The organism is Candidatus Woesearchaeota archaeon, assembly GCA_016928155.1.
Lineage (GTDB): Archaea > Nanobdellota > Nanobdellia > Woesearchaeales > JAFGLG01 > JAFGLG01.
Map to the genome: position 1 here is coordinate 1 of JAFGLG010000008.1, position 57671 is coordinate 57671.

Annotated in this window: 33 protein-coding genes and 1 tRNA gene (1 of these 34 running past the window's edge); 7 read left to right on the forward strand and 27 right to left on the reverse strand. The window is 45.0% G+C overall.

Features of this window, described 5'->3' with window-relative positions; translation table 11 throughout:
• Positions 1-90 precede the first annotated feature (90 nt).
• The 6 genes from JW968_04845 to JW968_04870 all read right to left on the reverse strand — a co-directional run bounded on the left by JW968_04845 (position 91) and on the right by JW968_04870 (position 4708).
• Positions 91-1053: a hypothetical protein gene (locus tag JW968_04845; GenBank protein MBN1386270.1), complete on the reverse strand. Its 963-nt coding sequence runs from the start codon at positions 1051-1053 to the stop codon at positions 91-93.
• 64 nt (positions 1054-1117) lie between these two features.
• On the reverse strand, positions 1118-1255 hold the full coding sequence (locus JW968_04850) for a hypothetical protein (protein MBN1386271.1): 138 nt from the start codon (positions 1253-1255) through the stop codon (positions 1118-1120).
• A 127-nt stretch (positions 1256-1382) separates the two neighbouring features.
• Positions 1383-1898, reverse strand: coding sequence for a hypothetical protein (locus JW968_04855; GenBank protein MBN1386272.1), 516 nt, complete (start codon positions 1896-1898; stop codon positions 1383-1385).
• Between the two features lie 394 nt (positions 1899-2292).
• Positions 2293-4059, reverse strand: coding sequence for a hypothetical protein (locus JW968_04860; protein ID MBN1386273.1), 1767 nt, complete (start codon positions 4057-4059; stop codon positions 2293-2295).
• 42 nt (positions 4060-4101) lie between these two features.
• Positions 4102-4560 carry a hypothetical protein gene (locus JW968_04865; GenBank protein ID MBN1386274.1) on the reverse strand — a complete coding sequence of 153 codons (459 nt, stop codon included), beginning with the start codon at positions 4558-4560 and terminating at the stop codon, positions 4102-4104.
• Positions 4553-4708 carry a hypothetical protein gene (locus tag JW968_04870; GenBank protein MBN1386275.1) on the reverse strand — a complete coding sequence of 52 codons (156 nt, stop codon included), beginning with the start codon at positions 4706-4708 and terminating at the stop codon, positions 4553-4555. Before JW968_04870 ends, JW968_04865 begins: the two co-directional genes overlap by 8 nt.
• A 181-nt stretch (positions 4709-4889) precedes the next feature.
• Between JW968_04870 and JW968_04875 the strand changes: the two genes are divergently transcribed.
• Together JW968_04875 and JW968_04880 are read left to right on the forward strand one after the other, a co-directional pair.
• Positions 4890-5564: a TVP38/TMEM64 family protein gene (locus tag JW968_04875; protein MBN1386276.1), complete on the forward strand. Its 675-nt coding sequence runs from the start codon at positions 4890-4892 to the stop codon at positions 5562-5564.
• Positions 5565-5793: 229 nt separating this feature from the next.
• Positions 5794-6051, forward strand: a complete 258-nt coding sequence (locus JW968_04880) for a hypothetical protein (GenBank protein MBN1386277.1) — start codon at positions 5794-5796, stop codon at positions 6049-6051.
• A 24-nt stretch (positions 6052-6075) separates the two neighbouring features.
• On the opposite strand, the gene JW968_04885 is transcribed toward JW968_04880, so the two are convergent.
• The 3 genes from JW968_04885 to topA form a co-directional block, all read right to left on the reverse strand.
• On the reverse strand, positions 6076-6249 hold the full coding sequence (locus JW968_04885; GenBank protein ID MBN1386278.1) for a hypothetical protein: 174 nt from the start codon (positions 6247-6249) through the stop codon (positions 6076-6078).
• A gap of 119 nt (positions 6250-6368) precedes the next feature.
• The gene (zupT, locus tag JW968_04890) at positions 6369-7184 is read right to left on the reverse strand and encodes a zinc transporter ZupT (protein ID MBN1386279.1); all 816 of its coding nucleotides are present in this window, start codon (positions 7182-7184) and stop codon (positions 6369-6371) included.
• Complete coding sequence (gene topA, locus JW968_04895) at positions 7181-9448, reverse strand: DNA topoisomerase I (protein MBN1386280.1); 2268 nt, start codon at positions 9446-9448, stop codon at positions 7181-7183. Before topA ends, zupT begins: the two co-directional genes overlap by 4 nt.
• Before the next feature lie 226 nt (positions 9449-9674).
• Between topA and JW968_04900 the strand changes: the two genes are divergently transcribed.
• Positions 9675-9854 (forward strand): hypothetical protein, encoded by a 180-nt coding sequence (locus JW968_04900; protein MBN1386281.1) that lies wholly within the window; start codon positions 9675-9677, stop codon positions 9852-9854.
• 54 nt (positions 9855-9908) lie between these two features.
• On the opposite strand, the gene JW968_04905 is transcribed toward JW968_04900, so the two are convergent.
• A complete protein-coding gene (locus JW968_04905) occupies positions 9909-10709 on the reverse strand; it encodes a hypothetical protein (GenBank protein MBN1386282.1) in 801 nt (266 codons plus the stop codon).
• Positions 10710-10816: 107 nt separating this feature from the next.
• Here JW968_04905 and JW968_04910 point away from each other — a divergent pair, with 107 nt between their 5' ends.
• The 3 genes from JW968_04910 (at position 10817) to JW968_04920 (ending at position 13864) form a co-directional block, all read left to right on the forward strand.
• The gene (locus tag JW968_04910; GenBank protein ID MBN1386283.1) at positions 10817-11791 is read left to right on the forward strand and encodes a DNA double-strand break repair nuclease NurA; all 975 of its coding nucleotides are present in this window, start codon (positions 10817-10819) and stop codon (positions 11789-11791) included.
• 66 nt (positions 11792-11857) lie between these two features.
• Positions 11858-12856 (forward strand): carbohydrate kinase family protein, encoded by a 999-nt coding sequence (locus JW968_04915; protein ID MBN1386284.1) that lies wholly within the window; start codon positions 11858-11860, stop codon positions 12854-12856.
• 222 nt (positions 12857-13078) lie between these two features.
• Positions 13079-13864 carry a fructose-bisphosphate aldolase gene (locus JW968_04920; GenBank protein ID MBN1386285.1) on the forward strand — a complete coding sequence of 262 codons (786 nt, stop codon included), beginning with the start codon at positions 13079-13081 and terminating at the stop codon, positions 13862-13864.
• Between the two features lie 121 nt (positions 13865-13985).
• Here the strand turns inward: JW968_04920 and JW968_04925 are convergent, their stop codons facing one another.
• From JW968_04925 to JW968_04950, 6 genes are all read right to left on the reverse strand, one after another.
• Positions 13986-14936: a hypothetical protein gene (locus JW968_04925; protein ID MBN1386286.1), complete on the reverse strand. Its 951-nt coding sequence runs from the start codon at positions 14934-14936 to the stop codon at positions 13986-13988.
• Positions 14937-15290: 354 nt separating this feature from the next.
• Positions 15291-15374: transfer RNA gene (locus JW968_04930), tRNA-Gly, on the reverse strand.
• Positions 15360-16691, reverse strand: coding sequence for a hypothetical protein (locus JW968_04935; GenBank protein ID MBN1386287.1), 1332 nt, complete (start codon positions 16689-16691; stop codon positions 15360-15362). The genes JW968_04930 and JW968_04935 overlap by 15 nt, the downstream gene beginning before the upstream one ends.
• 15 nt (positions 16692-16706) lie before the next feature.
• Positions 16707-17324, reverse strand: coding sequence for a hypothetical protein (locus tag JW968_04940; protein MBN1386288.1), 618 nt, complete (start codon positions 17322-17324; stop codon positions 16707-16709).
• A gap of 18 nt (positions 17325-17342) precedes the next feature.
• Positions 17343-18971, reverse strand: coding sequence for an L-lactate permease (locus JW968_04945; GenBank protein ID MBN1386289.1), 1629 nt, complete (start codon positions 18969-18971; stop codon positions 17343-17345).
• Positions 18972-19009: 38 nt separating this feature from the next.
• Complete coding sequence (locus tag JW968_04950; GenBank protein MBN1386290.1) at positions 19010-20869, reverse strand: hypothetical protein; 1860 nt, start codon at positions 20867-20869, stop codon at positions 19010-19012.
• A gap of 337 nt (positions 20870-21206) precedes the next feature.
• On the opposite strand from JW968_04950, the gene JW968_04955 reads away from it, so the two are divergent.
• The gene (locus JW968_04955) at positions 21207-22571 is read left to right on the forward strand and encodes a transglycosylase SLT domain-containing protein (protein MBN1386291.1); all 1365 of its coding nucleotides are present in this window, start codon (positions 21207-21209) and stop codon (positions 22569-22571) included.
• Between the two features lie 166 nt (positions 22572-22737).
• Here JW968_04955 and JW968_04960 read toward each other — a convergent pair whose 3' ends face one another.
• From JW968_04960 to JW968_05010, 11 genes are all read right to left on the reverse strand, one after another.
• Positions 22738-23652, reverse strand: coding sequence for a CBS domain-containing protein (locus JW968_04960; GenBank protein MBN1386292.1), 915 nt, complete (start codon positions 23650-23652; stop codon positions 22738-22740).
• Entirely contained in the window at positions 23649-27191 is a 3543-nt protein-coding gene (locus tag JW968_04965) for a right-handed parallel beta-helix repeat-containing protein (GenBank protein ID MBN1386293.1), read from the reverse strand. The genes JW968_04960 and JW968_04965 overlap by 4 nt, the downstream gene beginning before the upstream one ends.
• The gene (locus JW968_04970) at positions 27188-28105 is read right to left on the reverse strand and encodes a carboxypeptidase regulatory-like domain-containing protein (protein ID MBN1386294.1); all 918 of its coding nucleotides are present in this window, start codon (positions 28103-28105) and stop codon (positions 27188-27190) included. Before JW968_04970 ends, JW968_04965 begins: the two co-directional genes overlap by 4 nt.
• Positions 28102-33348 carry a hypothetical protein gene (locus JW968_04975; GenBank protein ID MBN1386295.1) on the reverse strand — a complete coding sequence of 1749 codons (5247 nt, stop codon included), beginning with the start codon at positions 33346-33348 and terminating at the stop codon, positions 28102-28104. Before JW968_04975 ends, JW968_04970 begins: the two co-directional genes overlap by 4 nt.
• 2 nt (positions 33349-33350) lie before the next feature.
• Positions 33351-33611: a helix-turn-helix domain-containing protein gene (locus tag JW968_04980; protein MBN1386296.1), complete on the reverse strand. Its 261-nt coding sequence runs from the start codon at positions 33609-33611 to the stop codon at positions 33351-33353.
• Between the two features lie 533 nt (positions 33612-34144).
• The gene (locus JW968_04985; GenBank protein MBN1386297.1) at positions 34145-38449 is read right to left on the reverse strand and encodes a S8 family serine peptidase; all 4305 of its coding nucleotides are present in this window, start codon (positions 38447-38449) and stop codon (positions 34145-34147) included.
• A 389-nt stretch (positions 38450-38838) separates the two neighbouring features.
• On the reverse strand, positions 38839-39426 hold the full coding sequence (locus JW968_04990) for a hypothetical protein (GenBank protein MBN1386298.1): 588 nt from the start codon (positions 39424-39426) through the stop codon (positions 38839-38841).
• 460 nt (positions 39427-39886) lie between these two features.
• Positions 39887-49123, reverse strand: coding sequence for a right-handed parallel beta-helix repeat-containing protein (locus JW968_04995; protein MBN1386299.1), 9237 nt, complete (start codon positions 49121-49123; stop codon positions 39887-39889).
• Between the two features lie 168 nt (positions 49124-49291).
• The gene (locus JW968_05000; protein MBN1386300.1) at positions 49292-54169 is read right to left on the reverse strand and encodes a right-handed parallel beta-helix repeat-containing protein; all 4878 of its coding nucleotides are present in this window, start codon (positions 54167-54169) and stop codon (positions 49292-49294) included.
• A gap of 211 nt (positions 54170-54380) precedes the next feature.
• Positions 54381-55724: a hypothetical protein gene (locus JW968_05005; protein MBN1386301.1), complete on the reverse strand. Its 1344-nt coding sequence runs from the start codon at positions 55722-55724 to the stop codon at positions 54381-54383.
• Positions 55725-56043: 319 nt separating this feature from the next.
• Positions 56044-57671, reverse strand: part of the annotated coding region (locus tag JW968_05010) for a hypothetical protein (protein MBN1386302.1) (this coding region is incomplete at its 5' end). The annotated region continues 1775 nt past the right edge of the window; 1628 of its 3403 annotated nt are in view.

The following is a 57671-nucleotide window of genomic DNA, read 5'->3' on the forward strand; positions in this document are numbered from 1 at the left end:
TATCAGAGAGCATCCCCTTTGTCAGCCAGAAAATCACTCATCCGGACTTTGACCTGATGCCACTAACCTACATCCATGACAGAGCCGGTCTTAGGGTCTTATATTGCCATATTCATCCATAAAAAGCCCTGCAATGCCCTCATCATGCACTATTATCAGATTCTCGTCATTGCGCTCATCAGCATTGGCTGTCGGATTGAAGGAACCTGTGATGACAGTCTTGCTGTCAATGATGAAGACCTTGTGGTGCATTGTATTCGGATTCGTGTCCTTATAGACTGTGATGTTGGACTGATTGAGCTTCTGGAACTCAGAATACTGAGAGATGCCCCTTGATTCAAATAATCCTTCAACGTGGATGCCATCACTGTGCTTCTGGACAAGCATGTCCCCTATCAGATCATGAGTGAAAGAGAAGGTCATGAAGTAGATGGATGATTCTGCTTTACCAAGCTCAAGGATCACCTTGTTTGCACACCAGTCCTCTGGACAGAAATAGACCTCAATAGGAATGTTATTGATGCTGAACTCATGGATGCCTGAGATGTCCTCCTGATAATCCCATAGCTCCTTGAACTCTGCTTCGAACACAGCTGCCATCGACTCTGATTCGAAGACGACAACATTATTGTTGTTCCTGTAATTCCCATTCTCTGTCGGGTTCATCGAACCGGTCCAGACAATCCTGCCGTCGAATATGCAGAACTTGTTGTGCATCAGGGAAGAGCGGTTGTCGCTCCGCTCAAAGTCCAGACCGATCCTATAATCTGTGTCAGTGAAAAGCTTCACATCAGCTGAAGCAGATCTCTCTTCCAGCGCGGATATAATATCCATGAGGTTCAGCTCATAGAATGCACAGTGAATCCTGTGCGCATGAGCAATGTAATCCCTCATATACGCTGAACAGTTGTCAGCAGGACAGAAATAGACCTTTATGGGGGAGGTGTATTCCTTGACAACATTGGATGTGATGATTTCTACATCATGATCCTGGAAGTAGACAAAAGAGAGTGCAATCAAGACAATAATCACAAGTAAGGGATAGGTTTTCATCTAACAAATCAGAAATCAGCTGTTAATAAATCTTTAGCATGCAATGCCGAAAATGATACAATGATCATGCCCGTCTTATCTTGGCAATCCTGTTCCTGTCACGCGCCCTCTCATTGATAAGATCCTTCCTGCAGTCAACACACCATTTCCTAAGCTTGTTGTAAGTGGCAATCTCACTGCCACACCTTTGACAATTAATCAATTAAACCCCCCCTTTGCCCTAGCTCGCAATATCAGGGTGTGGGAAAGGAAGAATCTATATAAATATTGTTGTGATTAACTATTTTGTAGTAGTATAACATATAGGTTGAAAAAATAAGTTTAGAAGCCTATAATCGCTCCATCAGGCGTATTGATCTCACAAAAGAATTCCTGACCTCAGGATAGGACTTCTCAAGAGACTCAATCAATCCATGGAATGCCAGCCTTCTCCCCTTCCTGAAACCCTTCCCACCTGACAGGAAAATCAGGTCATCATCAGGTACACCGGCAAAAATCCTCACTATATTCCCGGGGAAAACAGCGGATCCCCCACTGAATACACTGCTTAGGAAATATGATATGTCGTCGTCAAGGCTCCATTCGAGGACAACAGCATCAAACCTGGCCAGATCCCTCCTGAAAGATGCAGAGCGAAATATGGCTTCCCTGTCCCTGACATCATATGACCGGAAGGTCCTGAATGTTATGTCCAAAGGGAGCATGATAAGCTTCTGGAAGTAATGCTTTGCAAGGGAACCGACGACCAGCACCTTCTGGCCTCTCCTGAACCTCTTCCTTAGGGCTCTCTTTATCCTCTTCTCGCATACTGCAGAGAAACAGCTCCTGCAGAAGCCTTTCCTCACAGATTCCCTATTGCATCTCTGGCATTTCAACCTAGCTGGCATTTTCGTGGATTACAGTGAGAACATGAGGGGGTTTTAAATCTTTTTGTGTTTACTACCTTTGAGGACTGAATTGTCGAAATATTTAAATACCAGTAATGATTACTATGCAGTAATGGGGTTGGGGGTTTCAAAATCATGCTATCACCTCTTTTCCTCTGCAAATGCCTCTTCGCGGGGGCATTTCCAGAGGTTTTATGATCACCTCTTTTTCCCATGAAGATTCCCTTGCGGAATCTTCTTGGGTTTTAACAACTGCCTGTCAGGAATCTGCATGGATAATATCAGATAGGATAAACCAGATAGGATACTTGACCAGAGCAACCATTCTGATCCTGCAGTAATCAGAGAAAAATCAGACCAGCTCTTTCCTGATGGAAAAAACCGCAGCCAGAAGGAAACCGACAGAGATGCCAAGCAGGAATATCATAAGCATCTCAATCCTAGGCCACCTGATGCCTGGTTTTGCCGACTGCCTGAGATACATATCAATATTGCTCAGTTCAAGGGCATACTCGGAATAGAGGAGAGCAGAGAAGATATCCTCTTCCTCAAGGTCCTGGGCGTATTCAAAATAACTGTAACCAAGAATCGGAAAATTACCTTTTGCAGACTGATCAGCAATAATCCTCTCTGCTGCATCAAGCTTGAGATGAAGCAGATCAGGTGTCTTGTTCTCACCTATGCCTATGGTCGAAAGGACAATGTCAGCCTCAGCCTTTGCCTTGGATGCCTTGAAAAGGCAGAGCTCATACTCCTCATTCAGCTGATCCACCTTCGCCAGATCAATCACCTCAGAAGTCTCATCCAGAGAATCAGGGAGGAAGAAACGTACATAAGCAAGCCTCTCCTCAGCCTCAGATATCTTATCCTGACAGGTCCTTGACAGCACACTGACGTCAATCTCTAACTCCTTGCCTTGCTGCCCGAAGAAATGCGACCATGAGACAGCGCTGAAATACCTCTCATCAGCATGGGTGGCCAAGGTGACCGCTGACCGGGTGTCATTCTTGATCAGGCTCTCCCTGGAATCATCCAGCAGAGACTGGGCATCGACAAGGCGATCCCTGACAATTATGTAAGCCTCCAGATCAGAAAGTGTCAGCAAAGGCCTGCTCTCAAGATCGCGGCTAATCGAGTCAATCCTGGCCTGGACCTCTTCCTGGAACCTGACAATCCCATCATAAGACATGTTATTATAGAGGTTAAGCAGGACACTTGACTGGAGAGAGGAGCCGTAGCAGAAAGATGCAGAGCTGTAATAACTCCCTTTCGAATCCGCCAGGATGGAATTGTTGTTCAGCTTCTCAGCCTCCTGCATGAATTTCCAGAAATCAACAGAAACATTGCTGACCTCAGTGAAGTATTCAGGAGGAGATATGCCAAGAGACCTGACCTCCCCAAGACGGGAAGATGCGCGGTCGCACAGCATGGCTGCAAGTGATGACATCACCTGCTCATACTTCGGATCCAAAACTATCCCTACAACGCCGTCATGCTTCCTCTTCCCTGTGATGAAACCATAAATCTCATCGAGAGTAGCCACCTCAAGGACCTCGACCCCGAGCTCTGCCCCATACTGGAACAGGTCAAGAGTGATATTGTCCTCCTCATACTCGGTCTCGCCCATGGGCACCATCACATTCTTCAGGCCTGCAGCAGCTGCAGCCTCAATCTTCTGCTTCAATCCACCGACAGGGCCGATAAGCTCACCGGAATTTATTGTGCCTGTCACAGAAAATGTATCAGGGATCTCAAAACCCTCAAGGCCTGCAAGAGTTATCAGGGCAAGGGCAGCACCTGCACTGGGACCGCCGATTATGGGAGATGATGCCCTTATAGTATAGAAAAAATCATGCTTCGAGCAGTCCTCCCCAGAGAAATCACATGCAATCTGATTGGCAAACCGCGTGGATATCTGGGTGTCAAGCTGGGTGAGGGGGTAAGAATCAATGAAAATCCTGCCGGTGCCAGGCTGCATATCAAGGAAGAGGTCAGCTCTCCTGCCGTTCATATCAGCACCATCCCTGGAAACAGCCAGGAGATTCATGTGAAGATGCTGGGCAGCAGCAATATCAAGCAAGAAAATGAATACAAAAAAGGATATCACCAGCTTTTTCATATATATAAACTGGCGCCATCCATTTATAATTGTTGCGGAAAATCAGTCCCTCCTTGTGTTCATAAGATAGATGACAAATATCACAAGCAGAGCCAGCAATACAGTCTCTACAAGGATTACATTATTCCTGAAATCGACCGGTGCAGGACTCTCAATGACAGCCCTCGTCCTCATATAGCTCGCAATCTCAGCCATTGTGGCACAATCATAGGAATCTGCGCAGACACCGTAATCAGACTCTATCCCGCAGCAGATCCCATCAGCGCAATCATCTGCTGAAGTACACAAAAAATCCATGGACTGACAGCTATCCATACACAATCCCAGATCCTTATCAGGATAGATTATACAACATTTCCGGCCATCACAATCTGTGTCAGAGCCGCACAGATCATCCGGATCAACATTAGATACGACAAAGGCATTGATCGAAGCCCCAAGAAAGAAGACAATGCTAAAAAGGGATACTGACAAAACAACAAACATGACTTTCCTATCCACAGTAAACACCTCCTTTTAGTGGATCATAGTGATATAATAAAATTACTCTTTCCCTGAATATAAAGTTTGCGCCATAAATCAGTATTTCCTTGCCATCCACAACAGCATCGGCTATCTTCTCCCAGGCAGGTCCCGGACTTACAGGCACTGATCAACCTCCAGGTCCTAATCCACCCCCCATGCATACAGATAACAGGCATGCAGTCAAAAGATATCAAGAATCCTATTCATGACTACCAGCTGACCTCCTAATATAAAAAATCTGGCATGCACTGAAACCAGACACAATATTTTTAAATGAATACAGGATAGAGCATTATGGAAAAATCATGAAAAAGCTGAAAGAATACATCGACAGCCTCAATCCCCAGAAAGCCCTCTGGACAGTCATCGGCCTCATACTTCTTGCAACAATATTCTGGTCATCATACAGCCTGCAAAGAATGTTCTTTGATTCCGTCGACAAGATAAACATCTTCATAAATGACAACCCCCTAATTGGAATCCTGATATTCATAGGACTGGCAGCAATATCAGCAATGTTCTCACCATTCAGCAGCGTACCCCTCATACCTTTTGCAATACTGATCTGGGGAGAGGTTGGGACTTTTTTCCTACTCCTGACCGGCTGGCTCATCGGGGGATCGATAACATACATCATCGGAAGATATGCAGGAAGGCCCATAGTCACAAAGCTTCTATCAGAAAATAAGCTTGACTATTTCCTCAGGAAAATACCCCGCAAAGCAGAATTCTGGCTGGTGCTATTATTCAGGCTTTCCATGCCAGCAGAAATACCGGGCTATATCACAGGGATACTGAAAATACCATTCTGGATGTATTTTGTGGCATCGATAATAGGAGAAGGGGTGATAGCAGTCGGATCAATCTATGCCAGCGAAGCACTCATAAATGCAGACCCAATCATGTTCATTGTCGCAGCAGCAGCAATAGTAGGATGGATGAGCATATTCTTCTACCATTTCAAGAAAGCATTAGCCTAATATGATAATATTTTTATAGAACAAAAACTACCATTAACTAATGCAAAAGATCATCATCAATATCATCTTCCAGGCATTTTTCAGCTTTTTCTGATACTCATCGGCCTGATATAAATCCCTTCTCTGATATGGCCTGAAAAACCATGGTCCTGGGATGAACATCAGGATTTGAAAAACATCACAACAGCAGCCAGATCAAAAACATATCAACAAATATGGAGGCAATAAAATGAAATATTCAAACCTATACCATAATCCAGCAAACATGGGACACCAATGCCCGCTGCTGACAATGAAAATCGCAGACCCGGGAGAGCCAATGAGAGGAGATGTGGAGAGGGCTGACTGGCACCCTGACATACAGCCAGGATGCAGAGAAATAACAGGAGCTGTATGCTACCTGTTCCAAGCCTACAATGGACAACCAAGAATAGAAAAAGCAGATGAATGCCCCATACTGCAAAAAGCAAAAGACCTGCTGTGCTAATCCGGCAGATCATTCATTTTTTAATCATTTTGCATAGTTATTGAATATCCAACCGATTGCGACAACAATCAGGATAATCGGTATCCAAGGAACTTTCACCACAAAGAAACCCAGGTCATTCAGCAGCCATATGATCCCGATCACCAGGACAATAACTGCAAAAGTCGGGAATCTCCTAGCCGGATTTATGTATTTCATGCATATCACCTCATCATGGGAATTGATCCAGATTATCATACATCATAATGACACATCACTAAAAAATGCACTTACTAAAAAATACACCCACTAAAAAATATACTCACTAAAAAAGTTTTCTATAAAAACAACAGCAGACTCAGAGCCATGGTCCCCATGCCAGCCAAAAGCCCATATATGGAAAGATGATGCTCACCATATTCATGAGCTGCAGGAAGGAGCTGATCGAGAGAGATAAAGACCATTATGCCTGCAGCAACCGCAAAAAGCATGCCAAACACAATCCCATTGAATAAGGAATACAAAATCGTGAAACCCACAAGAGCACCAATTGGTTCTGCCAGGCCTGAAAGGAAAGAATAAAGAAAAGCCTTCTTCCTGCTGCCTGTGGCATAGTATAATGGGACTGAAACAGCAATCCCTTCAGGTATGTTATGCAAAGCTATTGCAAAAGCAATCATCACACCGAGGTGTATATCATTGATAGCGCTTGCGAATGTAGCAAGGCCCTCTGGAAAATTATGCACAGCAATGGCCAGTGCTGTGAGGATACCCATCCTATAAAGGCACCTCCTGCACTTCCTGTCAGGCTTACTTCTCATCTCCTCAACCATATGGATCTCATGGGGGTTCTCAAAAGTCGGGATAAGCCTGTCAATCAAAGCAACAATAAGCATACCACCAAAGAAAGATGCGACTGTGATCCATGTCCCTGCAACAGTTCCAGACGCTGATATAAGGCTTTCCCTTGCTTCAGCGAATATCTCGACAAAAGAGACATAGATCATGACCCCGGCAGAGAAACCCAGAGCAACAGAAAGAAACTTAGTGTTCGTCCTCTTGGCAAAGAATGCAATTGCACTCCCGATGCCTGTTGCCAGACCTGCAAAAAGTGTCAGAGAGAATGCAAGAACCAACGTGGATGTCTCAATCATCTGCCATTACCAGCATTATTATTCTTACCATCGCTATTATTATTGCCATTATTATTCCCATTCTCAAGCCTTTCAGTATGCCTGCAGCCAGGATATTTGGAGCAACCCAGGAAACTCCCATAAACAGATTTCCTCAGGATCATATCAGAACCGCACTTCGGGCACTTCTTCTCAATCTTGCCTGATTCCATATCCTTTATCTCCTGCTTAGCCTGCTGAGAGAGCTGCTTGGAAGGACACTTATCATTCAAGCAAAGCTCCTGGGTCTTCTTGCCTGAACCGATGATGATCATGGGATAATGGCAGTGCTCACACTCCTTCTTAGCAGACTTGACCTTGCCGAACTTCGGGAGCGAGAAAGTGGTCTTGCAATCAGGATACCTGTCACATGCGATGAACCTGCCGAACTTCCCGGTCCTCTGCTGGAGAGTGCCCTCCTTGCAGACCGGACAGGAGCCGATGAAAGCCTCCTTATTCCTTGTCTCCTTGTAGGCATCAGCAAGCTCTGTACCAATCTCCTTCTCCTTCTTCTTGAAATCAGCCAAGACCTTGGTCAGGACATTCCTGGCATCATCCAGTACCTCCTGGCCTTTCTTCTGCTTCTCCCTGATGCTCTCCATCTCGTCCTCAAACTTCCTGGTTAGGGCCTCATCGAGGATCTCAGGACTATATTTCTGGAGTGTCTCGACTGTGCGGATGCCGAGCTGGGTCGCCTTGATAGATTTCTCGACGACATAACCCCTATCATAGAGAGAGTCAACGATGCCTGCCCTCGTAGCCTTTGTGCCGAGGCCCCTCTTCTCAAGCTCCTTTATTATAGAAGCCTGAGTGTATCTCTTAGGAGGCTGGGTCTCCTTTGCCAGCTCATCAATGCTATTGACAATGATCTCATCACCCTGTGCGACCTTGGGCATCTCCTCTTCCTTGAATGTGGCAAAAGGGCCATAATAGACATGCCATCCTTTCTCAATGGTCCTTGTTCCCTTTGCAATGAAAATCTCCTTGTTGACGTCAATCTTGATGTTAATCGTCTCCCTGACAGCAGGATCAGCAAAAGTGGCCATGAATCTCCTGGCAATGAGGTCGTATACTTTCTCCTCCCTGCCGCCCACCTTTGGGGCAATGCCTGTCGGATAGATTGCCGGATGCGCAGGATCAGTCTTCTTGCCATTATTAGGGACCAAGGACTTCCTCCTGAGAAGCTCGCTGCACAGCTCCTTATACTTGGACTGCCTGGCAAGATTGGTGAGAATACCAGCATAGCCTATCTCCTTTGGCAATACCTGGGATGAGGTCCTCGGATAAGAGATGTAACCTGAAGAATAGAGCTCCTGGGCAATCTCGAGAGTATGCTTTGGCGAGATATTCAAGGTGCGGTATGCCTCTGTCTGCAGTGTCGTCAGATCAAAAGGCGTGGGAGGAGCCTGATTGAAAGTAGAGGTCTTTGTCTCAGAAACCAGGGCTTTCCTGCCCTTGACATTCTGCATCACCCTGTCAGCTTCATCCTTGTTCCAGAACTTATCCTTCTCATGGAGCGCGATGATCAGCTTCTCCTTCTCCTTCGGGGTGTAGCCCCTGAGCTCAATCTGCCAATACGGCTCAGGCCTGAAAGCATTTATCTCCAATTCCCTATCGACAATAATCTTCAAAGCAGGACCCTGCACCCTTCCGCTGCTCAGGATCTTGAACATGCCAGTCGAGTGCTTCACAGCAAGGCTCAAGGCGCGGCTGAGATTGATACCATAGAAGAAATCAAGGACATGACGGGTCTCGCCGGCATTGGCCTGGCCCCACTCAAGAGTCGGCCTGATTTCCTCATAAGACCTTATCAGATCAGGCTTGGTCAGAGTAGAAAATTTCATCCTCTTTGCATCATCCTTGTTGCAGATGAACTTCAGGATGTTATGGCCGATGACTTCGCCTTCAATATCAAAATCAGTAGCAATGACAAAAGTATCAGCATCCTTGGAGAGCTTCTTGATAGTGTTAAGATACTTCTTGGTGAATGCAGAAGACTTGCTTATCTCAGAAGTCGGCTTCCAGGCAACATCAAAGACAGGATAAGTCCATTTACCCTTGTTCCGTTCAGCAACACCAAAGAGATGGCCTACTGCGGCGCAGACAACAATATCCTTCTTGCCATGAGTGATCTTATAATAAGGGACACCCTTGAAGGACTCCTTAATCGGCTTCCCGCTGGCCAATGCATCTGCTATCTTCTTAGCAGAACTGGGCTTTTCAGTGATAATCAGCTCGTAGGACATGGAAGCAGAAAAAAATGGTTAATTTAAAAAGGTTTTGAGCCCTTGATATATGCAAATACAGGGCTTTCAGCAAAAATTTATAAATGAAATCTGGGAAATATTGAGAAAATGGAATTTCTGGCAAGCTATCTATCACAATACCCAATATGGCTGCTTGGAGTGATATTCAGCCTAATGGCCGGACTTGCAACAGGAGTAGGCGCCCTGCCAGCTTGGAGCAGGTATTGTGTTAGTATTCCAGGCGATACTCCCATGGGCGCTCGCGTTCGCAGCAGGAGCAATGCTCTGGGTGATCAGCGATGAGATAATACCTGAGACGCTCAGGAAAGGATTCGCAAAACAGGCAACCTGGGGGCTGATGATAGGTTTTGTGATCATGATGTTCCTGGATGTAGTGCTAAGCTAGAAAAATCCCATAGAATAAATGAATAGAATAAATGAATAAAATAAATGAATAAAATCATGTCTTGCAGTAACCGTCCCTGCAGCCCTTATCACACCATTCCCTCTCTTTCTTCATCACTGCACCATCGCAGTAGAACTCATAGAGGAAATTGGGATTATCAATATCACAGTAATCTACAAACTTCTTGCCGTTGGTAAAAACATGCCCTTTGACAGTGTAATTCATGCCATCAGAATCAAAGCATAAGACATCATCAGGTGCCTGGTTGCATTCATTTGTCATATAATCAGACCCATCTGTGAGATCAACCGTGAAAACTTCTGAGACCGCAGCACCGCCCTGATACCAATCATTCAGCAGTCTTGCATAATACACCTTGCCTGGCTCAAAATGAAGAGTGGTATTGGCAGGACAATCACTGCATATAAGAAAGTTCTTGTGCTTCTCGATCAATCCGTTGTAAGTGTCAAAATCAGTGAATGTAAAATTATTCTCAGAAAGCTGGAAGATGGTCTCTTTCTGGATGAGCTCGAATCTGTATGACAGGCCGACAGCCTGGCGCCCTTTCTCGCATGCAGGATAGATCCTGAATTCCTTCAGGTTCTCATCTGTGAGAAACTCGTACTCCTTGATGAGATCATCCTGGCCAAAGCCAGTTGTGTTGTCATCTGAGACATTAGTAAATACATCAACCCCATTAGGGATTCCTGTCTGATCATCACCTGAAATGTTGTCTGCGGTGATGGGAACAACAGGCTTGCAGGCTGTGAAAAGAACCAGCACCAACAATGATAAAGACAATAGGGATAACATTCCTGATGACAAAATATCGGATGACAATCTTCTCATAAACATCACCGAAGCTTCAAGCAGCACAGAGGTATATAAATTTTTTTGATACTTTTAAACTGGCTGAAGCTTACCCAGAAAGTTTTAAATAGCCAGAAAGAGTGTTGTCCTGCATGGAAGTTAAAGATGTGGCAGCAGGACTGAGGGATCAGATCCTCGGCCGGACAGGCAACAATATCCTGTTCAATGGACCAAAGAGGATTGACAATGCCAATTTCCGGACAATAGAGAAAATAACCGGGAAAGAGATAAGCTGCTTTGTCGATGGCGGGAACCTTGACATCATCAGGTCAAACAGCATCAATCTCCAGCTAGTCAGGGCCTGCGGAGCTGTCTTTGAGGGAAATGTGAGGAAAGACATCATCAAAGAGGAATTCTTTGTTCTGACAAGAACAGAAATAGAAGGAGAGGACATGAGATACATCGCAAAATGCTACGGGACCTTCAATGAGGAGTTCATCTTCGATGCATATGAGCCGACGCTCCGCGAAGGCAACTTCAGGGTCGAGATATCAAAGATCGGCGAGACAGTACGCAGGTATTTTGAAGTGATATTCATGTCAAAGATAATCGAGAGGATACCCGGCATGGCATATCTTGTCAGGGACGGGAAGCTCAGGGCTGAGATTGTCGGCGAAGAGAAGCATTGCTCGACATTGCTCTCAAGAGCAGATGAGAAAGGCATCATACTGGCCGGAGTGGCGAAGACAAACAGCATAATAACAGACCATGGGATCCCTGCTTCAAGCGCACTGATTAAGAGGGCGCCGCCAGGCAGATGGCAATACCTGCTTGAGAGCGGAAGGATCAGCAGCCATATGGCAAAGCTCAACGAGAACAGCAGGCATGTCCTTTATGTAGAGTCGACTGATGATGCATTCAGCATGCTGGCAGAGAACTCATCTGATGCGGCATTCCCCGGATATCCTTACGGCCTTGTGATGGCAGACAGGATGGCAAGAGTCAGCTTCAATGAAGGGGAATACTACAAGACAAGGCTTATGGCAGAGATGGGGAAGGACTGGGAGAGAATCAAGGACATGATGACAACAAGAGACGCCCATGACATACTGGACAATATGGGCTGATGCCGGCTGATTCCCATCTCTGAGTAGCTAAAAAACATTAAATACCCGACGCAGTTGAGCACCCATATGTTCGATGTCATCACAGTAGGAAGCGCAACAGTCGATGTGTTTGTCGACACTGAATCTGAACTCATCAAGATAAGGACACCAAAACATCTCGAAGAGCTGATAGCATATCCCTCTGGATCAAAGATCCTCATAAGGGACATAATATTCATGACCGGGGGCGGGGGAACCAACACAGCAGTGAGCTTTGCCAGGCTAGGGCTGAAGACAGCATACTTCGGGAAGATGGGTGACGACGACAATGGTAAAAGGATACTGACAGAGCTCAAGAAAGAGAAGATAGAATTCGTCGGCTATGTGTCCAAGAAAAAAGAGGACAGGACAGCATATTCCATAATACTTGATTCCATAGAGCATGACAGGACAATATTGGCATACAAGGGATGCATGAACTCCTTCAGCATGGAGCATACCGACAGGAAGAAGCTCAAGGCAAAATGGTTCTATTTCTCCAGCCTGGTGGGAGATGCATTCAAGACACAGGAAAAGCTGGCAGAATTTGCAAAAAAGAACGGGATAAAAGTTGCATTCAACCCAAGCAATTACCAGGCAGAGAAGGGGCCGCTCTTCCTGTCCAGAGTGCTCAGGAACACAGAAGTGCTCATACTGAATGATGAAGAAGCCGGACTGCTTGTCCGCGGAAGCATCAAAGAGATGCTTGTCAAGCTCAGCAGGCTTGGCCCCAAGATTGTCGTGATAACAAAAGGGAAGAAAGGATCAGAAGCATATGACGGAAAATACCATTATGACCTCAAGGCAAGAAAGATAAAGGTTGTCGAGACAACAGGAGCAGGGGACTGCTTTGCCTCGACCTTCATTGCAATGCTGATAAAAGGCAGGGATGTCAAGAGCGCAATGAAGCTTGCGCAGATAAATTCGGAGTCAGTCATACAATACAAAGGAGCAAAAAACAACCTTTTAAGCTATAAAAAACTTATAAATTCATCTAGAAAAACAAAAATAAGCATAAAAAAATCCATTTTGAATCAAAAAATGTAAAAAATCACCTCAATTCTTTTCAAAGCAGCCAGAAAAATTTTTAAATAAGGCACCCATAAGATGAATCAAGAGGTATAGAGGAGCTCCCATGATAGGATATGACAGAAGGAATATTGCTGACATTGAGAATGAAAAAACAGGATATGCCCGAGAGTGGGGTTTCGTGATTGTAATCCTGATCCTTGGGATCATACTCATACTGATGTAAAGAGGCGCATAGATATGGTGAACATACATAAGATTGTACCCAACAAATGCCTGTTTCTTGCATATGACCAAGGGCTTGAGCACGGGCCATCAAGCGACTTCAATGAGACCAATGTCAACCCGGAATATGTACTGGACATCGGAGTGAAGGGAAAATACAACGGCCTCATCCTGCTGCCAGGAGTTGCAGAGAAATACAGCCAAAACTTCCTAAAGAAAGTGCCGCTAATCGTCAAGCTCAACGGCAAGACAGACATAGCAAAAGTGGACCCTTACTCAGCGCAGATATGCTCAGTAAGCAGGGCAATAAAGATGGGAGCAGATGCTGTCGGATACACAGTCTATGTAGGAAGCGCTTTCGAGTCCACGATGTTCAAGGAATTCTCAAAAATAGTCGAAGAGGCGCATGACCATGGGGTGCCAGTAATAGCATGGATGTACCCCAGAGGAAGATTCGTGCACAACATACTTGACACTAATGTGCTTGCGCATTCAGCACGTGCAGGGCTTGAACTAGGCGCAGACATACTGAAGCTCAACAATAATGACGACCTCCCAGGGCTGAAATGGGTTGTCAAGAGCGCAGGAAAAGCGAAGATCGTGTTCTCAGGAGGGTCAAAGCTCTCAGAACCGGACTTCTATAAGCACATAGAGTTCGGCATGAAAGCAGGAGGGACAGGTGTGGCGATAGGAAGGAACGTATGGCAGGCAGAAGACCCGCTTGCAGTCACAAGGAACCTGAAGAAAATAGTCCTAGAAGGTAAGAAAGCAGAAGATATCATAAGGGAGGCAACCATTTGAAGGAAGTGAGCAGTTCCTGCCCACACTGCAGACAGCCGATAAACGGAAGGGTCTGCAAGGATTCCGTCGCGATATACTGCCATTGGTGCGGCAGCAGGGTAAGGATATGAAAACCCGAGCATCAATTCTCTACAACAAATATATCCCTTGACAATGACCTGTGGACAAAAATCCTGAAATGATGCAATATCTTCAGGTTATGCTCATTCATTAGGTCTGCTGCAGAGGCATTATGCGGGAAGACAAGCACAGCCCTTTTCCTTAAATTCCTGCCAAGGACCCCGAGGAATCCTGAATAAAGCTGATGGCGCGGCAATGTGAGCTTAGTGCCCTTGCCGTAAGGCAGGTCAGTGACTACATAATCGACCTCAGGCATGGTCAGTGCATCGCGCTTCTCGAGCGTGAACACTATCCTGAAATGATGCAGATTCTTCCTGGATGCATCAATGTACTTGTCGTCGATGTCATAACCCGCAGGATGCAGCCCCATCAGGCCTGCCTCTATCAGGATGCCGCCTGAACCGCAGAAAGGATCAAGGATCATGCTGCCCTTTTTTGCACCGGAGAGATTGACCAATGCCCTGGCAAGCTTCGGCTGCATGGATGTCGGAAGACGCACAGGCCTGAGATGAGGACGTCTTGCAGAGAATGACTCTGTGAGATCAGATTCATGCAGAGCACATATCACTTTCTTTGGGAAGATGAAGAAAGTAAACAATGCAGAAGGGCTGCTCAGGCTGACTTCAGGAGCCTCAAGCCTGCGCCAGATCCTGCCTGCAAAAAACTTCTCGTCATAGCCCATTCTGCAGTATCTCTTCATCCTGACAGCAAAGCTCTTCCTGCAGTGCCTGCTGAAGCTGAAGCCCATCATCTTCTTCTCCAGATCCTTATGAGAGGATTCAAACAAGAACCTGTATATCGAATGCGTGAAAGCCAGTCTCCTGGAGAGGTCAGGGGCATCAGTGATCAGGATATTTTCAATCAGCACAGATGATTTATTGCCTGAAAGGGCGAGCACTTCAGCCCTGGCAAGATCCAAGTTCTCCTTTGATAACAGGAAAAGGCGTTTCATGACAGCTGTTCAGTGCAGGGCAATATAAAGGTTGATAAAGGTTGATAAAGTCTGAGATGTTTATTTTCTATATTAACAATTATTATGTTATTACTTGTTAGTGATAAATAATCGAAAAGCTTAAATAGTTGGGATACCCAATAAGACATAGTCCAAGATAGGTCCCATATAACAAATAGAACATTTATAAATAGAACAAGAAAAAATGAGGGTCTGAAAGACGATGAACGAAACACTGCTCCCATTCATGTACTTAGCCGTAGCAATGCTCGGCTTCTTTGTCGGCAGAGTGCTGACAGCGATACAGTATGAAGCATTCAAGTCAATTTCTAAGAAGAAAGAAAAATCAGAAAGTACGGTAGCCGGGAATTGAACCCGGGCTTCGACCTTGCTCCAAGATAATGGGAGGGTCGAGTCATACCGTTAGACCACTACCGTGCCAAGCTCTTCCTTGAGAATCGACCGGATTTTAAATTTTATCTTTCTTGGCATGTCTGCAGGATAGACCCTGAAGAACTTCTTCATGAGATAATCCTCTTTTGCCATGGCTTCCTTGAGATATCTCTTCCTGAATACATCCATAAGATAACCTTTTGCGCCATTCCTGTAAGCCATGAGGAAGGCAAGCATCTGCTGCTCCCTGGCCTCAGGAGTCTTCTCATCAGCATCATCCAGCCTCCTTGAGAAAAGGCTGAAAGAATCTCTATTATCCCTTGAAAGCATGCTCTTCCTGAAACCTATGGTTCTGGGATTGACACCCAAGGCCTTCAGGAAGATGAAATTCTTTGCGCAGGAAGAGCACTCATGACACCACCTCTTCTCTCCCGTACCAGTAAGGCAATCACAGCTGAACTGATGCTTCGCAATATCAGGATAACGCGTGTGCAGAACCTTCATCAGGAATATATTCGCCATCGGCCTGATGACACTTGTCACCCTGACCCTGCCTGATGTCATCCTCTGTACCATCCTGTCCTGCACTGACTGCCAGTGGGAGGTCTGGTCAAATGAAGGATTCATCAAACCCCTGCTGCCCATCAGCCTGAAATCCAGGTCCTGCTGATTCCCGAGCACGACATAACCTGATCGTGTGGCATGCGTGAAAGGAAGCATCATGAAAGCGAAGCCAGTCATCATATGCATATAAGGCAGACAGGTCTCAGGAACATCCCAGAACTCGAAATCATTGAAACCCTCAAGCTGGTTGTCGACGACAAAACCACCTGCCTTGAACCTCTTCCTGAAAATACCTATCAACCTTTTCTTGTAGATGTTCTCCTGTCTCACGAGATGGCCGTTTATGTAGACAACAGCAGGATCGAGGCCTATCTCCCTACAGAGAGCAAAAGAAAGCAAGGAATCCTTGCCAGCAGAGAGAGGGATGACTGCCTTCTCCTCTGGATCAGGGAGGTATGAAGGAGAAATGGTGTCTCCTGAAAAAGTGTACTCCATCGCATTGAACCTCTCCAGCACAGCCTCTGCAGACTGCCTGTAATCCTCAGTGGATTCAGGGATGCTCTTCCTCATCAGCTCCAGATACCTGTCAAAGAAAAAAGGCCTTGGAGTCGAGTATTCCACTTTCCTAATCCTGCCAGATGTGATGGGGCCTGCAAGCGTGAGAAGCGCAGCCAATTCCTGAAACAAAAACTTATTATCAGGATAATCCTTCCAGACACTGCCCGGAAAAGAGAGGGAAAAATCCCTGCCATGCACAAACCGCAATCCACGGGCAGCATTCCTTATGTCAAGCTCCATAGAACACAAAATGAATCAATCATTTTTATAATTTGCTGAGGAAGCGGCAACAAGAGCATCGACATCGAGCCTTGACTCCTCAGACTCGACATCCTCAAGCCTGGAGCCTGTCATCGGGTGCTTTGGCCCGAGTACAGAGCACATCTCAGGACCCTTTGAAACATCATATGTGCCAATCCTCTTGGCAAATGATATGATCTCATTCTTATCAAAACAGAGAACAGGCCTGACCATCTGGATCCTCACAGCAGATGTCGTGGACTTAAGATTTGAGAGGGTCTGCGATGCCACCTGACCTATATTCTCCCCAGTAATCAGGAAATCAGCGCCAATCCTGTGCGCGAGCTGCTCAGCAATCCTGAACATCATCCTCCTCGTCAGGAGATAGAAAAAACGATGGGAGCACTGCTTAGCGATCTCGGCCTGGATAAAACCAAAAGGAAGAACAATGAAATCAGAACAGCCTATCTTCCCAGCCAGGATCCTGGATTTCTTCTCTGCAGTGTCATCAGTCAAGGGCTCAAGAGAGAAATGGACTGCAACAACCTCAAACCCCTGCCGTCTCATCATGTAGCCGGCGACAGGGCTGTCAAACCCTCCGGACATGAGCAGTAATCCTTTCATGGCACCCATAACCCATTGGGAAAGAAATCAGATTATAAAGTTTATGATAAAGCCTATGATCCCTGCAAGGGCAAGATATGACAGGCAGGGGACAAGATTCCGCCTTATGATGGAGCCCTCCCTGTGATGCAGGCCGACAGTCGCTGAAGCTGCAACAATATTGTGGATTGCAATCATGTTGCCGACAGCAGAGCCAACAGCCTGCAGGGAGATTATGAGCACAGGGGAAAGTGAGAGAAGCTTAGCTGTGTGGAACTGGAATCCCGAGAAGAAAAGATTGGAGACAGTGGATGAGCCGGCCATGAAAGAGCCGAGCCCGCCGATAAAAGGAGAGATGAAGACCCACGCAAAGCCCACTGTCGATGAAAGGAATGATGCCATCATTATGGGCATAGAATCAAGACCAATGGAATTCATGTGGGAGTTCTGGAGGAGCTGGACAGTGGCAACAATGAAAATGAGTGCGACAAAAGGCACACCTATCTTATGCAATGACTCGCCAAAAGCCTCAGAAAGCTGATGCCCAGACATCCTGAAGAAAAAGAAGATGAACAATGCGACAACAATGAAGATGAAACCAGGGAGATAGAAAGGAGCCAAAGAATGCGAGATCCCGGTCCCCATGATGGATGAGAAACTGACACTTATGCCCTGCAAAAACCCCTTGATGCCCAAAGAATCGAGCCTTGTCAGGATAAGCAGGACGCTTATGAGAAGATAAGGAAGTATTGCCCTGAAGACATCATATGAGCCATATGATCTCATCTTGAATGCCTTCTTCTTAGAGAAATGATAGACCTTCTCCGGAACCAGGAAACCCCTTTTTGTAGTCGACACAAGAATCATCATGCCAATCATGCCGCCGACAAGGGAAGGGAACTCAGGACCGAAAAGGACAGCTGTGAGAAGATAAGGCAGGGTGAAGCAGAGACCGGCCCAGACAGAAAAAGGCCACAGGGCCAAGCCCATAGACCATGACTTCTCCTTGGAAAAATACCTCATGAATACAACGACAACCATCAGGGGAACAAAAGTGCCGATGATGAAATGAATCAGGGCAGAGAGCATCGTGACCTTTGAGAGGAAGACAGGCAGCGTATAGCCGAAGGCATCAAGCTCGAGCTGAGCAGCAGCGGAATCAAAGACAGATCTTATGCCGATGATTATCGGAGTCCCGACAGCACCGAATGTGACAGGGGTTGAGTTTGCGATGAGAGCAGAGACCACAGCAGCTATCGGAGAGAACCCCAAAGTCACAAGCAAAGGGGCAGCAAGGGCAGCAGGAGTGCCGAAACCGGCAGCGCCCTCGATGAAGCTGCCGAAGATCCAGGCGATAAGCAAGAGCTGGATCCTCTTGTCAGGAGTTATCGATGAAAGATATGAATCGATTATCTCAATGGCTCCTGCCTTCTGCATGAGCCTGAGGAAGAATATCGCTCCGAAGATGATTATGATTATCTCTATCGACACAAGAAGGCCCTTGATTGTGGATGCGCCGATGACACTGAACGGGGATTTCCAGAAAAAAACCAGGATAAGAATCGTCGCAATATATGTCAGTGGCATGGCCTTGAGAGCAGGCCACTTCCAGAAAACCATCAGCAGGAATATGAGAATTATTGGTACGAATGACAGGAAAACAAGCAAAGGCTCCATAACCTGAAAAATTGAAGAACAGTTTAAAAATGTTATCTTCAGAGAGCATTCCTTGCCTTATGGACCCTGAGATACAATTTCTGACCGGGGAGGATATTATCACCGACAGCACCACCTCTCACATCAACAACATCTTTCCCGGCCACTTCAGCAAACCTGTTTCCATTAGAATCATCCAGATTATTGAAATCCCTTGCAATCCCAAAAGGCCATTCACCAGACTGCACAATGTGCCTTAATACGATAGTGCCGTTTGGTTTTGTCCTGATATAATCAAATCCTGGCAATGACATTAAATCACTAGCTCTTCCAGGCCTGGATCCGGATTGTGATGCTGATGCAACGACAGGCACCTCACCATTGACTTCTGCTGAATACATCGCAGCATAATTTGCTGCAGTCTTCTCTGAATATTCACGGATACTACTTCTACACGACACTGTGAAGTCATTTTCAGCCCTATTAGAAAGCCAGTACCTCGCTGCTTTCCTTGCATGACTCGGCATGTGATGAGCAGTAGCTATGTATTTGACAATATCATCCTTGTTTGAAGACCAGACACCAGAAAGCGTTGCCAACTCACTCCTGTTCAGAGATCTTATCATATCTGCAAGATTACTGATCGCAAAGAGATAAGCAGCCTTGTGATGATCATTGCCTCTCAAGTTGATCACACTCCCCGGAATCTGCATCCCACTTGGCAGAGCCGGATTCACAGAGGAAGCACCATCACCAGTCCCTGCATTTACAGCAAATGAAGTCCATTGGTATAGACCGAAAGAGGCATATCTGTCATGCATCGCAGGTATCATCTCAAGATACTCCCTGCCAGCATTCCTCAGGATGAAATCAATAACTGCCTTGTTCAAGTTGCCATCCTTCCCCGGCATAAGCTCAGTGAGAGCATAGCTCAGAAGATCGTGCTCTGTGAGACCTGCGCTTATTTCCTTCAGCACATCCAATTGATCATCACTCAATCTTTTCCTGCTCTTGACAGTATTCCAATCAATATTATCCCTCACTTCCTGCATAGCTTTCCCACATTCACCAAGATAACTTTCAAGTGTCATGGTATGCTTTATCTTTCCACTCTTGTATTCAGCAACATGGGACTTCCAGAACTCATATACTGCAGGACTGACCTTCTGCCCATGATTTCTGCACCATCCCTCCTTCTTCGCCAGCATCCTGTCCAGCTGGGCATTGAAATCAACTGAGACTGTTGGGGATATAACTCCTGAAAGGCCAGTGTAAAGAGACCACAGTGAACCATCAAGGATATTCCTCCCTACAAGAGCACCAGGTGTGACAGGGTCTCCATTCTGCTTCACAGGGTATTCTGGCATAGTCCTATCCTCCATCTCAGGAGGAGGCTGTCCAACCACTTGCTCTACACCAGGAGGCCTCTCAAAAGGCCTCTCAAAAGCAGAGATTATCCTCTTAGCATCATAGCTGAAGTTCGACATGGCATCCTTAACATAGCCAGAAGAAAGGGCAATGCCCAAACCAGCAATCATCACACCTGTCCTGAGGCATGAGAGAAGGCTGACTTTCTTACTTTGCTGCTGCCTACGCTTCTGCCACTGCCTTATCTTCCCTGACAAGGGGACAGCGACATACTTGTTGCCTGCGACAAGGCCTGCGGAAAGGGCTGCATAAGTGCCGGCCATAGCAACTCCTGTATGCGGGGACTCGACTGAACGGTTGACAAGCTCAAGAAGCTGATCAGAACCGACCAGATAAGCAGTATTCAGGGCTGTCCATGCAAGAGTTGGATCAATATAACTGTCCAGACTGACTTTCCAGCCGGACCTGTAATCCTTGATCCTCTTGCTTATTTTATAGGTCTTATGAACTGTAGATTCCAGTATTCTGAAAACAACCTCTCCGAGATCCATGAGGATAATATGCAAAAGGATGTATATAAACTTTTTCATATTAATTACTGATTAGTAGTAATAGATTTTATTTTCTATATTGAATCTTAATACCCATTATAAACTACATCCATGATAAACTTAGAGTATCTGATTGTGCGATTCCCTCAAAAATCTTTGATTTTTGGGGCCCTAAAATTGCAAAGCTATTTTATGGTTTGGAATTAAAAATGACGCCCTGAAGAGCAGGGCATTAAACCCCTTGAAATGACAAACGTCATTTTCAATAAGATAGTTATTACTTAAAAGTAATAAAAAATCGAAAATTTTATATATCTCAGAATCCGGAAACAATGGAATGCACACAAGAAGGAAATTTCTGAGGGATGGCATAGGCCTAGTTGCTTTGCTTACTATGGCCCCGTATGAGATACTTGCAGCAGAACCCAAACACGGATATGCAATACAATACCAGGCAAGCAAGGATTATGGGAGCGCAAAAAAGACCTATGAAAGCCTTACAAAGCTTTTCCCAGACCAGAGCTTCATCTTAGCCCACATGGACGGCCTGTACAAAGTGCTGAACAACACACCAGCCGACGGCCGGTTCAGGAGCTGCGCAGACACACAGCGCGAGAAGAAGCTCGAGGACATACTGCTCTCTGCGCACGGCATCCGGCTGGAAAGCGAAGTGAAACCGCTCAACATAGACCATGACAGCGACTTCCTGCCTGTGGACATCAGCGACTGCAAAGAACCGAACGGATACTATGTGATGATCGCATCCAACTCAAACGACTCATATGTGGAGGACAATGTGAGAAGGCTTGCGGAAGCCGGATTCATGAACATCAGGCTCATGCCGACAAGACAGAACAGCACAGAATTCACAAGGACCCTTGTCGGAGAGTATGCAGAAGACGAAGGAGCAGAGTCAGCAGCGCTCAGGCTCTTCAGGATAAAGAGAGGGGAAGAATACTGGCTTGACGACGTGAACATAGTCGGGATCCGCGGAAAGAGATTCAGCTGGATCAGGCCAATGCAGAACCCGGATACAGAGAGGATATCCAAGACAAAAGCCGGGCAGAAGAGGATTGGAGGCATATCCATGGAAGAATTCTTCACAAGGGAAGTGGACAGGTACAACATGGAGAACGGCACTGATTATGACCCCTTCTTTGTAATGGCCTTGGCATACACGGAATCAAAATTCAAGCTTGATGCAACAGGATACAAGCTTGTGAAGGGAAGCGACGGCAGGCTGAAATATCATCTGGCAAATGGGGAGAGAGTGCCCACAGCAAGAGGCCTGATGCAGGTAAGCATAGACAACCTCAAAAAATACCATGTCAGGGACTGGAGAGACCCTGGCCAGAACCTGAGGGCAGGCCTGAGCCATATCCAGTATGCTGAAGAGATGTTCAATGATATGTTCAGGGGATTAGGCCAAGGATTTTATCAAGGCTGGAGAAAAAACAGGGAGAACAGGATGCTGGTCCTCGGAGCAGCCTATAACGGGGGCGAATACAGGGTTAAGAATATACTTATGGAAGCCAGGACCCATAAGCTTGATCTGATACTAAGCGATCTTCCTGCTGAAACAAGAAGGCATATAATGACTTTGACAGAACAATATAAGATGCTAAAAGACAATAAAGAGGGCACAATAGCATCAAATGAAGTATACCAAAGGACATTCAGGATTCCGGATCCAGTAATGTAATGACTTCTTAGTGACAACAAAATAGAAACATTTATATATAAGTTATATCTACTACATAGTAACAAATTCAAATACCCAAGGGCTTTTTCAGATCTTCTGAAAACCCCCCAAAACCTGGCTCTTGGGGATTTTTTTCTTTATCTAAGCAAACAAGACTGACCTGCCATCAGCCTGCGTCCCATTTGTCCATGATATCAGAATGGATGGCCAGGGCCATATCAATCACATTGTGCGATATGCCGGAATGGGTGACGATGCCGACCAGCTCGCCATTGGCCACCACAACAAGCCTCCTCACATTATGGGTGCGCATGAAATTGCCAAGCTCATCAACCTTAGACTCAGGAGAAACAGTGATCAGGGGCGTGCTCATGACTTCAGAGACTCTAGTCTTCTTCGGATCAAGCCTCCTGAAAAGCACCTTCGAAATCAGATCCCTCTCAGTTATCATACCGAGAGGACTGTCAGAATCATCCACCACCACGACACAGTTCGTGGATGTGTCAAGTATCCTCAATGCCGCATCATAGACGGACCCATCAGGCTTCACTGTCTGCATGTCAGTCGACATGATCTCCATGGCCATGTGCTTTATGTCAGGCCTGTCCCTTGTATGGCCGCCGAGCTCATAGAACTCCCCTGAGATCTCGTGGAAATCATCCAGGGAAATATCAGACTGCTTCAGCTTCGCATTCAGCTTTTCCAGATAATCTATCGTCGCATTAGCTATATCAGTCTGGGTGACAAGGCCCAGAAGCATATTATGATCGACAACAGGGAACCGCCTGATGCTCTTCTCCTTCATCAGCTTTGACACCCTTGTGAAAGGCATCTCAGGATCGATTATCATCACAGGGCTAGTCATGACCTCCTCGACAGATACCTTGGAAGGGTCCCTGCTCTTGACAATGACTTTGGTGAGCACATCTGTCTCAGTGATTATGCCCTCAGGTATGTCATCCTTCATGATGATCACACAGCTGATCCTGTGGTTCTTCATAACCTTGACAACATCATCCACATTCGCCTCCCTCGGCAGGATGGCGATATCCCTAGTCATGATATCCTTTACCTTCTTCATTTTATCACTTCCTTGACAACATCATCGACAAACTCCCTCTTCCAGCCGATGTCATAGAGCTTCTGCCTGATGACCTCACCTGAATGGCCGAGCTGCCTGAGATCAAGTATATAAGACTTAAGCCTAGCCCTGTCCTGGTCTATCGGCATGGACTCCTTTCCGGCCTTCATCGATATATGCCTCTTCAATATGCCTATCATCTCGGCCCTGCCTGTCACATCCTCCAACTCCATGGCAAGCGCCTCGTCGCCCAGATCCTCCTTTGCCCACCTGTAGAAGTCAGATTCATCCAGGAACTGCTGATTAAGGTGCTGCTCAAAAGTGAAATCACTCATGGTCACAAGAGCCATGTAGAAGTCCTTGATGTTCTTGATGGACCTTCCGTCATTGAGCACAAGATGCTGCGACGGATGGAGATCCTTTGGCTGGAACTCGTCAAACCTCTCTTCAGGAAGCAGGAAAGATGACTCCTCAGGCTGCTTTGAAGCAAGGACATAATATGCCAAGCCGCCGACAAGTGCGCCCAGCAGGACAACTGACAGGATTACCCATAGAAGTGACCTTGACTTCACCGACGCAGGCTCCTCCTTCGCAGGACCTTCATCCTTCTCAGGCACGACACCACTTTCAGGCTGCTCCCTCGTGCCTGTGATCACAGTAGGCTGCTCCTTCACTGATTCCGGAATCCCCTTATCCCCTGAAGTTATCGCAAAATATGAAAAGCCGTCAGTCTCAGCCATGTAGAAATGATAGTCTGAATCCTGGGTCACATAAGACGTGGGCAGGCGCACCCACCCGTCATTGAAATACCTGTTCAGATATACCCTCTTCTCGTCAAAATCATTCAGGCTGAACCACAATTTCTTGACCCTGAACTCTATCCTGATATCATCCATGTCGCTGTTCATCAGATTCGAAGAGGATATCCTGAGATATTCGAAGACATCCTCCAGGACAGGTACAGATGCAGGCAATCCCTCCACCTTCTCCATTGTTATGGTGATGCCACGGAGAGCCTTCAGAGGAATGAAAGTCAGCCTAGTGACAGCCAGCTCAGCATTGTCCACATTGAATACACCCTGGATGCCAGCCTCGATGGAATCCCATCTCCTTGAAGACCTTGAAGGAACTGTCTCGACATATTTCATCACAAGCGGAGAGCCGCCCTTCATGACAAGGGGGGAACCTCCTCCGGAAGCTATATCATCAATTATGACAAGTGAGCTGGAGAACCTCTCCACACCAAAGGACCGGTTATCATACACTTTCACAGAGCAGTTCCATGTGTCACCCTTAGAAGTCAGGTCGGCAGAGAGGACATCGCTCGCGTTGCTCACATCCTGCCTGACACCATCCTTCCACCAGTAATAATACACCGTCATATTGTCGCCGTCTATATCATTGATATTATTCTCCTTGCATGCAAGGCTGTCCTTATTGTAAGCGTGGCCGGAAGAAGAAGATAACGATGGAGCGGTTTGGGTTGGGGGTGTGTTTAGAATCTCCAAGAAATTCTGAGCACTCACTCCATCGTTACCATCAGAGTCATAGCAGGACACATTCCAGGGATGGATGCCCTGCTTCAGCCTGAGGCTGAATGCGAAAGGGCTGCCCTCATCGACAAGCGTGCTGTTCCTGTATACGATCCCATTCACTGTGTCATTCAGGAACCATGTGCAGTTCGCCGGATTGATATGATTTGATGTGTTAGAAGTGAAATTGTAGATGTACTGCCTTGGCTTGATTATCTGATGCCTTGCATCCCATGCATCCACACAGAAAGTATTGTTCACAACAGCATTCTGGCTGTAGAAAGGACCGTTCTTCAGACGGCTGTTATGGCAGATGACAGAATCCCTGACCATGTTGCCTGATCCAGAGCTGAAATAGAAACCAAAAACTGTGTTCCCTGATATGTTTGCAGAGGATACATTGTTGGAACCTGCACTGAAATAGAACCCATACCGGTTATCATATGAATAAGAGCCGGTGAAACTATTGCCTTCAGAACCTGATCCCAGAAGGAAGCCGGACTCATTATTGCTGTATGACCCTGATCCATCAACAGTGCTGTTCAGGGAGGCTGAGAATACAAATCCATGCCGGTTGCCATAAGCCTCTGACCCTGATATGTAAGCCCTGTGGCTGTCAGTGATATTGAATCCGAGGACATTATCATATGAGATGACATCTGTGATGTCTGCGTCGTCACATCCTGACATGAGCAGACCATTATTATTGCTGTAAAGGCCAAGCCTTGAATATGTACCTATACCGCTCAATAAGCACCTGATGCCATGAGCCCGATTATCATACGAATCAGTATCAAGTATCCTGACCCTGCCAGAAGATGAGACGCTGATGCCATCAGAGTTATTGTAGATGAAAGAATCATCAATGGTCGTGTTGAGCGCATCATCAAGCATGATACCCTCATCTGCGCTGTCAAAAACCCATGTGCCAATGATCTGATTCCTATGTGAACTCTCCAGCAGGACACCCATACCATTCCCTGAAATGAAAGAATTTCTCACAATGTTCCCATGGCTATCCACTGAATAGAACCCAAGATCAGATGAACCATGAACAATCACATTGTCAAACATGTTGCTTCCACTCCCCAGCAGATATATGCCTTGGGACATGTTCATGACAGTGCAATCAGAGAATTCATTGCCGGAGGATGTGCCGACGACAAACCCCATATACCCGTGACTCACATCAATACCCTGGAAATCATTGCTGGAGCTGTTTTCCAGAATGACCCCGTAGGTGTTCGATGTCATGGCCATTCTGCTGAAATCATTGGTGCCTGAACCATTATCCAAATAGAGACCATAGGTGCTGCCATTGACGGACTCATCCTCAAAATCATTAGTCCTGCAATGATCCAGGTAAGCGCCATAAGCGTTTGACATATAATCATTTCCTGTGAATACGCTGCCAGTGCAGTTTGACAGAAACAGCCCAAAATCCTGCCCTTCAAAAGAGCAGCCTATCACTGAGTTCATATCGCTGTCCTCGCAGGACAGACCTTTGCTGTTGCTGCCCGAGACAACATCAAGAAACACATTCCTGTCTGAACCTCCGGATAAGGATATGCCTGACCCTGAGTTGTTCACAAGATCGCTTGAGTTCAGGATATTATAAGTGCTGTTGAACAGCACGAAACCATCATTGTTATCATACGCCCTTATGCCATGGAACTCATTATCAGAGCTTGAATCCAGGAATATAGCGGAGTCAAAATACCTGAAAGTGCAGTCCTTTACCGTGATGTTGGTCCTGCTGTGCAGGTAGATGCCGAATCCTGACCAGGCGCTGCCGCTGAATTCAGACCCGTTGCAGTCCAGGACAATATCATCTGATGTGAAATTGAAAATCCCATTACCATCAACATCAGAGATGTAATAAGGCGTTGAACGATAACAGACAGTATCTGAAGAAGATACCATGGTGTTGTCAGCCGACGGCGTGATGCAGGCGAATACAGGAGTGACTAGCAGAACTGCCAATGCCAGCCATATGACCTGTCTCAATCTTTCATCATCTCATCAAGCTTCTTGTCAATCTCGCCGATCTCCTTATGGGCCCTTGAACGATAACTGTAGATATAAAAACCGAGCATTCCTGCAACAATGACAACAGCCAACAGGACCCACAGCCAGTCCATGCCCTTTACAGCCTCAAAGAATCTCGGAACAAGCAATTCCTTCTCCATCTCCCTGACAGTCAAGCCCTGCTTCGAGACCTGATATCCTGCCTTCTTCGCGTTCAGCAGGATCTGGCCCTTCTCCTTTGACTTTGTGCTGTACATGCCATCTTTATCAGTAACAAAAGAATCTTTCCTGCCGCTCGGGTAAATCATGACAATCTCTGCTCCAGACACAGGACTGCCCGCATCATCTGTGATGATTATCGTCATAAGATCACCGATTCTGATCTCTGAAGGCGCATCAATCACCAATACCGGCAGGCTGCATGAGCCGCAATCCTTTGCGCATCCTGCACAGCCCTCATCCAGACTGCAAATGCTGTCACCGCATTCAGCAATATGATCATCCTTGACAGCATCTCCTGTGATATCCTTCTGAGGCGCAGGCGGGGACACAGGAGGCGGCACAGGCTCTTCTGGCTGACAGACACCGCAATCCTGAGGACATTTGGCACATGTCTCGCCGGTCTGGCAGTTCCCATTGCCGCATACTACTATGAAACCTGCTTTCAAGACCAATGGAGACCCACCATCACCAGAGGGGGTTGTATCATCCCCTGCAGGAACATAGCCTCCGCCCATGAAGACACCCAGCTCCTCATCGCCGGTCTGGCCATGATAGAACTGCTCATCGCCAGTGTTCGGGATGATAAATTCCGGGTCCATGGCTGAAGCCATGAATGTAAACAGCAAAACAGCCAAAACATACACAATCCAAATCCTTTCTTTTGTTCTCATGGTCCTGGTATCCCACATACTGTATGAGATGAGATTGTTATCACAGCAGTGCCATTGTAGAAGCATGGCTCGTGCAGCGAGGTGCTGTAACAAATGTCACCTTCTACCATACTCCCTCCATCACATTCACCCGGATTGAAGAAACCGCTATTTGATATTACAGTTTCCCCCACTTTGAGATTCCCTGTCTTAATGGTTACATTGCCGTCAATATCGTCGATATACAATCTCGTGGTGCCGCCAGCCAGGAAGACCAAGGGAGAGTTGGAGCTGTAGTTGGTGGCATATACTGTGCCCGAAATGTTGGCATCACCCATGACATCCAGTGCATTAGCAGGATACCCGTCTGACTGCGAGCCGCCAATCCAGAGACCTCCTGATGACAGATTGAACCTGTACTTAGCATTCCCACCGGAATTTTGGATGCTAAATTCTTCATATGTACCTGTCTGTATTGCACCTGCATTCTGAATCAGCTGACTACCCATATCAAGCGTACCACCCAATAACAGACTACTGGCTGTGAGCCAAGTACCATCAAAGCCAAAATTCGCCACATTCTGGATAGCCCCATTTCCGGGATATAAACCTGCAGCAAAATACACATTATCCCCAAAAGAGGCGTTACCTGAAACTGTCAGTCTCTCAGAAGGAGTATCAGTGCCAATACCGACATTCCTGCCCAGATCAGCAGGATACATATTATTGCCTGAGATGTTCCAATCACCATCATCCGCACCAGAAGGCCAGCTGATCTGACAATCACCATCCAAGCAGAGCTCTGGAGTATAAATCTTACCAGAAGCATCAGAAACATTGATGTTTCCATTCACATCAAGCTTTGCAGAAGGCGAAGAAGTGCCAATACCGACATTGCCCTCATTCTCAATCACCAACCTTGGGAATAACAATGATGTCGAATTACTCTGAATAAAAGACAGCTTAGTCCCATCATTCTCAATATCCCAATTGTGCCTGTCAGCCAGATCCACCTCACTCAACCTAATAGTAGGACTAGTACCTGCAGTAATATGGATACTCTCCTCAGGCGTTGACTCACCAATACCAATCCTACGATTAGACCCATTAAAATACATTCCCGCATCAACCCCCATAGGTATTGAACCGCTGCCCTCAACATGCAATGTCGGACGGACATCCAACCTCGCCACAGGAGAATCAGTGCCGATACCTACATTGCCATCATCCCCAATATAAACCTTAGTATCACCAGAAGTCTGCAAACGCAACGGACTGTTGCTGCTCACATTACTAGCAAACAAAGTGCCAGAAATATTCACATCCTGCGGATAACCCACCCTCGGAACAATCTGCGAAGAAGTATTAGTCCAAGGAGAATCACCGCTCGGCCAACCAGTCTGACAATCACCACCCAAACAAAGCTCATGAGTGTAAATCTTACCAGAGGCACCGCTTACATTGATACTGCCGTTCACAAACACACCAAGCCCCCCTTCAAAATAACCAGAATAACCATCCGGGCTGACAACAAGACCATGCACACCAAATGTCTCTCCAGAAGATGCACTTGCATTGCCAAAAACACCTGCAGAACCATCAGTCGAACCTGCTGAAATACCCATCACACCATATCCTGACCTTGAACCAATTTTGGAACTTTCATCACAAAAACCATACACACCTGCACTGCCATTGGCTGTCTCTGCACTCGATTCTCCCATCACACCATACACAACAGCATTACCTGTCACAACCCCTTTCACTCCGGCCACATCCGGATTTGTGCTCCCGGTTGATCCATAGACACCATAACTATTGCTGCTGGACCCGGCAACACCAACATCATTTATACTATTCCCAGAAACACCATTACCTGAATCGACTAAAGACTGAAGGCCTCTAGTATAAACAAAATGACCAAATCTTGTTGAGTTTGCGTTGGAATTCGTGACATCCTTGCCGATCGCTATCGCATAATTAGCATTCGCCACAGCACCATCACCGATAGCGATTGAATACATACCAGATGCAGTAGCGTCACCAAAGGCCATTGAAGCGGTATTTGACGCATAACTCGATGAACCTATCGAGATAGAATCAGACCCGCGAGCAACGCTCAAGCTCCCAATAGAGATAGCATCAGTAGCCAATGCATCAGCATTCCAACCCAGTGCAACTGACCCAGCAGTACCATTAGCATCTGATTGAGTGCCCAAAGCGAGATTATGACTACCCTCTGCAAATGTGCTATAACCCAAAGCTATCGTACCTGTCCCTGAAGCATTTGCATCAAGCCCAAATGCCATCGCAAAATCACCTGAAGCCTGCGCATCACTGCCGATGTAAAATGATTCTGGCATAGTGATGTTGCCTGAGACATTGATGCCATCATCAGTGTCCAAAAGCTTCCCCACTGTAATCTCCGAATTACTACCCCACAAAGCATAATAATCCGCTGCCCCAGAACCACTTACATTACCATCGCCTCCACACAAGCCATTATCCTGAGTACATACGGGGCTGCCATTTGCTTCAACAACACCATCACTCTTCACCAAGAATCTCGTCTCAGTGTTGTTATCAGTTACCTTAAGCATATCATAAAGGGCAGCATAATCACCACCAACAATCTCCTGATATGCCTTGCCATCACTCTGAATATTAATTCCCGCTCTATCATTAATATCACTATCATTGAAAACCTCGGCCAGTGCACCAACATAACTATTTTCACCTTGTTTTTCTACATCTATGAACATAAAAGCAGAACGCCTAGTCGGATTCTTAAAACTATCCAACTCCACATAATTATAATCATTCAAAGAACCATCAGCACTAACCCCAGCAACATATCCCACATATTCAGAATCCCCTGTCTCATTATCATATTTCCATGTTGTAAAACCCTCAAGATTACCACCCCAAGAATTCTGCCAAGTTGAAGGATTACCAATATGCACATTGCCTTTGCTATCCACCAACTGCAAAATCTTGCTCTCATTATCCCTAACCTCAATAATATTATCTGTCTGCCCATCAGCAGCTTCAAAAACTCCAACCTGAGTATCAAAATCCCCCTTAACATCAAGCTTTGCAGAAGGTGATGAGGTGCCAATACCGACATAACCTTTGCTTTCCGTCCCATTATGAGCCAAAACAACATTACCATCAGTAGAACCATCACCACCGGTAATATAAACATCACCACCAACACCAGATGCAGAACCAGGCTCAATAATAAGATTACCACCGCTACCAAAAGAAGAAAATGTCTTAATCCTACTATTAGAATTCTTAAAAGCAATATCACCAACAATCTGCAATCTCCCCTCAGATCCGTTAAAAGTCAGATGCTCAGCATAAGACAGATTTTCGGCATCCTCCCAATAAGCAAGCCTACTTGCCATACCTGAACCACTTACATTACCATCGCCTCCACACAAGCCATTATCAGCAGTGCAAACCTCACTGCCATTCACCCACATTCTGGAGTTAGCACCGCTGACATTGACATTACCATTGATGTCCAATCTCTGTGTCGGATCCTCTGTACCGATGCCTATATACCCATGATTATCTGCAGTCATAACCACACTATTATCCACTACAACATAAACCTCCCTGGCATCACTATCCACACGAAGCCCATCCGTGTTACCAATAGTGGTGACATCCCAAACACCAGAGGATTTGCCAAAGGTGATTGAACCATTGTTCCTAATGCCACCACCAACAACTAATCTCTCAGTAGGATTCAATGCACCAACACCTACATTGCCAGTGGCATCATCAACATAAACCCTCGTAATCCCACCAGTCTGCAGCTGCAAAGGACTGTTGCTACTCACATTACTCGCAAACAAAGTACCACTGATATTCACATCCTGCGGATAACCAGCCCCAGGAACAATCTGCGTACTCGTATTCGTCCAAGGAGAATCACTGCCAGAACCACACAAGCCATTATCAGCAGTGCAGACCTTACTATCATTCACCCAAGCATAATCACCAGTGATATTAGCCTGACCCTCAACATGCAACTTCTGCGAAGGAGAAGAAGTGCCAATACCGACATTAGAATCACCGTCAGCATACAACAACATTTCAGACCCCCTAATATCATAAATCCAAAAACTCCTAGAGTCAAGATCACTCTCATTATCAACCCAAAAACCGACCAAATAAGCATTCTGCCAAACATCAGAAGAATCCCCATAACCAAAAGCTATCTCACTGCCAGCACCCTCACCCAAACCCGGCACCTTAGCACCAAAATAAGACTCAGACCACTGACTACCAGAATCCTCATAAACCAAAAGCTTCTCCCAATCCTGAGCCATTATCCCAGATGGCAAAGTCCCATCACCGACAATCACACCACCATTAACATCCAACTTCGCAGAAGGAGAAGAAGTACCAACACCAACATTGCCCTCTTTATGCACAGTCAACAAGGCATCCCTTGAATCTGTGCTATTGTAAATAATCGAAAAGCTATCAGGAGAAACATATTCCCCCAGCCCAGCAAACCAGTCCACTCCTTCAGGGTTCTGAATCCTCAAACCAGCACCAGCACGAGTATTACCCCTCTGCAAAATCAACTCAGGACCCAAAACATAACTCGATGGAGCAAAGGTATCATTAACCAAAATCTTAGCACCAGAACCCATAACATCAAGCTTCTCAGAAGGAGAATCAGTACCAATACCCACATTCCTGCTCAGATCAGCAGGAAACATGTTATTACCCGAGATATTCCAGTCGTCATCCCCGAAAGGTGGGCAGTTCGTGCCATTGGCTAGGCAAGCAGAAACTCCATTGACCTGAAGATCAGTATCTGAACTTATAATACCAGCAACATCAACATCACCGACAGCAAAGATATCGCTGAAGAGGCCTGAGTTAATCTCGTGGACTTCCCTGAGGGAACCGCCCCGATATTCACAGATGTATGAAGGCGTGCCAGTCATTCCTGTTATGTTAACACTGGCATAGCCCACACCATAAGCATCAGTAGTGATCGCCTGCGAATCTGACAGGAGAACACCTGTGCAGTCAGCTGAAGTCGTCAGGTTGAATACATAATCAAATGCTGTATTCGAGACAACCTTGCCTGCGGAAAGTGGCCTGACATAAAAAGAGAGGGAGCCAGCTGCCGCTATGGGCAGTATCAAGAGGACAGCAAATACCATAAGAAGCAGGAGCTTTGAGCTGAAAAGAGCTAACTTTGCAGCCATCCCGATGGTATTCTTTCCTCTCATTTTCACACCTCTTTCCTGATCATCTGCTCAAGGAATCTTGTCTTTTCATTATTAGGCCATTTGTAGGCCTTGAATTTCGAGACTTTCATGACTTCAACAAGATTCAGGGACACAAGCTTATTCACTATCCTGAATATTGTTGAGACCGGAACGCCAGACTTCTGGGAGATCTCCCTCAGATAGAACTCGTGCGACTTGTGGTCCATGAATAATCTTATCACTGCCAATATCTTTGCGTCGAAGAGCTCTTCCAAAAGTCCCATGCAAAGCGAAATCCATATATGGGTTTATATAGTTTTCTATTTATAGAACAATACATTTTTTATAAAAAATCCAACTGAAATAAATTCTTTATTTATAAAACATTAAATTGTTTGAAAAATAAAAATGTATTTCATAAAAAGAATCAATTGAAATTATTGTTTATATGGTTTATAGTAATATTTTTCAAATTTGAAACGATATTTTTATAATAGAAAATGATGTTAGGCACTATTGTATCTGTTCTGAACAACCTCCTAAAAATTATCATACAAGAAAGACTTGACGTATTGAATCATATAGTTTTCTAATAATAGAACAACATATAATAAATGAAAATAAGAATCAAAAAAAAGAGATTAATAATAAAATAAAACATTAATTATTAATTGAAAAATTGTTTCAAAAAAGGAATAAATAAAAAAATATGTTTATAGAGGCAGATAACTCATTTTTCAAATTTGAAACAATTAACCAATAATAGAAAATTATTACCTTATTTGTTCCAATAATGAAATAATAAACCAGAAAAGGATTATTTCTTCAGCTTCTTGAACTGGTCATGCTTCTGGATGACTTCCTCATATGACTTGGGCATCGAGACCTTGTAATCCGGGCTCTGCTTGATGGCCTTTATCACAAGATCCTTCCCCCAGCCGGCATCCACCAGCACATCCCTTATCTTGGATGGTGTGTGGCCCCTGGCCAGCTGGAAATCCACATAAGCCTGAAGCTTCTTGGGAGGGACAGTGGTCTCCCTTATGCTGATCTTGGAAGAGAGATCCCGGTTCTTGAACTCTTTCTCATCTTTCGGGGTCATCTTTTGCTCATAGACAAAATAAGACAAGATTCCGACGACAATCAGCACCAGGAAAACAATCATCCAGGTAATGGGCTTGAAAGTGAAACCCGGCCAGCTGAGATGCCATCCGTCCCTGACAGCATTGCCAGAGACATTATTCATGGATGAATTGGCTGTGGCATTAGAGGAAGCGCCGACATCAGAATCATTGCCATCAGACTTCAGAGCCACTGCAGCTGCAGGAGGATCATCCTGTTTCCCAGCAATACAGAAATAAGAGAAACCCGGGGGTGCTGCACTGTAATGATAATAATATGCATCAGAGCTGAACTGCGAAGTGTCCAGCCCGACCCATTCATCATCAACCATCCTGAAAAGGCTTATGTCCTCAGGCTTATGATCTGACGGTACCCAGCTCTTCTTCACCCTGAAAGTTATCTGGGTCTCAGTTAGGTCATCATCATCAAAATTGGTTGTCTTCATGAAAAGATACTGGTAGGCATTCTTCAGGGGAGCGACTCCATCAGGTGCACCATTATAAGAGAAAACCCTCAATGCGACATTCGAAAGCTCCTTGTTAGGCTTGAACTCCACCTTGGTATAAGCCATATCATTTGAGCTGAAGGTCATATCCTCCCAGGTGTCCGCAAGTATCTTGCTGAAGATCTGCTCTTTCTTGTCAGAAGGCAAACCACTGCTTCCTCCACCACCGCCTCCGCCTGATGATGAAGTCGTCTTGCATCCGGAATCCTGTTTGTCAGTGTCACCATCACAGTCATTATCTTCTCCATCACTGCACTCATCAGTGCCTGATTCAGTGTCGCCGGGGTTTATATCATCATCATTATCATCGCAGTCCTTCTTCGATGTGTATTCGCACCAAAGTATGTTCGCAGAACCCCAGTCATCACCATCATTGTCAACACAGGATGGTTCCTCAAGGTCAAACTCATAGGAGTATATCCTAGAATGACCAAGCATATCCACTGCGGTTATTGTAAGATCATAAGAACCTGGCTTGAGATTGTTCTTTGTCACTGAACCGGACAGGGCTCTTGAAGCAATTGTGCCAGCTGAATTATGCGAAGGAAAAGTGCAATTCAGCTTATATGAGACATTAGAATATTCATTAGATGTGAAGTTTATCCTAAGATCTGTTGTGTTGTCCTCATCAACATCCATCTCATGATCATCAGGCGGGAAGATGACAAGCACGGGACTTTGGGTATCATTGACTGTGAATGGGTAGGTTGTTGAATTGGCGTTGTCATACAAGTCAACAAGATAAAGTGTGATATTATGCGGTCCGTTCTCCAGGATACCATTGGCAAAAGTTGTGTTCATGAAAGTGCCGTCAAGCACAGCAGAGAATGACCTTGCCGGATTGCCGCTGTTCAGCCTGAGAACCGGACCTTCATCCAATGTGTAGTTTGCATAAACATCCTCGCCGATGGTGAAAGCCATGCCCACATTTGTGCCGGTGTATACAGTAGAGTTCGGTGAAACCCAGGTCACATTGCCCACAATACTATCATCATAGAATACAATTGAGGAGAGATGATCAAATCTTACAGATGTTATATCACCAGTGCTTGTATAGCAAGGAGCTGGATCAACTGAGCACAAATCAAGTGGGTCACATTCAGTATCATTGGTGCAATAATCTATGAAATCGAAAGGCTGGAGGGACTTATTGACTGAAAGATTTCCAGTATAAGCATCATCTAGGAGGAAATCCTCAAAATTATCGAATGAGAGGATGAGCTGTGGTTCCTTGCCTGCAGCCAATAAAGAATCATTCAGCTCTTGATCTGAAGTGTTTATGACAAAATCATTGCTCCATGAAGCAGCTAATCCGTCAAAGTTATTTATCAATACAGTTATTATCTGGCTGACATTAATGTCAATATACATATCATAAGTGCCATTGACCAGCATTGTCCCATCCAGTGCAGCAGAATCATCATGCTCTGTGAGGATTATACCCAAGGCACCGCTTGCATCTGTCAGATCCTGCAAGGTCTGGTTGACATCAATCTCAATATTAGCAAAAATTGTTATATCCTCTGAGCCTATGTTGCCAGCAGAATCGTTAGCAAAGAATTGTATCATATTCCTTCCGGCAAATAATCCTGGAATCGGCGTCCAACCTTCAAGATCCAGATCAGTCCTGCCATTGAATTCATACCAAATCTTTTCTGGGCTCAAATCAGTGACATTATAAGTTATGTTTGCTGTTGAGGTTGAAATTGGGGCATTATATGAAGTTCCGAGAGCATCAAGGAAAATATCCGGAAGCACATCATCAAAATAATAGATTATGCTTACAGCTGCATTGTAATCAATATTACCCAGAATATCCTCAGCCCAGACATAGAATGAATGGTTGCCGGCAGTTGACTCATTGTGCGTCAAATTCTTCATATAAGTCATGCTGCCATCTGTGTCTGAAGTCGGGGCCTCATAAAACTTATAATAATACCTGGAGATGTTTGACATGTCAGTCGCTTCCCAGGTGAATGTGAAGAGCGGAGAGTTAGTCCAGGATGATGGGAAGACTTCAAGATCAAACACTACTGGGATTGAGGTGTCTTTTCCAAACTCAAAAGTCCCGGAATAACCAGTATCATTGTATTCGTCAGTGCAGGAGATGTTCCAGGAATAATAACCATCAGCGCCATCAAAGACAAAATTATTAGGACCTGGAAAGAACTCAAGTGTCTCATTCAGCGTCCCATTAATGTATAATGAACAATTGACATAATCTGAATCACTGTCTGAAATGTTGAAAAAAAGACTGATATTATCCTGAGCAAGAGGGATCCCATCCGGAGAGACAAGAGATACAATAGGCTGATAATATGCTACAGCAGCCAAGACATCAATCCTCGGGAAGCTCATGCTGTTTGCAGAATCAAAAACAGGCACGCCAGTATTCTTCAAGATATCCTCTTTCTCATCAGGAGTGAGAGCCATGCCATACTTGAGACCATAATATTGCGACATCAAGGCCAATGCTGCAGAGACATGAGGAGCACTCATCGAGGTGCCGTTCATCTCCTGATAATTATTAGTTAGATAAGTTGAATTTATGATTCTTCCTGGTGCAAAAAGATCCAAAGAGATGTCTCTGCAAGTAAATGATGAAATTAGATTATCTTCATCTACAGAACCGACTGAAACAACATTCTCAGCACAGGCAGGATAGGTCATTGATGAAGCATCACAATTATCAAAAGCATCAATGTTCCCCGCAGCTGCAACCAAAGATATGTTGGCAGCATGGGCTGCATCTATATTATAATCAAAAAGACCTAAGTTAGGAGCACAGTCATCACCAAGGCTCATAGATATCACTGTGATGTTATACAGATCTATATTCGAAACACACCAGTCAATTCCCAGGGCAATATCTGTTCCTTCACCTATACCGCTTGAATCCATAACCTTGACTGCCACAATGCTTGCACCGGGGGCCACACCTTTCAGGTTTCCATCTGCGGCGATTATGCCAGCAACATGGGTGCCGTGGCCATTATCATCAGAAGCATTAACTGATTCATTATTTCCCTGACAGCAATCATCTGAACAATAGCATTTCTGGGCAATCACCTTGCCTGCAAGGTCAGGATGATCATCCTGGACACCTGTATCAATGACACACACGGAATAGCCAGCGCCCGTTATGTCCTGGCCAGATTCCTGAAGAGCCCAGACCTCATCAGCATTTATCTGAGGCACTGAATCTGAAAGCAGTATATGGAATGTGCCAGACCTATGAACTTCAACATCGGGGTCATCCATGAGCTCCCGATAAGCATCCGCTGTGACCATGGCAGTGAAGCCAGGAACAGACTTGAAGTCACGCCTTGACTGGATCTGGTCATTGATCTGCAGAGCAGAAACAGTCTGTGGAGGAGCCCTCACATGAGCCACTCTCATTCCCTTGACTGCATCTGGCTGGACATCTTTATAATAGACAATGACTGGGATAAGGTCATCTGCAGAGGCAAATGAGGCACCTAATAGGATAAGCATCAATACTACCAGCCCATAGGTTTTACTGGAAACCTTCATAACACACCCATTTTTTCTTTTTACCTACCTGTATACTATTTTATATACTAATGATGTAAATTGTGGTTATAAGTATTATATAAATATTTCGCTTTTTCTCTCCCCAATCCAAAAACAGGAAATATTCACTTCTCCCCAGAAGCGATAGAGGTATTAATACTTTTCTTTTGCTTTAAAAAGGAAGAATCAGTCTCAAATCTGTCTCAAGTCTCTATTGAGACTGTCTCAAGATTGTCTCATTGAGACCCCATGATTTCCAGTGGAACACCCCCTTATTTCTTATGGAAATGGAACTTGAAAGCCCTGTATGGTTTTTAGGTTTATTGTCTCAACATGTTGGAAAATTTGTCTCATGAGACAGAATTGCTTAAAAGCTCTGATTTAAGCTTTATAGGCTCTTTAGTGACTGTCTCAGGATTCTGGATGAGTTCTCTGAGCTCATTGTAATATCTATAGAAAGAGGCCTTGGAGCAGAACTGCTCAATATCCACAATCTGGGCCTTAAGCTCTGGAAGAGTCAGATCCTTGGCCTTGAGGGTCTCAATAATCTTTGTCTTGATAATCTTCTTGCGGTTCTTGTCAATCTTCTTGTAATACTCAGCCTTGAGTCTCATGTCAGGTGATGGGAGCGGCTGAGACTGGACCTGGATGGGTTGCTGAGACAATGGCTGAGACTGAACATTCAAGGCCTGTGAGACAATGAGCTGTGCCTTCACATCTTCGACAAGGGACTGCATTGATGCTCTCAGGCCCGCAAGAAAGGCTTCCTGCTCCTTGGCTATCCTGAGCTGAGCCCCCTTTAGCCCGAGGTCAAGCTCTGCCATCCTGAGCTTCAATGAATCCATAGCAGACTGGAAAGAATCAAGCTTCTCATTGCTCTTTGAGATATCCTCCTTCACTTTTGTAAAAGCCTCCTTGATAGCTTGTCTCTCATCCATGGTCTCAGCTGAGACAGACAGGTATATATGGATTCCTGAGACAAAGCACAATAATCCATTTAAATTTAAGATATCAACATGCAAGTGGTGAGAGATTATATATCATTTATCAATACAATGAAAGGATTAATCAGAATGAGAAACTGATTATAAAAACATAAATACAGGACTTAAGATATTCGACTTCTCATTCGACTCTAAATAGGTCTATAACAGGGACATCACAAAGGTCTGAATTAAGTATCAATAAATCCTATAAAAACCATTGGGTGAGTAGTATTAGCATTACTTCTCTACATTCCCTGCCAAGCTGTGAGCTGATCAAGAAAATTCAAGAGGCCCTGATCGGATTTGCTAAGCAAATCCGGATAAGACAATATCTTTTCTCTTGAATTATACCGCGGAGAAAGAGGCAGGGCAAAGACAAGAACAAATACAAAAATAAACGAAAATAGAAAAACTATTTCTTGAGCTTCTCGAACTCCTTATGGATGTGATGCATAGGGTGCCTCTCTTTCTTATGCATGACAAATGCTGCGACAATGCCCACAAGGACCAGTGCCAAGACAATCCACAGAGCAAGCATGTTTGTCTTCTTGGCCGGAGCCTTCTCCTGAACTGCAGGAGGCTGTTGTTCTGCTTCTGGCTCAGCAGGCTTATCTGCCGGCTTATCAGCAGGTTCGGAAGGCTCCTTAGGAGCAACACTTGGCTCAGCAGGCTTCGCCCCTGCAGAATCATCCTTCTTTGCCGAAATCTTCTGGAAGGTCAGGTCAAAGTTGAACCAGCCAACACGATCCACAGTCAACGCAAGATCATAGACATCATCACCATTGAAGTCAAAGTTAGCAGTCTCACCCTCATTGATGACGGTCCTGAACGAAGAGGACTGTATCTGGACCTCGACACCGCCATTCAGCTTCTTGACGACCTGCACAGTATGCCAATCGTTGTCTATCATGAAAGTCACCCTGTCAGCAGAAGAGACAGTCTGCTTCACTGGCTCGCCTGTCTGGAACTCCTCATTGATGTCATAAGTGTTAGAGACAGCACCTTTCAGCACAAGAGGCGAGCTGCCACCTTTCATGACCATGGGGGAGCCTCCGGTTGATGATGAAGGCTTGCTTCCAAAGATGCCAAACAAGGAAAAATGGGTTATATTAGCCCAGACATAATTATTTGTGGTGTTGACACCTCCCTCTGGAGGATTGAAGATGTGCCAAGCTCCTGTGTCATTGTCAAAATACTCTATCCTGAGCGAACTCTCTGTGAATCCTGATGCTGCAAGCTCCTCGTCAGTGTACCAGATCTTCAGGATCCACCACGTGACATTCATTGAGGTATTGTCCGGAGTGACATCCACATACTTGCCGAATGGCGCCAATGAATAACCAGAAGAGCCAGTCGGATTACTGTTATAGAAGCTAATCTGCACATCACCAGCATATGGAGTCCCTGTGTGGATATCAACCTCAACACCATAAGACTGATTCCCTACAGAATCATTGCCGCTGGTTGTGTCAACTGGGAACTCAATAACACCCTGCTGGGAATTATTGAACACAACACCAGCAACAGTTATGGTGCAGTTCTGCTGAGTTATTGAACCACCTAATGGGAGGATGTAACCCTCCAGAATGATGATATCATTATTCCTGCATGTGACATCATCAGTCAATACCCAGTTGACAGAACCTGTTGATATCTGGTCAAGCAAACCATAATCACCATTATCCAACAAATTGCCGTTCTCCAACTCCACATGAGAACTTATGAGATGCAGACCTGTTGTGGCACATTCAGGATTGTTCATATGGTTGTCGCTGAAATCAGTATCAGAGATGTACAATTGCGAACCATCGACAGTTGCACCATGGCAGTTTCCATAGACAGCTGAATCACTTATGCTGGAATCAGTACCCTGAAGGTTCTGCATGTACATACCATACCAGTTATCATGGTATGAATCCTCGACCATATCAAATTCGCCTGCAGAGCCTGCATAGAAACCCCAATAACAACCTGAGACCTCATTGCCACTAAGGTAGTTACCTACACTACCAGGACCAATCTTGATACCATAAGTGTTGCTCATGATACCACAATCTAGGGTATTGTCAAGCACATCTGTGTACTCATCCATTATCTGGATGCCTATCGTGTTTGGATTGGTGCCTGTGATATCATTTGATTCTATAGTGTTGTATGATGTGGATCCCCCTTCAAGCAGTATTCCCTTGCTGCTGAACTCAGTGATATTATTATCCATAACATCACTGAAACCGACATTCTGGAAATAAACACCGATATTGGCATCCTCTATTGTATTGCCTGAGATGGTCATGCCCTCTGAATTCAAGACATGCACGCCATCACTAGAGCTCCTCAGGATTGTGTTGCCAGAGACTGTGACATTATCCTCATCCTCCAGGAATATGGCATTACCTGTGTTGTCAGTGATCAAGTTATTGGATATCTGATGATCTGATCCTCCCCAACCACGGATACGTATACCATCATTAGCATTGTTGATGATATAATTGTTCAGTATCCTGAGCTCATTGCAACCATAGGCCTGAATGCCATAACCAGTGCCGTTAGTGATGTTATTGTACCTTATGGTTAGGACTTCAACACCCTCGGCATAGATCTGCCTGATATCACCGCAATTGTCATCGATGTTATTGTGTTCAATCATATTTGAATCGCTATACATGACATTGATTGCACCATTCCTGTTGCCATGCATGTAGATGCCGCTGATGGTGTTGGAATCAGAATAATATGTGACATAGATACCAGCTTCAGAGCCAGACCCCATCATATTATTATCAGCAAACTCACCACCAGTTATCTCATTATTGTCGCTATCATAAAGGTAGAGGCCGGACGCTGTGTTATTATACACAAAGTTCCCATTGAATCTATTCCCATCGCTAGCCTCTAATCTAATACCACGCTGGTTAAATGAAACATTATTGCCGATGAGGTCTGAATCTGATACATTATAAAATGAAATACCAGTCACATCCCCCACATTATCATGCACATAATTATCCTGCAATGTATTGCCGGAGGAATGCACGACCTGGATGCCAGTCGCGAAATTTGTTATCTCACAGTTCTCCACAGTTATCCCGGAATTGCCCATTATCGAGATGCCTTGAGCATAAGCATTACCGGTGATGCTGTATCCATCACAATCTATTATTATATCATCTGCATCCACTATCAGGCCATCACCATCGCATGCTATGTCACCAGGCAAGGTGAAATCAGATGTCACACTCATGCCACAGATCTTAACATCCCTTTCCAGATACTGTGATTCTGTGTGCCCAAAAGCATCTGCAGCAACCACAGATATGTTGATGCTTGGATAATCCCCAGTGCTCGTGGTATAATTGAAATCGCAAATCCCATCAGTAGAACTTATCTTTTTGTTGAGGGTCCCATTTATGTAGAGGCTGCAGTTGATTCCCAAATGCAAGGTGGTATCATTCCATTCTGAATATATCTCGATAGTATCACCTACTGAATAATCAGGCTCATCAGATTCTAGGTCCAGATTCACAGGAGCAGACTTGTCAAGAGCAGCATATATGGTCTTTTGTGTCTCTGCCTTGCCTGCATTGTTGACGCTGTAGAAATCAAGCGAATGATTCCCATCTGTTGTGATTGGTAATATTGTCGGATTCTCTGTGCTCTTTTGCCAAGCACCACCATCAACGCTGTAATTAGTGTAATCTATGCCAGTCACACCCTGATCAGTAGCATTCAAAGTGACATTGAAGTCAGCAGTCTGCCATCCTGGTATATAATATGCCTGTGTGTAAGGGACTGATGTGTCGACAAGGAAACTGATATTCCCTGTCACATTTTTACCAGGATAATCCCCACCATAATCCCATGCAATAACATAAAGGTTGTGATTACCATCACCGAGGTTCACATCTGTGAAATTGCATATGGTAATCTCTGGCTGACCATCTACACCGTAGCAGTCAGTCTCATTTATTATTGCAAGCAATTCCCCGTCAAGGTAAGGCATTATATTGCTAATAGGAGTGCCTGTGCCATTGAGCTCAAACCAGACCTGGGTAACATTCTCTGAGTAAATTGAATTATTGGTCGGGAATTCAAATGAAAGTGTAGGACTCACATTATCAGTCAATGTATAACCTGAGAAGCCATACACATCAAAAGTAAGATTCCCAGTGATGTTGACAGGGAAATTCACTGGGTCAAAATAAAGATCATCATAACCCACAACATAGGTCACAGAACCACTATCAAAACCAGCTGCACCACCATCCGGGATAATCACAGGCGTCTCGGTGAATGGCAAGTGGAACATTGATATTGATGTGTTAGTGTCCAGCTCCCCAAAGAATGTTGTGTTAACATATATATACCCATCACCAAAGCTGTAAGGGATCGGAAGCTCCATATCCAGAGCTGCAGGGAGACCCATCAATCTGAAAGCTATTGACTCATCCTCAAAATCCAGTGATGCAAATTCAAGCAGAATGAAAGTCGTGAATGTCTCAGGACCCCAGAATCCCCCATTCATGCAGGAAAGATTGGCCTGAATCTCCAATACAAGATTGACGTCAGTGAAATCTGTGACTTGATTCAGATCTGTGGTGGCAGGACCAAACTGCAAGCAAGGCTCGCCTTCCATCTCGAACACACCAAGGTCATGGATGAGCACAGCAGAGAATGCAGGATTGCAGGTCTCATTATAAGGGTAGGTTCCAAGCATTGACCAGTCAACATCACAGATGCAGTCAGCTGAATCAGCGCAAGAATCATCTGAATTATTATACATGTTGTTCTCGTTACCAAAAGCATCAATGGCAAAAATCATCAAGCTGCCAGACTGAACAGGGCTCTGAGGATCATCTGGAATCAAATCAAGCTCATCAAATTCTCCTAGAGTGCAGTTTCCATAAAATAGATCCCCACCCAAATGGGTCAGATTGAAGATCTCATCACAGTCGCTGTTAGGCAGATTTGTCATTGGATTCCCATCCATACCCATCATCTGAGCCTGGACCAATCCAACAAGAATATCATCAGTCACATTTACCAAGACATGGACAGTATTATCATCAGGACTGAAGAAGAAATCAGGATTATCTAATATATCATGCGGCTCTGGGATGGTCTCATTCTCACCAGGATTCCAGTGATCGATCACAGTCCTCCAAGCAAAGTGCACATCAGGCCTTGTGAAGTCAGCCCACACAGTGAAGTTACTCTCATCTGTTGCAGGTGTATTATTCACATATGCTGTGGCTGTGAAGATGTTCTCACCTTCAGACATCATGCTCTTGTTCATCAGACAGTTCAGATAGAAATCACCCTTACCAAAATCAAACATCATAGGAGCAGGATCAGGCCATCCGATGCAGACACCATCATGTGTCAGATTGACAAGATAAATTCCGTTGCTTGAAGCATTGACATAAAAAGTTAAGTTATAAGGCTGATCCATGGAATTACCGATGCCAACCCAAGTCTCATTCTCGAAGAACTCTCCAAACTCGTCTTCTCCATCGAAATAGGTTATATCAACAAAGGCACAGACAGGGGGTGATGAATAGGTTTCCCAGCCATATGACATGTTGTACGCAAAGCTGTCAGTCACATTATCATTATCTGAATCTGTACCGGGAACAAAGGTCGGACAGGAAGCGTGACCCCAGAAATTACCCTCAGAGCCATTAGAAAGCTCAATCTGGGATACAGAGGTCACCTGCCAGTTGGTGTTATCATATATATTATTGTGGAATATCAGCATGTCTGTAACTGAATTGCCAATATTAAGCCCATTCACATTATTGTATAATGTATTGTTCATGATGGTGGAGTATGTGACAGAATCAACATAGATTCCGTTGCTTCCACAGTCATGGACGATATTGTGCTCAATGAAACCATTAATCGCATAGGAGACAAAAATCCCATTATTTGACATATTATAAATGGTGTTGCCCTGGATCATATCCCCAGAATATGAATCATACAAATTAATCCCATTGGTGCCGTCAAAAATCTCATTGTTTATTAACCTAATCCAGTTCGCTGACTGTCTTGAGAAGATCCCGTCATTACTCAGATCTTGGATTATGCAGGATTCAACTGTCAGATAATCACCGCTGTCTGCCATCGGATCATCATTGTTGATCCCATAATCGAAAGTGCTTATTGTGCAGTTCCTTATCGTCACATTATCAGATCCCGGCAAGACCGAGATCCCGTTCCCTGAATAAGACCCATCCCCAGTCAATGAGTGACCTGCGCAGTCAACAACAAGATCGCTGCCATTTATGCTCAAAGCAGTGTCATTGCATCCCAACAAATCATCCTGCAAAACAACTGATGTGATTATCGTCTCGCCACAAACGCACACAGGATAATCATAGTCAAGAGTTGTCATCGCAAAATCTGTGTAATAAGGCAAAAGACTGCCTTTGCTAATGCCCAAATTCGCATTACAGAGATAACCACCCCAGAAATTCAGTGTGGCATTATTGCCGGATCCGCTGATAACATCCAGATCATAAAGTGTGTTGTTGTATAACCAGTTTTGGTGCAGGATATTTGAATTGCCGCTCAAATAGACACCATAATTGTTCAAGCTTGCCGAATTATTGAAGATCGTGTTGCCGCTCGAGCCTGCATCAAGCGAAATCCCCATGTTGTTCCCATTCAGCTGATTATTGGTGATATCATTATTGTTACAGGATGAAGCTGAACCAAGGTAAATGCCGCTCTGCCCGTTGTTATCTGCAATATTATTCTCAATTAGGTTGTTATTAGAACCATCGCGCAAGATAATCCCTTGATTAGCATTCGAGCTCACGATGTTATCCAATATATTACTGTCCGAGCTGGATTTGAATGATATTCCCTCAGTGAAGTTAGTTATGGTACAGTTCTTAATTGTTATATTATCAAAACCAGCGGAATTATTGATACCATAACCTGAACCGCTGCCTGTGATGGAATGACCATTGCAGTCGAGAACTATATTGCTTGCATTTATGACCAAGCCATCACCAAAGCAGGCAAGATCAATTGAAAGGAACCAACTGGATGTGACCTGATCACCACAGGAGATATCGGGTATATTATCAATGCTAAAATTACTATAATCCTGTGAATGGGTGAAGTTAGAGCAGAGACCGCCGTCATCACAGCAGAGAATCAGGAAATCATAGATGCCATCATCCACAACAGAGGTGTTCCAGACATGCCATTCTCCAGCCATGCTGTCATTGATGCTCATGTTGAAAGAGTGATCTGCATTCAGCAGTGAAAGATTGTATGTGACTGCATCTCCGTTAGGATCGATGCATGGAGCCCATGAGATGTTGATCATACCATCATATGTCCCATTCATGGGGCTGAAGAATGATGTCGGTGTCGGAGGCAGAGCAGGCAGGTCAGAGAAAAACATATCCTCGCTCTCGCAGACACTTGAGATGCCATCATCAGCGCAGACTGTAACATTCAGGCCATCGCTAAAGGCGATGTTATTCCTGGCAAAATGCACATGGACATCAGGGCAGCCGGACTGCGAAACAACGCTCCAGCCACTGGAATCACCGCGATACCAGCTGTTGGTATTGTTGCACAAAGACGAAGGCCTATACTGGAGCTCCCAAGCCCTGGACGATACAGCATTCTGGGACTGGGTGGCTACTACCCAGAAATCGCCTGACACATTGATATTTTTTGTCCCGATAGTGCCGTCAGGATTCGTTGAAAGCCTGATAAGATGATGGCTCGAATTTGATGTATGGACATGATGAGGGACAGCGCCAAGAGCAATGCTGCCTACAAGTTCAGCGTCTGCATCAGCGCGCCAGTCGCTCTGGAAATAAGTTGAATCGTGGCCCTGCCCGACAAGATAGACGACAAAACCCTGTGTAGAGCCCGGTTTCTGGTCGACATCAAGCTCGACCCAGAAACTCGTGTTCTCAACCATAGTGAAATTATTCACGAAATGCATGATGTGATAATTCCTCCTGTGGAGATCAATTGGCGACGGAGCATTGTACCAGAAAACATCATCAGATCCAAATGAGATCTGAGGATAGAGGAAATCAGGCCTGAGGAAATCTGACCTGTACAGGATATCAGAGAGGTTATCCATAGGGCCCTGAACAGGATAAGAGGCGCATGAGCCATCAACATAATACTGCCAGCAGAAAGAATCAGGGTTGATGCCTTCTACTGAATAATTGGCTGTAATGTCATGGGATGAGTTGATTGTGGAGTTGATATGATATGAACCGAAAAAGAGTATATCAAGCGCAGGATCCAGCGAAATGCTGGTAATATCCAAATAATGTACAAATGGGTTTATCGAGAAAGGCACAGTGACTGAATCCTCACTCATCGCGCCAAAATCATTGTAGAACTCTGCAGTGTTATTCGAAGTCATGTTATCCAGAGCAGTGAAATTGATGAAAACAATGAATGACTGATTCTCACCCAGACCGGTAAGGTTCCATGCGAGCATACCGATAGTCCTGTTGTCGATCATGAAGGACTCATTGCTCGCAGAAGAGAAATTCAGCACAGCAGGATCAAAATTATCCCTCAGAGAGAAACCCATGAAAGGACCAGACTGATTATTTGTGATGTTGAGCATGAAAGTGACAGTGTCACCGACAGTTATATTGCCTCCGTTCAGCAGAGTCTTGTTCAGGATGAAGAATCCTGCCGGAGGGGCACCCATGTTCAGATAATAATCCTCTGTCTCGCCGTCCTCAAAGCACAAGCCAGGACCAGAGCCGTCATAATTCATGGAAGGTGTCGGAGAAAGAGTCATCCTCATCCACATAGGTCCTGATTCAGGATCAAAAGGGAGGAAAACTGTTGTGTTGAAAGTAAGAGTCACAGGGCTAGCCTGGCCGCCGACATAGACAAGCTGGTTCTGGACAGCCCATTCAGGGGCATCATCAGGGAGATAACATGTGCTGTTATCAGCCCAGTCACCATCCCTGTTCCAGTCAAACCAAGCATTGAAGCTATAGTTGGCATACAAATCATCAATAAGATTCGTTATGGTCACATTGAAGGAGAAGTTTGTAGGAGTGCAATTCATAAGATTCAGAGTCGGATAGAGCAGGCCATCATCAAAGCCGTCCTGGTCAGGGCTGTCGACAGAAGGGTCGATGTTGATCATCATATCCTGGTCAGGCATAAGATCCGCGTCAGCCTCTATTGTCACATTATCGCCAAGCCATGTCCAGAGATATGAACCAGAATGACAAGGACCGTATGGGGCACCAAGAGTGAAATCAAAGACAGAAGGGTAAGCTGCAATTATCCCAGGAGGATAAGCTGTCATAGGCATTGCAAAATGATTCGAAGAGTCAGGTGCATCGCCGAAGTCAGCAGGACAGGCTGTGGTGTTCTCCATCCAGCAATCAGGATCATCACAGTCCATGAAGCCATCAGCGTCGTTATCGAATAAATCACTGCATGAGGTCTCCACAGCTTCACAAAGTTGACCCAATGGTCCACCAACTTGTGCAAGGCATTCGTCATCCGCGCAGTCTGTAAACCCATCAGGCTCATTGTCGATAGAGTCATTGCATGGACCTACGCCTCCCTCCAGTGCAAGTGCAGAGCTAACGCTAAGGGCTAAAATGACAAATGTAAGAATGGCGAGAATCATCCATCGCGGGATTGAGAAAGAAGATTTAGCGTTGAAGCAACTAATGCTATCTGTATCATTCCCCATGTTTAACCCCTCTTTTTAGTGATAATAATAAGGGTCAAAATTGGAGTTTTGTTTATAAAGGTTTTGGATTGTATATAAATGGTATATAAAAGAAAGAAAAAATCATTTCTTTAGCTTCTTCATCTCCTGATCTATCTCCTTAAGAAGGCCATGATGCTCTTTCCTGTGAAAATACAATACAAGGGCTCCGGCCAACAACAGCACAGCCAAGATCATCCACAATGCCCTGTAATCCCTGATCTTCTCTGATACAGGTGCAAGAGCATCCTTCAGCTGGTCTGCCTTGGCAGGCTCAGACGGCTTAGCAGCTGATTCAGCAGGCTTATCAGCAGGCTGGGCTTCTGGCTGTGCATCACCCTTGCTGACAGAGATCTTCTGGAAGGTCAAGTCAACACTATACTTGCCAAGCCTTGCAAGTGTAAGGGCAAGATCATAGACATCATCATTGTTGAAGTCGAAGTTGGCTGTCTCACCTTCGTTAATGATGGTCCTAAAAGAGGTGGACTGGATCTGAACCTCAACACCGCCATTGATGGTCTTGACTACCTGGACCATGTGTTCCTGGCCATCCAGAGTGAACTTGACCTTATCAGCAAAAGACAAGGTCTTTGTCACAGGCTGGCCTGATTCCAAGTCAGATGTGATGTCAAAATAACTCGGCACAAGACCCTTCATGATGAACGGGGAACCGCCGCCTTTCATCACGACCGGAGAGCTGCCGCCGGATGGAAGCAAACTGCCGAATATTCCGAAAATAGAGAAGTGTGTTATCTTGGCCCATACATAATTCTCGGCAGTATTCACACCACCTTCAGCAAATGACTCCCACTGGCCAGTATTGTTGTTATAGTACTGGATCTCCAGAGAACTCTCTGTCAGACCAGCAGCAGCAACTTCCTCGTCAGTATAATAAATCTTAAGGATCCAAAAAGAGAGGTTGTCTTCAATCGTTGGATCAACAGTCACATCAACCCACAGTCCAAGCTCCTCAAGCGCAAAGCCAGATCCTACTGGATACTGATTATAGAAGTTGATATCAATCGAACCACTTGCAGAGCTGTTAGTATAGATCTCAGCCTGGATGCCATAACCTGGCTCACCTATTGTTCCGACATAGATACCAGAGCCATTATCAACTGTATCAACATCAAAACCAATGGTGCCAACCTGACCAGCAGAAAAATTCATCTCCTGACCTTCAACTGTAATTGTGCAGTTGTCCGGGGTAATCACACCACCTAACGGAATGATGAATCCTTCTTCAATCCAGATATCATTATCTTTGCATAGAACATCTTTTGTCACGACCCACTCTATAGTACCTATAGAATAATATTCATAAATACCATAATCTCCATTATTTATGAAATCCCCATTGAGAAGATTAATGTGGGAATTATAACTGTAAAGCCCAGTAGCTTCAGGAACTTCAGCCATAGCCTCGAACTGAGATTGAGTGTTGAATCCTAATTTTGTAATCCTTGCAGGGAAGGATTTTTCTTGAGATTCTCCTGAATACCCCAATGATTCAAGAACCAGACCACAATTTTGGTTGTCATTGAAATCTGTATCTGACATTGTGTAATCTTCAACCCATTCTAAATCAACTCCAACACAATTGTCATGAATGTTATCATTACTTTCTGTGATAAGATAACAATCATCAGCATACAATCCAATGTAATTGTTATATATATTGTTGTCTGAAAGAGTTGTTCCGACCACTTGCATCGGGAAAGTCTCGATAGACCAAGAGGAACCATATTCTGTAGTCAAATCCCAACCTGAATCACCTGATTCGACATCATCTGACCAGACCGTGGATTCATCCACGACCAGAGCAAAGTCATCCAATACAACACCTTTGTAATTGACGCTGCCGTCACCATAGAAGTAGAATCTTATATCCAGGGTATCACCCACATAAGCTGTCAGGTCTATGGAATAAAATGTCCACTCTTCGTTCACATCTGAGAATGTCTCCAATCCAGACCATCCATCAGTGTATATCTCAAAAGACCCGTAATCACAACAGGATTCTGTGTTAAACCAAGCCCAAAAATCAAATGAGGCATTTGTAGCGTCAGTCAAGTCAATCGTCCGTGTTATCCAAGTCTCCTGCCCACCATAGTCATCATGAGACCACCAAGCATGACTTCCTGAATGAGATTCATCAACAGGGGACACCCCATACAAATCTTCCAAATACATACCATAATTATTGTTATAATAATCATTATTATCAACCACAAGATCACTGAAGGGATAACCATCTCCACTGCACCAACCATACCCACTGGCAAAAAGGCCATAATCACATTCTGAAACATCATTACCTGATACGTAGTTCCCTTCAGGGGCAAACCAGCAGCTGAATACATTGATACCTTTTGATTCCATATTGTCACATATTATCGTGTTATCTGTGATCACATTTCTAGGTGTGCCAGCAACAATACCACCATAACCATAAGTACCGTTCACAATGTTACCGCTGATTATGTTGTCCCCTCCTTCATTCATCTCATTATGACCAGCCACCCTTATCTCCCAGTTATTGTTATATGACAAGTAGTTATTGATAATCCTATTTTCGAAAGATTCTGAGAGTGAGATACCATTGTTTCCATTATCAACCACTGTATTCCCATGGATAAGACAGTTGTCCTCGTATGCGAGCTCTATCCCTCCACATCCATCACTGCATTCAAATGCATTGCCAATGACCTCATTGCCAGTGATCACATGGTTTGAGCGGAGCTCAGTCCCAGAGCCATCTATATATATGCCTGAATACCAGTTGTCATAGACCTCATTGTCTGTTATTTTAATGGAATCACTATCAAGTATATAGATACCCCAGTCATTATCATATATCTCATTGTCATCTATTTTGGAACTAAGTACATTCTCAAAATGGATGCCTGACATGGCAGTCCTCTCAACACCATTCAAGTATATGTCATTCTGCTCAATGAGGTGACCTTGGGAATCATATGCAGCAATGCCTGTCTGCCAGCCATGGATGTCACAATTCCTGACAGTCATGCCATCATATCCATCATTTAATATCCCGGTATAACCCATTGTCTGGATGTCAAAGCCCTGGGCTGACAATGGGATAATACCACCAAGAGATATGGCTGAGCTATTGCAATCAACCGTGACTCCATCAGCACCGATAATCAGGCCATCAGAATCCGAGCATTCCAAATCTCCTGTGAGCATTATATTACCTATTACTGTGTCGCCGCATCCGCAATCACCATAAGAGCCGCCGCAGAAAGTCACCTCGTTCTCTTCGATGAAGAGAGGACAATTCTCTGCAGCAATGTTGCCGAAACCATTTATGGTCCCCCACACATATATTGAGTTGTTTATGCAATAAACAGGCTCGGTCACATGCCAATTAATCGTGAATCCTGAATTGTCATACATGCCATAAGGATCCGGGCCTTCATCATTATCATAGCCATTGTTGATGAAATCACCGTTATACACATCTAAATGCGAGCCATAATCAGCATACAGACCATAGCTACCCTCACACATAAAACTGGCAGCATCTGGATTATTATCATAAAAATCAGTATCGGCAATCTCAAGCTGGCTATTGCCTGTTGCATATGCACCGATGCAGTTCGCATAGACCTGTGAATCAGTTATCAAAGGAGTCTCCCCCTCACCGCCAACACCATTTATGTATACCCCATATATATTATCATGATATTCATCATCATCGACGGTGAAATTATAGACACCAGACCAGACATTGAGGCCATACTGATAACCAGAAACATCATTGCCTGAAAGATAATTATCTTCTGGGACTGAGCCACCAGTGCAGCGGAGGTCTATTCCATAAAGATATGTGCCTTCAGTATCGCTCGTGATAGTATTATCAGTGAACCTGTTGCCTTCAGTCTTTGTGGCAATGCCCAACCTGTTGCTGTCAAGGGTGTTACCGCTCACATTGTTATAACCGCCAAACTCAGCAGAATATGGGGATGTGATAATAATCCCACCCCAGCCATTGTCTAGGATTGTATTTGTGAGTACCTTGTTATGGTTTGATGTGACCAACATAATCCCGTGATAATAGTTCTCCCAGATATTGTTATCCTGGATCAGGCAGTTGTCCTCATCCTCCAGTTCGATAGCTGCACATGTGTTGGAGCCATCACCACAGGTAAAAGAGAGATTATTCCTAAGTATATTATGATCAGACTCGCCTGAGCCGTCAATATAAATACCCTGGAGACCAGTACTCTCTATTGCATTATCCTGTATGGTGATCTCATCGCTGTCAACCACATTTATGCCATAATAGACATCATGCAAGTCGTTCTGCTCAATAGTGCCCTGCTCGATATTTGACATATAGATTGCAAAGCGGTCTACAATATAGATGGTGTTCTTTGTCACAAGAGGATTATCCAGCCAAGACATGTAAATACCATCCTGAGACATATCATGGATTGTATTATTCTCAATTATATCATCCTGAACAGTCTGATAAAGATATAGGCCTGTGGACCCATAAGCAATAGTATTATGCTGGACCTTCAGCCAGTAATCAGAGCCCATGCTAGCCATGATGCCATACTCATTGTATGTCAGGGTATTACCAATTATTGTATCATTCTCTGCTTCATAGTTCAGATAAACACCATTTGAGAAGTTAGAGATGAGGCAATTCGCAATTACAACATTTGAGGCAGATATGTCAATTCCGTTATAAGCATTCGAACCAACAATCGAATAGCCAGCACAATCAAGCGTGACATCATCAGTTGCAATCAATAGTCCATTGCCAGCACATCCTACCAACTCATCACTTTCATTCAATGTCCTGGATCCAACCAGCTCATACCCGCAGCCACAGGGTGTTGTGGCATCGCAAGTCGCAGGTTGCGCAAAGGCGTATGAAGCGAATAGCAGTGTAAGAACTACGATGGATATGGCTAGCTTAGAATTCATGTGTGCACCTCTTTTGTCTGGCATATAATCCTGACTCCCCACTTATATGGGATTACAGGAGAATAATAGGGGATGTATTTAAAAAGATTGTCAAATAAGGCAAGAAATAGATTATTTGGATATATATAGGCTTATATGACAGTTTAAAATTGATTAAAATAGAAAGAAATCCAAGAAAAAAAATAAAATTTGGATCTGGAGGGCTATGGCCTTAATAATAGGTCTCAGCTTCGTCTTCCTCTTCATCATCTGATTTCAGCTTTGTGAAGCCGATAATCAAACCAAGGATGATAAGCAAAACGACCAACACGATAAGACCGACTTCCAATCCCTTCTTCACTGAGTCCCAACCAGCTGACTCGCCCTTCACGACATTCGCGTTAAGGCTGATCTGCTGTGACTCTGAACCGCTTGTGATGGTCACAGTGAAAGGATGCGGACCTTCAGGTGCATCGTCGTTTGCTGTGAGGTAGACATACACTGTCTTTGACTCGCCGCCGTTCAAGACAAGCACATTCGCTGGGCTGATCTTGACTGTGGCAAAGTCTGCCCCGTCAACAGAGATTGTGTATCCCTTGCTCTGCGTACCCTCATTTGAGAGTGAGATAGGATAGACAACTCCGCCTTTTCCCTTTGTCAAGTCCTGAGACTCTGCACCGACTGTGATGACGGTCTTCTCCTTAACTGCAGCAGCTGGACCAGCTCCGCAGGTGTCAGACTCAACCACATAGATCTTGAAATCCTTTGAGGTTGTGTCATAACCATCGTCGAAGTCGACAGTCACCCTGACTGTGTACTCGCCTTCCTCAGCGCAATCCGGAATCCTCATGTAGAGCTCCTCTGAGGAGACTGAGTCTTCAGACTCAAGCTCGTCAATATAATCTGTAGCGCTGATACCAAGAGCAGGTATGCTGACCTTGACCTTGACTGAATCCTCGTCCTTCTCTCCAAGGTTCTGGACCCTGACAACAGTCAGAAGCGCCCTTCCGGCCCTGACTTCAGAGTCAGGCGTGAAGGTGACATCCCTGATCTTCACGCTGTGCCTCAATGCATCAACGTGCAGGTTATAGTTGTAGACCTTGATCGCGTCAAACCTGTCGCCAACAATAACCCTCAGCTTATAATCGTCTTCCTCTACCAAGTCATTCAAGCTCAAGCTCAAAGACTTCGTGTAGATCGTCTCTGCCTGGACATCGAACACATCTGTGCTGTCAACCAGCTTCTCGTGCTCGTTTCCGAAAACTGAAGCAGAAACCTCGACAAAATCATTGTCCTCATGACATAATAGCTTAACTTTGATATCCAAATTCTGATCTCTCTCGAAGTTCGTATTGATGTCGACACCATTCTCTACAATGTCACCATCAATCTTGACCCAGAGGACTTCGCATCCTATGAGGTCGCCTTCGTTCCTTGCATCCTCTGTATCAGAGAGGGTGCCGTTATATTCAGAGTCACCATCGACCCTGACTGCGCTTGCAATGCCGCTGACTGCAACTAAAGCAATCAAAAGAATACCCAGCAAAGCAAATGCCTTTAAAGTGGTTTTTGCCATTCTATTCTACCTCCAAATCCAAATTTTGATTGTGTTTCTGGTGAAAAACTGATATATTCCACCCACCAAACAGGGTGTAATACCATGCCAGAGTAAATGTTGGTCCTATATAAATTTTGTGATTTTTTAGTATAGTCCAGTAGTTACAAAATAGGACTATTATTGAATAATAACTGAATTGGGACCTGTATTAGCCCTATTTAAAAAGGCTTTAAAGGCCCTAAAACAGCTGTATTCACTAATACAACACAAAACCCATATTGACCCTCTTTTTTAAAACATGCTTGAAAAAATGAAAAACAAGACAATCAAAAAACAATTAATCCAGACACTGGGAGATCATCATAGCTGGTTCCTGCTCAGGCTCATCACCCAGGACCTTGAACTCCCTATGCCTGATCCTGCTGTAATCATCATTAGAGACAACAAGCCTGACATCATAAGGCCCGGATTCAGCAGCCATCGGGATGTCCAGAGCAATGAACTTCGAGACCATGTCGCCCACACCCAGCTTATCTATCATGAAGCTCCTTGTCACAGCAAGATCCTGGACAGTGGTCCTGACCACAAGATCATCCAAGGGTTCAGCGCCGACATTGCTCAAAGAGACAACCATCCAAAGCTGGTCGCCAGGCCTGACAATATCCTCATTGATGAAATTGAACTGCTGGACATAGATATTGGACCTGTCCTCCATATCCTGATGAGGGCCGACATAGATGACAACCGAACCTGAGCACATATCACCGTCGACATCAGTCGCAGTGAAAGTGACAGTGTAGACATCCTCATCCTCAAACACATGGGTGGTGTCCCTGACAAGCCTTATCTTGCCGTCGTCAAAGTCCCACCTGTACTCGAAAGGATAATTGCCGCCCTCGACCTTCGCGTCGAAGAAGACCTTCAGAGGAGCATCACCGCTGAGCGGATCAGCGACTATCTGCACAGTGCACTGAGTATCAGGCCCGTGCAAAATGGTTATCTGGCAATCAGTCATGTCTGAAGCTGAAAGCTCGCCGTCAGTGGCTGTTATCCTGACCCAATAATGGCCCGGATAGATATCAGAGACATTCCAGACATACAAGCCGTCATTCTCCTCATTGTCAGCGATGGTCTTCCAGATATCCTGATCAGCGCTGTACTCCAGCTTAATCTTCAGCACATCGTCATTGTCTGGATCAGTGGCAAGCCATGTTATATCAACTGTGCCCCAGACAACATCACCGCACTCAGGAGTCACCAAGATGACCTGAGGAGGCTTGTTATATCCTCCGACAAAGACATTGACGACCTGCTCATCATAATCCATATCAAGATCATAGAGCCTTAGGGTCATCTGGCCGGAGCCTTCCTGGACAGCATTGACTGTCAGGGTCTTGCCGGCAAGCAAAGCATCGAAAGAATCGCTCTGCTCAAAAACAGTCCATGAGAGATCGGATCCTGAATCCTCAAGATCGAACTCATGCTGAGAGAGATCGATGACAGATGACACGATGCCATCCCTGAAACTCAAGTTCACGTCTTCAACAGGCGGAATGATCTCAGGAGGATTGTTCCTTATCATGACATCAGCCTGATACTGTCCTCCGGTATTGTCTGTGAAGTTGAATGCAAATGTAAATATCTGGCTCATGCCCAGGAAGTCATGGGTCAAAGGTATCGGGGTCAGCGCATAATAGAATGTTGTCTCATCATGCGGCCTGAACTCATAGAGACCAACCCTCCCTCCTGGAGGAGAGACAAGGACCATCTCAGTCACGACACCGACATTCGTGATGTTGCTGTTCCAGAGATCGATCACAGAGAAGCTGACAAACATGTCCTCTCCCCTGAAAAAATCATAGTCTTCGTCATTATAAGTCGATTCATTGTAGACTGCAAGGTCGACAATATCATATCTCCTCTCCCAAACCTCATAAGAGTATCTCGGATAGGTATCAAGGTCAG

Excerpts from the sequence above, each read along its gene's own strand:
- JW968_04950 (MBN1386290.1), bottom strand. The coding sequence starts at position 20,869 with ATGGATCTCGGAGAGGTTGTTTTCAGAATACTGGAATCTACAGTTCAT.
- JW968_04935 (MBN1386287.1), bottom strand. The coding sequence starts at position 16,691 with ATGGAGCTTGACATAAGGAATGCTGCCCGTGGATTGCGGTTTGTGCAT.
- JW968_04990 (MBN1386298.1), bottom strand. The coding sequence starts at position 39,426 with ATGGATGAGAGACAAGCTATCAAGGAGGCTTTTACAAAAGTGAAGGAG.
- JW968_04955 (MBN1386291.1), top strand. The coding sequence starts at position 21,207 with ATGCACACAAGAAGGAAATTTCTGAGGGATGGCATAGGCCTAGTTGCT.
- JW968_04925 (MBN1386286.1), bottom strand. The coding sequence starts at position 14,936 with ATGAAACGCCTTTTCCTGTTATCAAAGGAGAACTTGGATCTTGCCAGG.
- JW968_04980 (MBN1386296.1), bottom strand. The coding sequence starts at position 33,611 with ATGGGACTTTTGGAAGAGCTCTTCGACGCAAAGATATTGGCAGTGATA.
- JW968_04995 (MBN1386299.1), bottom strand. The coding sequence starts at position 49,123 with ATGATTCTCGCCATTCTTACATTTGTCATTTTAGCCCTTAGCGTTAGC.
- JW968_05000 (MBN1386300.1), bottom strand. The coding sequence starts at position 54,169 with ATGAATTCTAAGCTAGCCATATCCATCGTAGTTCTTACACTGCTATTC.
- JW968_04885 (MBN1386278.1), bottom strand. The coding sequence starts at position 6,249 with ATGAAATACATAAATCCGGCTAGGAGATTCCCGACTTTTGCAGTTATT.
- zupT (MBN1386279.1), bottom strand. The coding sequence starts at position 7,184 with ATGATTGAGACATCCACGTTGGTTCTTGCATTCTCTCTGACACTTTTT.
- JW968_04875 (MBN1386276.1), top strand. The coding sequence starts at position 4,890 with ATGAAAAAGCTGAAAGAATACATCGACAGCCTCAATCCCCAGAAAGCC.
- JW968_04915 (MBN1386284.1), top strand. The coding sequence starts at position 11,858 with ATGTTCGATGTCATCACAGTAGGAAGCGCAACAGTCGATGTGTTTGTC.
- JW968_04910 (MBN1386283.1), top strand. The coding sequence starts at position 10,817 with ATGGAAGTTAAAGATGTGGCAGCAGGACTGAGGGATCAGATCCTCGGC.
- JW968_04845 (MBN1386270.1), bottom strand. The coding sequence starts at position 1,053 with ATGAAAACCTATCCCTTACTTGTGATTATTGTCTTGATTGCACTCTCT.
- JW968_04960 (MBN1386292.1), bottom strand. The coding sequence starts at position 23,652 with ATGAAGAAGGTAAAGGATATCATGACTAGGGATATCGCCATCCTGCCG.
- JW968_04970 (MBN1386294.1), bottom strand. The coding sequence starts at position 28,105 with ATGAGAACAAAAGAAAGGATTTGGATTGTGTATGTTTTGGCTGTTTTG.
- topA (MBN1386280.1), bottom strand. The coding sequence starts at position 9,448 with ATGTCCTACGAGCTGATTATCACTGAAAAGCCCAGTTCTGCTAAGAAG.
- JW968_04985 (MBN1386297.1), bottom strand. The coding sequence starts at position 38,449 with ATGCTTATCCTATTAGGTGCCTCATTTGCCTCTGCAGATGACCTTATC.
- JW968_05005 (MBN1386301.1), bottom strand. The coding sequence starts at position 55,724 with ATGGCAAAAACCACTTTAAAGGCATTTGCTTTGCTGGGTATTCTTTTG.
- JW968_04905 (MBN1386282.1), bottom strand. The coding sequence starts at position 10,709 with ATGTTTATGAGAAGATTGTCATCCGATATTTTGTCATCAGGAATGTTA.
- JW968_04920 (MBN1386285.1), top strand. The coding sequence starts at position 13,079 with ATGGTGAACATACATAAGATTGTACCCAACAAATGCCTGTTTCTTGCA.
- JW968_04880 (MBN1386277.1), top strand. The coding sequence starts at position 5,794 with ATGAAATATTCAAACCTATACCATAATCCAGCAAACATGGGACACCAA.
- JW968_04860 (MBN1386273.1), bottom strand. The coding sequence starts at position 4,059 with ATGAAAAAGCTGGTGATATCCTTTTTTGTATTCATTTTCTTGCTTGAT.
- JW968_04940 (MBN1386288.1), bottom strand. The coding sequence starts at position 17,324 with ATGGGTGCCATGAAAGGATTACTGCTCATGTCCGGAGGGTTTGACAGC.
- JW968_04945 (MBN1386289.1), bottom strand. The coding sequence starts at position 18,971 with ATGGAGCCTTTGCTTGTTTTCCTGTCATTCGTACCAATAATTCTCATA.
- JW968_04975 (MBN1386295.1), bottom strand. The coding sequence starts at position 33,348 with ATGAGAGGAAAGAATACCATCGGGATGGCTGCAAAGTTAGCTCTTTTC.